Below are 57,671 nucleotides of genomic sequence, written 5' to 3' on the forward strand. Positions count from 1 at the left end.
AAGGAGACCGGCTCGCCTCTTTTATAGGAATTGTCAAACTCTTTTCCGTCTGCCAGGGTGCCGGCATAGTGGCAAACCACAGTGTCCGTAAGCGCTGGTTTCCTGCCTGTGCCTGCACGCAAAACCTCGTAGCGCAGTCCGCTGGCGTTTTTCACTACTTTAGCCTGTGGAAACTTAACAGCTATAATACTGTCGAGAGATTTGATCTGTTGTTTGTTTTTTTCTTCGGCAAACATGCCTTCTGCTTTACTGAAAATAGCGTTGATATCCTGCTCTGTAATTTGAGCCGGCTTATTTTGAAACACGGTATTGACAGCATCGCCCAGAAAAACCGCGTTGATATTCTTTGCGCCCATATTTTTATAAAAAGTACCTACACTGATGCCGATAGCGTAACTTAAAGAGTCGTCAAATGTTTTAGGCGCTGCCAGAGCAGGCTTGGTAAAGGGTTTAGCAGGTACAACTTTTTTCTTTTGGGCAAAAGTTCCGGAAGATAACAGCAGCAATACTATCAGTAAATTTAATTTATGCATGTTTGTTTTTTTAAACAGCGAATTTAAGCAAATAAGCTGTGTTTATTTATATGCAAATATGTTTTTTGCTTTTTTGTTTGAATAAAAATAGGTAGTATATTTGAGTCCGGCTGAAAAAGTTATACAATGATCAAAACAATTCTGAAAGAAGAACAGTTGCAATTGAGCATACAACGTCTTGCACATCAAATATTAGAAAACCATTTGTCTCTTGAAAATACGGTGATCATTGGCTTGCAGCCGCGCGGCAGGTTTCTCAGCGACAAGATAGTGGAAGCGTTATCACCGCTTGTAGATGGCAGCAAAATCGATTACGGCAGGCTTGATATAACTTTTTACCGCGATGATATCCGTAAAGAACTCCACATGGCCAACGAAACCGACATCAGGTTCAGCATTGAAGGCAAAGCTGTAGTACTGGTAGATGATGTATTGTGGACAGGCAGGACTATACGCGCTGCATTAGACGCATTGCTTACCTTCGGACGGCCAAAATGTGTAGAGCTTTGTGTGCTGATCAACCGCAGGTTTGGGAGAGAGTTGCCTATACAGGCCAATTATATCGGCCGCTCCATCGACACTTTCGATTCCCAAAAGGTAAAGGTTTTGTGGAAAGAAAAAGATGGTATAAGCGAAGTGCAACTGATAGAGCAGGATTAAAATACAGCAGAGAGGAGCATTAGTAAAATTAATGCAGCAATTATGGCAATGGCCAGTTTGTATTTATTGAGTAAATAAGTTGCTTTCTGTTGCTTGGCAAGCTTGTCCACGTTGCTGGGTGTGTTGATTTTTTTCAGCTGTTCCATTACCGGCACCTGCTGGCTGTAGTCAAGAAAAGAAACAATTCCGATTACTTCTTCAAATAAATTTTTTCTCAGCAAAGCTTCGTCATTGTTGTTGATGATCTCCATATTCCTGTCTGAAAGCTGGTGCATTAATTCCCTGTAAACCACATTGGTATCCATGCGGTACCTGTCCATTCTTACCACATCCCTGCGCAGTTCAGTTATTTTTTTATAAATATCGCGTATGTTTTTCTCATAGGCTTTTACTTCAGTAAACTCTTCCAGTTCATAGAGGTCATATTGTTTTCTTCTTTCGGGGTTTGATAGCACATTGTAAGCCTCATTGATTTCAGCCAGTATAGTTTGCGCGGTTTTGCTGCTGTTCACATCGGGATGATATTTCATAGCAAGTTTGCGGTATGCATTCCTGATCTCGGCGCCTGACGCTTTATAATGTATGCCCAATGTGCGGTAATGATTTTTAGCCTTCATCACGGCAAATGTATGCAGAAGATGCTGACAATTGAAAGCTTGTGCCAATTTTATCTGTTTGAAAACAAAACACCTCTTTTAAAAAAATCAAATCGGTACATTTGTGCTATGGAATACAAATACAATTTTGATGAAGTAATTGACCGAAGGGGCACCAATGCCTACAAAACAGACGCCATGAAAATGAAGATCGGCCGGGAAGGGCTGATACCTTTGTGGGTTGCCGATATGGATTTTAAAGCGCCGCCACAGATCATAGAAGCTTTCAGAAAAAGAATTGATCATGGTATTTTTGGTTATACTATTCCTTCTAAAAATTACTATGATGCTATCATAAACTGGCTGTCATCTCAGCACGGCTGGAGCGTTTCGCGCGAAGAGCTGAGCTACATTCCCGGCATTGTGAAGGGTATAGGATTGGCTATTGATCATTTCACAAATGAAGGCGATAAAATTATTATACAACCACCCGTTTATCATCCTTTCAGGCTGGTGCCGCAGGCGCAGAACAGAACTGTTGTAGAAAATCCGTTGCTGTTTGATGGCGAAAACTACACCATGGACCTCGGGGGGCTGAAGAAAATTGTTTCAGAGCAGCAATGTAAAATACTTATTTTATGCAACCCCCACAACCCGGTTGGCATTGCCTGGAGCAGGGAAGTGTTGCAGGAAGTAGCAGAAATTTGTGCTGCGCATAATGTGCTGGTAATATCAGACGAGATCCATGCAGAAATATTGCACAACGGGTATAAGCATACGCCTTTTGCCACAGTTTCTGAAAAGGCAGCGCAGCATTCCATTACCTTTATGGCGCCTTCAAAAACTTTTAACCTGGCCGGTATTGTTTGCTCCTACGCAGTTATAAAAAATCATGACCTGCGGAAATCTTACTATAATTATCTCAAAAGAGCCGAGCTTGACCAGGGCACTTTGTTTTCTTACCTGGCTACAGAAGTGGCTTATACACTATGTGACGACTGGCGTAAGGAAATGACAGCCTATGTGTGGGACAATGTTCAATTCGTAGCGGGATATTTGCAAAAAAATATTCCCCAAATAAAAGCATTGATACCACAGGCTTCTTTCCTTGTATGGCTTGACTGCAGCGGGTTACAGCTCGATCATAAAGCACTGGTCTGTTTATTCAGAGATCAGGCGGGGCTTGCGCTTAACGACGGCGCAACCTTTGGTTCGCAGGGAGCAGGCTTTATGCGCTTGAATGTGGGCTGCCCGAGAAGTACACTGGAAAAAGCTTTGCGGCAATTGAAAGAAGCTGTTGGTTAAACAGCTTGCTATAGATTTACAATGCCTGCACAGCATCAAAAAGATGATCTATTTTTGTATTAAGGCAGTGTCTTTATAAATCGCATTTACTATCCTCTTTTGCCCGGATGAGTCCTTACTATGTGCTGTAACATTTCCACTGCAATTAGTAAAGTAAACGTATTCGCCAATATCATAAAACCTGTAAACTTTACAACCATCATGTTCAAATAAATAATCTACCTGGTATGTAGTATTATTTTGCGGTATCTGCCTTGCTATGGGTTTTGCAAAGCAAGAGGTTAATAAAAAAAAGGCCAAGATCAACAAGACAAAAAGAGAAATTTTTTCATGCATGGCATTGGATTTAATAAGTAATAAGCGTGTATAAAGTTAAACATTTACTTATCCTGCCCAAAAGATTTATATCTTACAACTTCCACTTCACAAACCGGGCTGAACAGGTACATTTTTTTTGAATCTACTTCTATACATTCAAATCGCTTGGTACGTTTCTTACCTTTTTTATAAGTTTTATCACTGTATAAAAAATGTGTTCCGGGTGGTAGCGTTTCCAGTAATACTTTATTAGGCGCATGCGCATCATATTTTCGCAGAGCACGCATTAACCCGTCTTCTGCACAGGCGCTGGCGCCCGGGTTATGTATTGATTCACTGATGGCTTTTACAACGTCGTCCGGAAAAATATGTTTCTTTAAAAAGTCTGCCAGCAACCATGAATAAATTGCTTTCCATTCCCTGCCATGCGATTGTACACGCGACCCGTATTTTTCAAAGGTAAGCAGATGTGCCAGCTCATGCAAGAGGGTGACCAGGAAGGAATATTTATTTAAATTTCCGTTGACGGAGATCTTGTGGTTATCGCCTTTATAGGCGCTTTTGTAATTTCCCATTACAGATTTTCGTGCACGGGTGATGGTAAGGTGAACTTTGTATTTCACCAGGTAATTCACTACCTCTTCAAAACAGTTTTCCGGAAGATAGGCGGCCAGCGCCTGCATCGGTTGCTCAACCTTAGCCATTCTTTTTGTTCCTGCTGAGTTTAAATGCTGCGCGCACATCCATTACACTGTAAAGTATGTATAGTCCAAGCCCGGCAATAATAGCCGGTACGTTTTTAGATTCCTTGAAGAAGTACAGATATAAAATTACAGCGCCTGCCAGCACCAGTAATTTCACGATCATCATAGACATGATGCCTCTTACAAAAGCATAGGGATTGTTATTGTTCACAGATTTTATGTGTACCAGGTAGGAAACAAAAGTAAGTACGAAAAGCAACAGGTTGGCAATAAGCACTACGGTATAATTGATCTGTGGCACACCAACGCCTGTATTGTTCAATACCAGAACAACTGTATTGATCACAATAAAAATTATCACCAGTACCAGGGTGTCTTTCTTGATATTCAGTTTATTCATTTTCAGTTTTCTTTTTAGCAGTGTCGCGGAATAGTTTGATGAACATCCCTGCGATCACGATCAGCGGAAACAGCCATACCAGCAACGGAAAAGACAGGTGAAGTTTTTCATCCAGTTTTTTGCCGCCCCATACCGCCACAAACAGCATTAGCCCCAACTGCGTGCCGAAATTAAGGTATTCTACAAATATCTGCGTGTTGGACTTGTATTTTGGTTTATCTTTTGCCATCTACGCGGCAAAGATAACCGGTTTAAAATAATATTGATTGCTAGTCAGATTAAAAAGCTTTACAAAAAATGAAATGTATTCGTCTGCGCTGAAATTTATGTAAATTGCACCATGGAAAATTTTGTTGTTTCAGCCAGGAAATACAGGCCCCAAACCTTTGATACCGTTGTAGGACAGGAACACATCACTACTACTTTAAAAAACGCTATTAAAAACAACCAGCTCGCACATGCATTTCTTTTCTGCGGCCCGAGGGGTGTGGGAAAAACCACTTGTGCAAGGATCCTGGCAAAAACCATCAATTGCGAAAACCCGCAGGCTGATGGGGAAGCATGCAATGAATGTAACTCCTGCAAAAGCTTTAATGAAGGTACTTCTTTAAACATTCATGAACTGGATGCTGCCTCTAACAACTCTGTAGACGATATCAGGACACTGGTAGAGCAGGTGCGTTTTGCGCCTCAGGCCGGTAAGTATAAAGTGTATATCGTAGATGAGGTGCACATGCTCAGCTCAAGCGCGTTCAATGCGTTTTTAAAAACTTTAGAAGAGCCGCCGCATTACGCCATTTTTATCCTGGCTACTACAGAAAAGCACAAGATTCTGCCTACCATCCTTAGCCGTTGCCAAATCTTTGATTTTAAGAGAATAACCAACGACGACACCATTCATCACCTGCAGGAAATAGCAACCAAAGAAAATATTGATGCAGATAAATCTGCACTGCATGTCATTGCCGAGAAAAGCGAAGGCTGTATGCGCGATGCCCTCAGCATACTGGACAAAATAGTAAGTTTCACAAACGGTAAAGTCACCTACCAGAACACGCTCGAGCACCTGAACATACTGGATCACGATTATTATTTTAAACTGCTGGAAGCCTTGTCTGCACAGGATCTTGCTGCTGCCATGCTGCTGTATGATGAGATAAACCGCAAAGGCTTCGAAGGCGACATTTTCCTGAACGGCTTTGCAGAATTTATACGCAACCTCATGGTTTGTAAAAACCCGAAAGCCATATCGTTGCTGGATGTAGTGGAAACAATGCGCGATAAATACCAGCATGTGGCACAGGAAACAGATCTTTCTTTTATGCTCAGTGCATTGAACCTGCTCAATGAAGCAGAGATCAATTACAAAACGGCAAGGAACAGGAGGCTGCATGTAGAACTGGCACTGATGAAGCTTAACTACCTGCAGCAGGCTATTGAGCTGTCGGCAGAGCACAATCAATTAGTAAAAAAAAAACGGATCAATGATGCGGTAGCTATAAGGTCTGCTGACATCTTACCTTTCAAAGCCAAAACTATACCTGTACAAGATAGCGCAGCTAAACCGGCGCTACGCGAGTATGGTGATGCCAGATTATATATAGAAAAAGAAGCGGAGAAACCTGCTGTAAGCTACGGCGGAAGTAGCAACCAGCCGGACTCTGCTGCAGAACCTCTAAAGCAGGAAGTAAAGAAAACACAACCTGCATTGGAATCGAACGGTATTTCCAAAAAGAATTTACTGGAAAGCCTGCGGCAGAAATACAACCATGAATACAATGTGGAGGAGATTGCAGAAGCCATCCCGCTGGAAATAAATAAACTCACCCAGATCTGGAATGATTTTGCCGTAAAGCTGCATAAGCAGTCCAAACAATCCTCTGCCAATGCTTTCAGGCTGGCGCAGTTAGCCGTTTCCGGCGAAAATGAATTTGTTGTAAAAGTAGACAGTTCCATTTCAGGCGGCTTTATTGACAAGGAACGCCCATTCATATCTGACGAAGTACAAAAAGCTTTTGCCAACCGCAGCATCCATTTCCGTGTAGAGGTAGACCATACAGACATTGTGATCGAACGCCCGATGACCAGCGAAGAGAAACTGCAAAAGATCATTAACGCAAATCCGCTGGTACAGGATTTTATTGAAAGGCTGAAGCTGGGCTATAGGTAGCGCGCTTTGCGTAAGCAACTTTTTCTTTATAGTAAAGAGGGGGTAGCAGTTTTGAAATTTTCAAACAGCAAGAGGCTGCCCTTTTGAGACAGCCTCCCGTTTAGTTCAGTAAATTACTACATTAAAATTTCCATCTTACGAAAGCTTCCATAGCAGCGTATTTGGTAAGCCCCAATTCTGAATACAGGTTAGCAGTATTAGCATTCCTTTCTTCTGCTCTCTGCCAGAATTCCCTGCTGTCGCTTCCCTGGAAGGGTACGCTGTCTTTTTGGGACTGGTGAATGAATATACCGTAGCGTTTGTGCCTTACCTGTCCAGGACTCATGGGTACTGCCATTTCAATTTCAGTAATATCCCATTCCTGCCATGCACCTTTATACATCCACACCCAACAATCTTTCAGCCATTCATCTCCTTGCTCCTTTATTCTTTTTATGGATTCAAATATAATGTCCAGGCATACCTTATGGGTGCCATGAGGGTCAGCAAGGTCACCGGCACAGAATATCTGTTGTGGTTTTATTTCTCTCAACAATTTCATGGTGATGGCTATATCTTCTTCACCCATAGGCTTTTTCTCAATCAGGCCGGTTTCGTAGAAGGGCAGGTTCATAAAGTGTATCTGGTCTTCCTTTAAACCCACATATTTGGCAGTAGCACGCGCTTCAGTTCTCCTGATCAGGCCTTTTATTTCGCGGATCACGGGTGTATCGGATTCATCTTTTTGCTTGCCTGAAAGATATTTCTGAGCATCCTGCATAATCTCGCGGCTGTGGGAGCTATCTGTTCCGGAAAGCTCATCGAAGCCTACAGCAAAGTCGAGGTATCTTGTTACAAATTCATCTGTAACGGCAATGTTTCCACTGGTTTGATAGGCTACATGTACGTTGTGTCCCTGCTCTACCAGGCGTGTAAAGGTGCCGCCCATGGAGATGATGTCATCATCAGGGTGTGGAGAAAAGATGATAGATGTTTTAGGAAAAGGCTCCGGGCGCTCAGGATGGCGTGGATATTCAGCTCCTGGTTTTCCGCCGGGCCAGCCTGTGATGGTGTCGCGCATCATGTAGTACACCAGCAGGTTAATGTCGTATGCTTCTCCTTTTTCGGTTAATAAGTCACCTAAACCATTTTCAATATAATCATTATCGGTAAGGTTCAGCAAAGGTTTTTTAAGTTTCAATGAAAGGTTTACAACCGCTTTCCTGATCAGCTGGTCGTTCCAGTCTACTTCGCCCGTAAGCCAGGGCGATTTAAACCTGGTCAACTCCGCAGCCGCAGATTCATCAATTACAAAAGTGCAATCAGGATGTTGTTGCAGAATGCTGGCAGGCACCTGTTCTGTCACGGTACCTTCTACAGCCCTGGCAACGATAGGCGCCTTGTGCCCCCATGCTAAAAGCACCACTCTCTTAGAGCGCATGATGGTGCTGATGCCCATGGATATAGCCATTCTCGGTACTTTAGACAGGTTGGGGAAGTCTTTCAGGTTAGCAACTCGTGTAGAGTTCTCAAGCACTACCAGCCTTGTCCTGGCATGGATGCTGGAGCCAGGCTCATTAAAGCCGATATGCCCGTTGTTACCTATGCCCAATATCTGTAGGTCTATACCACCGGCATCGTCAATAGCTTTTTCATATTCTTCGCAATGCTGCCTGATCTTGTCTTTGGGCCATTCGCCTTTTGGCAGGTGTATATTATCCGGGTCAATATCTATATGATTGAACAGTCTCACGTGCATAAAATTCCAATAGCTTTGTTCTGCTTCCTTTTCAAGCGGGTAGTATTCATCCAGGTTGAATGTAACTACATTTTTAAAGCTGAGATCTTCTTCCTTATGCATTTGTATAAGGTATTCGTACAATTTCAACGGGGTAGAACCAGTTGCAAGGCCCAACACACATTTTTCGTTATTTGCCTGTTTGGCTCTGATAAGGTCAGCGATTTCCTGAGCAACTGCCCTGGCGCCTTCATCGGGGGTTTTGTATACCTCCACATCAATTTTTTCGAAAGAATCAATCATAATAGGTGTATTATTTAGATGTAATTTGGAGGTGTAAATTTACAATATTATATCCACATCGCTTAAAAATAATCTAACAGGTACTGCGCATACGTTTGAGTGGAATTGATAATGGACAATGGATTGTCCGTCCGTGTTGCGTTCTGATATATCTTGACAATTTAATTTATTTTCGTTAGCCGAATAATCAAAATAAGATTTGTTTTGATTATCAATTATTACTTGCCCATTTACGCAAATTTCAACTCTCCATTCTCAATTAAACTTTACCTTTGCGGCGTGAGCAGAAAAAAAGATAAAAGAATTGTCCTGGAAAATATTTTAGTGGAAGATTATGCAGCTGAAGGTAAATCCATCGGGCGTGTAGAGGGGAAAGTAATTTTTATTGAAAACGTGGTTCCGGGAGATGTGGTAGATATACAGCTTTCTAAAAATAAAAAAGACTGGGCAAATGCTTTTCCTGTAAAATTTATTTCTTACGCCAAAGAGCGCATTGAACCGTTCTGTAAGCATTTTGGCGCCTGCGGGGGTTGCACCTGGCAAAACCTTCCTTATGAAAAGCAGCTACACTATAAGCAGCGCCAGGTAACAGACAGCCTGGAGCGTATTGGCAAAATTGCCCTGCCTGAAATTCAGCCCATCATCGGATGCACGGACACAACACGCTACCGCAATAAAATGGAATATACATTCTGCACTAAAAAATATATCCCCCGCGAAGATTTTCAGGCCATGAAACTTACAGGCGACATACCACAGCAGGATGCTGCGGGGCTGCACGCTAAAGGCTTCTTCGATAAAGTTGTGGACATAGATGTTTGTTACCTGCAGGCAGAGCCTACCAATGAAATACGAAAGTTCGTCGCCAATTTTGCCCGGCTCAGAAAAATTCCTTTTTATGATATCAGGAACCATGCCGGCTGGCTCAGGACCATGCACGTGCGCAACACCACAACCGGCGAGTTGATGGTGAACGTAGTATTCGGCTATGAAGATAAAGAAAACCGCGGGGCATTACTGGAACTTTTGGTGAAAAAGTTTCCCCAGATTACCACTTTGCTGTACACCATTAATGAAAAAAAGAACGACAGCCTTTACGACCAGCAACCGCTAACTTATTATGGTAATGGCTATATTACGGAAATGCTGGAACATTTTAAGTTCAAAATAAGCCCGAAATCTTTCTTCCAGACAAACAGCCGCCAGGCAGAGACGCTCTACCAGGTAGCCAGGGATTTTGCTGAACTTGACGGATCACAGGTATTGTATGACCTTTATTGCGGCACCGGCAGTATCGGTATTTTTTGCAGCGATAAAGCTAAAAAAATAATTGGCGTGGAAGTGGTGGAAGACGCCATTGAAGATGCCAAAGAAAATGCCGCCCTGAACAACATTGCTCATGCTGAATTCTTTGCAGGCGATGTCATTAAAATCTGTGATGATGATTTCTTTGCTGTGCATGGCCAGCCGGATGTAGTAATCACTGATCCGCCGCGCGCAGGCATGCACGAGAAACTTGTAGATAAACTGCTGGATATGGAAGCGCCAACGATTGTATATGTGAGCTGCAACCCTGCCACACAAGCGCGCGACCTTCAACTGCTGGATGCTAAATACACTGTGACTAAAGTGCAGCCTGTAGATATGTTTCCGCATACACTGCATATAGAAAATGTGGTGCAGCTAAAATTAAAAACTAAATCTTTATAATTTACAATAAAATATTTTGGATGAACAGATACTCCTTAAATCAAAACTTTCCCCCGGTTGTAAAAAACCTGATTATTATAAATGTGCTGGTATGGGTTGCACAGCTTGCCCTGGATCCTGCATACAATTTTACATCTGATATTGGCTTATGGCCGATAGGAACTGCTGAGTTTCACCCTTGGCAGGTAATTACCCACATGTTTGCCCATGCTGCATACAACAGCGCCGGCGGCATAGTATTGTACCACATTCTGTTCAATATGTTTGGCTTGTGGATGTTTGGAAGGGTACTTGAAAACCTCTGGGGCTCTAAAAAATTTCTGATATTCTACCTCATTTGCGGCCTGGGCGCAGCAGCGCTACACCTGGCCGTACAATATTATACCGGCTCTTACAGTGTGGCGGTAGGTGCATCCGGTGCCGTTTACGGCATCCTGGTAGGATTTGCTTTTTTGTTTCCCAACACGCCTTTATTTCTTATGTTTATCCCTATTCCCATTAAAGCCAAGTGGGCCATTATAGGCATACTGGTGCTGGATCTGATCGGAGGTTTTTCCAGTGCATCAGGCGGAAGTACGGGCATAGCGCATGCTGCGCATATCGGCGGGGCTATCACCGGCTTTTTATTGGTGTGGTACTGGCATAAGAAGGGCAAAAATTTTTACAGGTAAATTTCATGGAAAATAAAATTAAATCTTTTGCAGACGGCAATGCCGTGTTAAAGCTGATCATTTTAAACGCAGTGATCTATGTTTTTATTCTTTCTTTTGAAATGATCAACGGGCTGCCGTTGTCGAAAAATAAATTCGAACAAATGCTACCGGAAGATTTGCAGTACCATCCGCAGCAATGGCTTTCCGTGCCGGGAAACTTCGGCGCGTTTATCCGCAAACCGTGGTCGCTGGTTACCTATATGTTTTCCAATGAAAGCTTTATGCCTTTTCTCACCAGCATGATCTGGCTCTTGTTCTTCGGTTCACTGTTGCAAATATTACTTACTTCCAAAAGAGTCTTCCCGGTATATTTTTACGGCGGGCTTGCAGGGGGCATGGTATTCCTGGTAGTTGCCGGGGTAATGCATGTAAATACTTACCTGCTTACCTCTTCTTTGCCTGTGTTTGCATTGGCTGCAGCGGTTACTACCTTATCACCGAATTACAAGATATTCAGCGCTATCCGCGGCGGTTTTTCCTTGTGGATATTAACTGCTATCTATGCAGCCTTAACTTTTCTTACGGCGCGGAGCGTACCGTTGGTCGCCGCTTACTTTGCGGCTGCTTTCGCAGGCTTTCTTTTTACCAGGCAACTGCAAAGAGGAAAAGACCACGGCGCTTGGATGAATAATTTTTTACATACAATAAATACCGCATTTTCTCCGCAAGCCCGTTCTGCCAATAGAACGCAGGCCGAAATTAACCATGACAATGAAATGAAACTTAACCGCATATTGGATAAGATCAGCCGGCATGGTTTAGCATCACTCACCAAAGAGGAGAAAGATTTCTTACATAAACAATCAAAATAAATAATTCATGGAAAAGAAGATAGGCAATATCCGCATCGATTATATGTTGAAAAAACTGAGTGAGAAAGATGTGCTTGAAATGCCGATGCGGCAGTTTGAGGTATGGTGGAATGAAGCCGTGGAAAGCAAGATCACAGAAGTAAATGCCATGACGCTTTCAACAGTTGCTACTGACGGGCAACCTTCCGCACGTATTGTTTTATTAAAAGAATTTTCAGACCAGGGATTTACTTTTTTTACCAATTACGAAAGTAAGAAAGGCCGGCAGATAGCTGAGAACAGCAAAGTTTCACTGGTGTTTTTCTGGAAAGAACTGCAACGCCAGGTATGCATTGAAGGCATTGCAGAGAAAATTGACGAAGCTGCCAGCGATGCTTATTTCCAGTCGCGCCCATATGGCAGCCGCATAGGGGCATGGAGTTCGCCGCAAAGCCGCATTATAGCTTCCAGGGACGTACTTGAAGAAAACGAAGCAAACTATAAAAAAATCTATCCGGAAGCTGTACCCAAACCTCCGCACTGGGGCGGATATCTTATAAAACCAGAAACTATTGAGTTCTGGCAGGGCAGGAGCAGCCGCCTCCACGACAGGATCGTGTATACCCTGGTAGACAACCAGTGGAAAATATTCAGAGTGGCTCCGTAAGAAAATTCTTTTGTAATTTTAGCCAATGCAATTTAAAAAAAGATGCTTTCTTTTATTAATGCCTGGCCTGCTGTGCTTAAGCATATCCGTATTGGGCCAGTATGGATTTAACAGCACACCCCAGGTAGTAAATTTTACCAAACAAAGCTACAATGCCCACAGCCAGAACTGGTCATTATCGCAGGATAATAATGGTTTAATATACGTAGCCAACAACAATGGCCTGCTGAGCTTTGACGGCAGCCAGTGGACAACCTATAAATTACCCGGCAACCCCATTGTTAGGGCAGTAGCCGCAGATGCAAACAACAGGATTTACACCGGTGCTTATGGTGAATTTGGTTATTGGCAACAAAAAGACAGGGGACCACTGGTATACCATTCTCTGAGCAAGCTGGTTCCCCAGCAAAATTTTGCCAAAGAAGAGATATGGAAAATAAATACCCAGAGTGATGGGATTCTGTTCCAGTCTTTCTCTAAACTATACCGGTATAAAGATGACAGGATAACCCAAATAGAGCTGCCGGGAAATATAATGTATCTCTTTTCCATCCGCGGAAAAGATTACATACAGGTGCTGGATCATGGTATTTATATCATTAACAGGGATAATTCCATTTCCAAAATATCAGGAAGTGAGCTGTTCAACGGGCTTAAAGTGATCAGCATTGTACCGTTCATCAATAATACGCTGTTGATCGGCACTGTAAAAAGCGGTTTTTATGTATATGATGGTGTAAAATTTACTCCCTGGAATACACCGGCCGGCCATTTTATACAATCCAATGATCTGAATGCAGGCCTCCGCATAGATGATAACAGATATGCATTCGGCACTATACGCAACGGTATTATCATCTGCGATGCACAAGGCAATATACAGCACCACATCAACCGCAGCAACGGTTTGCAAAACAACACAGTCCTGAATTTGTTTAAGGACCGAATGGGCAACCTGTGGGCAGGCCTGGACAAAGGTATTGACGAAATTGTGATCAATTCAGGCCTGCAGTTCTTTAAAGATGTGCATGGCAACATTGGCGCTATTTATACAGCCAGCCTGATCAACGATAATTTGTACATTGGCTCCAACCAGGGCCTGTTTCATACTAAAGTAAACAGCTATAACCCGTTTACATTATCAGCCATCACAAAAGTTAACGGCATCAATGAACAGGTGTGGGACCTTTCTTTTATAGACAACGAGCTTATCTGCGGCAACAATAATGCTACCTACCGCATTGAAGGAAGCAACATTTATAAAATTTCAGATGTCCCCGGCGGCTGGAACCTGCAAAAGCTGGCTGCATATCCCAATTACTTAGTACAGGGCTCTTACATCGGGCCGGCGCTATACAATTATGGAGGCAAAGGGTGGGCGTTTTACAGGCTGTTGGATTCAACCGGTTTTATACCGTCCAGAAAAATTATACAACAAAACAAAAATCTCTGGATAGAGCATGCCAATGCCGGTATTTATGTATTACAACTATCAGACTCCCTTACCACAGCGTCTTTACGCCAGGTAGAGATTGAGAACAGTGATAAACATGATGCAAGGTATTCACTTTTTTCCCTGGAAGGGAATGTATACCTTGCTTCTTCCCAAGGCATCTTTGAGTATGACAGCCGGCAAAATAAATTTATATTGAGTGAAAGGATTAAAAGTCAGCTGGGAAGTAATTTTTATGCCAATAAAGTAATTGGTAATACCCATAATCTATGGTATGTACTTGGTAACAACACTCTTGCTTTGGTAAATAAAGCGCAGGGCAACCAGCTTGAGAAAATCTCCTGGGTACAGGCAAATTTTTCACTGGTAAATAACTATGAAAACATTTTACAGCTGAAAGATAATCTGTATTTCATTTGCGGCGAGGAGGGATTTGTGATTTACGACAGGAATTATTATAAAGGCGATGTAAATGAAACCACGCTTTTCATCAGGCAGATACGTTTTACCGGTAAAGGCCATACCCCTGCTGTTGAGGATCCGCCGGGATCAAAGGTCTCTTACAAAAACAATACCCTCCAGATTGTGGCTGCCCACCCGGTCTTTGACAGGGATGTGCTTTTTCGCTATTCACTTACCCGCAATGCAGATGATACTCTATGGAGCAGCTGGACAAAATCATCAGAAAGAGAAGTGAACAACCTGCTGCCCGGACAGTATTCTTTGAAAGTACAGTCAAACCAGTCAGACAAAATTGTGGATTACAGGTTTACTATTCTTAATCCCTGGTATACTTCGGTGGTAGCTGTTATTATTTACATCCTGTTGCTGTTATTGATTGCTTACGGCATATATTATTATGTAAACTGGAGAGTAAAGCGGCAAAATGAGTACATGCGCTTGCAGCATGAACGCAAGTTGCAGGAAGAAAAAAGAAAAGTAGAACACCTTACCCTGCTTCAGCACCAGAAAGAACTGGAGCGTGAAGTGATCATTAAGAGTGAAGATGTAGCCAAATCAGCTATGAAGCTGATAAAAAACAAGAAAGCGTTGCAGAAGTTAAAAACAGAACTTAACAAGCTAAAGGCAGAAGGTACAGATGAAAAATCGCATTACCAGATACAAAAACTTTCCCGGCAATTAGACCGCTACATTTCAGACGACCAGGAAGAACGCAGCCTCTTTGAAAACGGATTCAGTAAAGTACATGAAGATTTTTTTAACCGGCTGCTGATAGCTTACCCGCAATTAACACCGCAGGATCTGAAACTTGCTGCTTATTTACGTATGAATCTCTCATCCAAAGAAATTGCACCGCTTATAAATATCTCCACACGCGGCGTTGAAATCAAGCGTTACCGTCTTAGGAAAAAGCTAAATCTGGACAGTGAAGCGAATTTAAATGATTTTATGATGAAATTCTGATCATTAATTTTCCAAACGTTAATTAGCCTGCTTCTATATTTTTAAATTGCATTGATTCTCAAGAAATTACTTTTTTAATAGAATAACCATGAGATGGTTATGATGTATTAATATATGTCGAAATTAATGGTTTGATGTATTGTAGACGTATTTATTTTTAACTGTTTTTCTAATATATATTAACATTTACTTTTAAATTTGGGTAGAGATTTATAGAATATTTCTATTTAAAAGCAAAAATTCATTTAATATGAAAAGGAAGCACAGCATTTTATTTTTACTTTTTTTATTGCCGGCGCTGTTATTTGCACAGCAAACATACCGTGGCCGGGTTACTGATGTTGAAACGGGTAATGGCATACCCGGCGCAGTAGTGCGTGCCAGCCAGGCCAATGGCACTACAACCGATACAGCAGGCTATTTTACTATTCGTGCTGCATCAGGTACGATGTTGGAGATCACCAGCCTGGGTTATGATCGCTCAACATTTACATTGGGCAACGATACAGACATCAGCATTCAACTTATGCAGTCGGCAGCTCAGGCAGCCGGCAGCGAGGTAGTGGTGATTGGTTATGGTGTGGCAAACAGAAGAGATTTGACGGGCTCCATTGTAAAAATAAGCGGTGAGGAAATAGCCGATAAGCCAAACACCAATCCTGTGGCAAGCTTGCAGGGGAAGGTTGCTGGCTTAAGCGTGACGCCATACGGCACACCAGGCAAAGCGCCGGACATAAGAATTAGAGGTACGGTGAGCGTCGGTTCAATACGACCACTTTATGTTGTTGATGGTGTATTCAATGACAATATTGACTTCATTAATCCTAATGATATTGAATCCATAGAAATTTTAAAAGATCCTTCTTCATTAGCGATTTTTGGAGTTCGTGGTGCATCTGGTGTAATTGCAGTGACCACCAAAAGAGGAAAGATGGGAAGAGTTACCGTAAATTTTAATACAAATTATGGTGTTAAAAAATTAGTAGATAAAATTTCTGTACTCACTAACGCTGATGATTTTAAAATGCTGTACGAAGAAGAAAAAGTTAATATTGGAGCTACAACACCCTTTGATTATACTCCTTGGACTGGTAATACAGACTGGATAAATGCTGTAACGCAAACCGGTCACTTTACACAAAATAATATTAGTGTTTCTGCTGGTAGTGAAAAAAATAAATTTTATATGGGCGTGGGATATCAAATCGATGAAGGTATCATTATCAGAGAGAAAATGCAGAAAATACTGTTGAATCTAAGCGATGAATACAAGCTTTCTAACTTTTTAAAAGTGGGTTTTTCTGTAAACGGTACACGTACCTACTCTCCGAATGATGGTACATACGTGCTGGAAAATGCAAGAAGATTAGCGCCAATCATCGAGGCAGGAACATTTCCTTACAGAATGAAAATTTATGGAGCTGACAGCGCTACCTATAATTTATATTATGCTGTACCATCCATTCAGAATACTTTGGCGAACCCGCTGGTAGCAAGAGAATCTAATTGGGACGCTTATATTGGGAGAGAAAATAGATTAGTAGGTAATGTATTTGCTGAATTATCTTTCCTTAAAGATTTTACTTTAAGAACAGCTTTTTACGGAGATCTGAGTTTTGTAGAATCAAGGAATTATACACCTTTAACAGCTGAATACGATCCTGTGACACAAAGCGGATACCTGGTTAACAGAGTGACTGCTGTAAGTTCTGAAGAAGCTAGGTGGTCAAAATACCAGCAGGACTATATTCTTAGCTATAGTAAACGTTTTAGCGACCACAATTTGATGGCTACAGCTGGGTTTACTACTTATTGGTTAGAAGAAACGCATCAATATGGTTCTGTGAAACAAAGCCAGACCGGAGATCCAATACCTAATGATCCTAGATTTTGGTATTTAACCAATGGCTTTGAAGATAATGCAACTTCGCAATCAAGTTCTTATCAGAGACAAACATTTACTACCTCAGGACTATTAAGAGGTATTTATAATTATAGAAATAAATATTACCTCAATGCTTCTTTAAGAAGAGATGTGTCTTCTGTAATATATAATCCTAAAACACGTGGACAAAATTTCTGGGCTGTAGGTATGGCGTGGGAAATATCAAAAGAAGACTTTATGAAGAACTATACTTTTATCAATTTCTTGAAACTTAAAGGTTCAATCGGTGTATTGGGCAACCAAAACTCTTACGGTATAGATTATCCATGGTTCCCTACCCTGGCATCAGGTAACACTGCGGTGTTTGGGAATAATGTTTTTCCATCATATGTAAAGACTTACGAGGTAGATCCTAATCTTAAATGGGAAACAGTTTTAGGTAGAGAGTTCGGGTTGGAATTTAGATTCTTAGATAACAAATTGAGCGGAGAAATTAACTATTATGATAAAGAAACAAGAGATGTATTATTGTTTTTATGGAATGGGCCAAAAAGAACTTTAGGTAACTTTGGTAGCCTTACCAATCGTGGCTGGGAATTATCATTAAGTTGGAATCAACGCATTAAAAATGACTGGACATTCAGCGCAAGTGCTAACATGACAACTTTCAATAATAAAGTTACCAAATTTGGTACGTTCTTACCTGCATCTGAATCTTCACCTAACCAAACGGAAGTTGGATTCCCTATAGGATATTTTTACGGATATGTAGTTGAAGGCATCTATCAAAGCTATGCTGATAAATTAGCATCACCTAAGGTAGTTGGATATGAATATGGGCCAGGCGACTTAAAATACAAAGATCTGAACGGCGATGGAATTATTAATACTGAGGACAGAACCATGATTGGTAACCCTACACCAGATTTTATTTACGGTATTTCATTAAGTACACAATATAAAGGATTCGATTTAGGAATTGACTTTAATGGCTCATATGGTGCAGAGGTTTATCGCGTGTGGGGGCGTTCAGAATTGCCTTATTCGAGATATAATTATTCTACTGATAAATTGAGCAGATGGCACGGTGAAGGGACTTCTAACTGGACACCAAGATTGGGAGATAAATTCGCTATTAACCGCCTGCCTTCTACCTATGGAATTGAAGATGGCAGTTATTTGCGTATCAGAAATGTTCAATTAGGATACAACTTCAATCCTAATACTATTCAGAAAGTATATATAAAAAGTTTAAGAATATTTGCTAATGTACAGAATCTTAAAACATTTAAGCAAAATACAGGATATACGCCGGAATTTGGTGGAGATCCTACTTACTTTGGAGTAGATTGGGGCAATGGACCGGTTCCATTAGTGTTTACTGCAGGTTTAAATGTAACGTTTTAACAACTTTAAATTAATAATCATGAATAATAACAAAATATTTATATGGAGCATACTTCTGATGTTGATACCATTTGTTATGGGAAATATCAGTTGTAAAAAATTACTTGACCGTCAGCCGCTTAGAGCAACTATGGAAGATCTTAATCAGGGTGGATTGGAAGGTCAAATATATGGTTTATATGGTGGTATTCGCAATCCCGATTTAGGTGGTGCTGCATGGGGGCACATACCTTGGTTAGCTATCCATAGTTTCAGAGATGATGATGCCATGAAGGGAAGTAGTGATGCTGATGGAGCTGACTGGGCAGTGATTTATGACCAATATCAATATTCCAAAGATCATTGGAGTACTAATATTTATTATGAGCGTAAATATCAAATGATAGATGTTGCTAATGTAATATTACAAACAGCCGATTCTTTAAAATTGACTGATCCTGCTTCTTTGATAAATATCGGCGAAGCAAGGTTTTTTAGAGCATTAGCCTACTTTGATCTTGTACGTACATATGGAGAAGTAAGAAAAGTAGATTTTCCCGTAAGAAATGCTGCTCAAGTCAACAGTTTAGCAAAATCTACAGTTCCGGAAATCTATGCGCTAATTGATGGAGACCTGCAATATTCCATCCAGCATTTGCCATTAAATTGGAATAACGCAGCAGGAATTAGTCGTTTTCCAGGAAGGCTAACGAGTGGCGCAGCGAAAACATTATATGCCAAAGCATTGCTTTATCGTCAACGATGGTCAGAAGCTCTCAGTTTATGTCAACAAATAATTGCATCGGGACAGTATGCTTTGGAATCAAATTATTCTAGAATTTTCCAGGATGCCGGTGAAAACGGACCGGAATCAATATTTGAGATACAAGCGTATAAGGGCCCTGGTGGTGTACCTGACCAATACAGTTTGTTCGCTACTGCCCAAGGCGTGCGGGGTAGTGATGCATCCGGCTGGAATATGGGTTGGGGCTGGAATACGCCAACCCAAAACTTAGTTGATTCATATGAGCAAAGCGATCCAAGAAAGCGAAGAACTATACTATTCTCTGGTCAAAGTGATGACCCTCAATATGGAGGTTATGGTCGAACACTCCCTCCTTACCCTTCTGTACTTCCCCGTCCATATTGGAATAAAAAAGTATACGCTGACCCTGCTGTGCAGGCTGCCACCAACGATTTACACGGAAACGGAGGCTACAATCAACGTATTTTACGTTATGCCGATGTTATTCTCATGGCGGCTGAGGCTGCTAATGAAACTGGCAACGGCGCAATGGCAGAAGAATATCTTGAAATGGTTCGTGCACGTGCCAGAGAAAGTCAGCCAGGTGTATTGCCTAAAATTACTTTTCAAAATCAGCTGCAAATGAGAACAGCCATTAAATATGAAAGAAGAATTGAATTTGCTATGGAAGGTGAAAGATTTTTTGACCTGGTGCGTTGGGGTGATGCTGTAACGGTGCTGGGGCCATTAGGGTATACTCATCGCAATAGATATTTACCTTTGCCACAACCTATAATCGATCAGTCTGATAAAGTAAATGGAGTGCATGTTCTTAAACAAAATCCTGAGTATCCATAATAAAAAGCTCGGATAATTTATTTATTACAATTAAAATGGAAAAAAATGAAAAATCTTTATAAAATAGTTATTATAATAATGGCAGCAAGCTTATGGTCAGGCTGTCAAAAAATGGAACGGCCGGCTTTAGGAGACTACCCGAAAGATGTAAGTGCTCCGGGAGGGCCTCTAAAATTTTATGTTGCATTTGACGGTATTACAAAAGATTCCTTGTTGAATGCAGTAGATAGTATCATGGCAAATTTTCCTAGTACAAATCCTTTAAAAAGTATTGATGGTGTAAGTAGAAAAGCTGTTGAGGGAGAAAAAGGAAAATATATTAATTACGCTTCTACCAATGGCTTTGTCCATAGTTCAAGTTTTTCTATATCTCTATGGATTAAAACTAATATCATACCTGAAAAGGAATCTCTGTTTTTATTTAGTGTTCCCACAACAGTTGGCCACTGGTCTAACGCAACAATGTTCGCACTTATTGATCACAAGGGCGCAGGTACTACTGTAGATGGGGCTGTATTGAAGTTTTTTATTCTTGATAAAAAAGGTGAAAACTGGTTTGAATTTACTGGAAACGACAAAATACCAGGGCTGTTGAATAACGCCTGGCATCATCTTGTATTTACTTATAATGAAACTAACTCCACATTTTCATTATACAAAGACGGAGTTTTATATAAAACAAGATTATGGAATAATCATGGTAAGCTTGAAATAAATTCAGATAAAGTTACGGGCCTAAGACTTTTAGGAAAAACTACCGACTGGGGTGAAGAATGGCAAGGTGGTATGGACCAGTTTAGGCTTTATGGTAAGGCATTGAGTGAGGAAGAAATAGCAGAACTATACAAAGGTAAGAAATAATAAAAGTGTACTTTGTTATAATTTTTTGTTTGCTAACCAATATTCTAACGTAATTTAACTTGACAGATAGAATTGATAAAAGGGTATATTAAATAATACAAATGAAAAAGTCCTATTTATTCTTTAATATAGTAAGTATATTTATTTTGGGATTATCTGCGAAATGCAATAAGGAAGGCGGAGGAAATATAAATCCAACACCGTCACCTGCTACAGATCAAGCAACTATTTGGATTACAAAAGCGGATAAATCAGTGCTTTTTCAAAAACTTGATAAGCCTATTTTATTTACTACGTTAGTTAATAAGTTACCAACTATAGATGTTGACGATACTAAAACATATCAGTCTGTAGATGGTTTTGGCTACACCTTAACTGGAGGTAGTGCCATGCTTATTAATAAAATGAGCCCAACTGCAAAAAACCATCTACTTAAGGAACTATTTGACAATACAGGAACCAATATCGGTATAACCTACCTTCGCCTCAGTATGGGTGCGTCAGATCTCGATGAGAGAGTTTTTAGCTATAATGATTTGCCCGAAGGTGAAACAGATATAAATCAAAAAAAATTCAGTATAGCTCCCGATAAAGTGAATCTCATACCGGTTTTAAAAAGCATTTTGGCAATTAACCCAAATATAAAAATCATTGCAACTCCGTGGAGTCCTCCTGCATGGATGAAAGATAATAATAGTAGTGTAGGCGGAAGCCTTAAACCTGAATATTACCATTCGTATGCTACTTATTTTGTCAAGTATATACAGGCAATGAAGTCAGAAGGAATCAATATTGATGCTGTAGCCCCGCAAAATGAACCTTTACATCCGGGTAACAATCCAAGCATGCTCATGACTGCAGAGCAACAGAGAGATTTTATTAAACATGCTTTAGGTCCAGTATTTAAATCAAACGGTATTGTTGCAAAAATTATTATTTACGATCATAATCTTGACAATATTAATTATCCAACACTTATCTACGGCGATCCGGAGGCAACGAAATATGTTGATGGTGCTGCTTTCCACTTGTATGCAGGCAACGTTGAGGCCATGGGAACATTGTATCAAGCTTTTCCTAATAAGAATTTATATTTTACGGAGCAATGGACAGGTTCCACCGGTACTTTTGAAGGAGACCTCGTATGGCATATAAGAAATGTGATTATAGGAACTATGCGTAATCACAGCAAGATTGCCTTAGAGTGGAATCTGGCGAATGATCCTACTTACGGCCCGCATACCCCTGGTGGGTGTACTCAATGTAAAGGTGCATTAACCATAAATAACTCTGAAATCACCAGAAATGTATCTTATTATATTATTGCGCACGCTTCAAAATTTGTGACACCCGGTTCATTGCGTATACACAGTAATAATGCGGGAGCAATAATGAACGTTACTTTTCTTACTCCCGGAGATAAAAAAGTAATGATAGCTTTAAACGAAGGTAATACGCCGTACTCCTTCAATATAAAAGATAAAGGCAAATGGGCTCCGGTCACTATAGATGGTAAAACAGTGATGACAATCATTTGGTGATAAATTATGTCATAAATTATCACCGCTGGGCAGCATCAAATATTAAAAAAATCAAATGAAAAAATTTCTATACTTTACAATTTTAATTTTTATTCTACAAGCTTGTTCTGTTGCTAGTGTTAATAAAAAAATACATTACACCACAAAACCAAATTTTGACTTTAAATTAAATAAAAAAACGGCTAGTATATTTAGTACAGCTGAAACAACAACATATCGTCTTACTAACACGCATAGTAATTTAATGTTCGGTGAAATGCAACAGCCAAAGGAGACAGATGTCTGTGTATTTATTGATCCCACAAAAACATTTCAAACCTTCATAGGTATAGGAGGAGCTTTTACAGACGCATCGGCTGAAACCTACTATAAACTCCCTGAATCACAAAGACAAAGCTTGTTGAAAGCTTATTTCGACACTACCGAGGGGATTGGCTATACATTAGGAAGAACCAATATGAATAGCTGTGATTTTTCAAGCTATAGCTATACATATGTCATGGATAATGATAAAGCACTTAATACCTTTAATATTGACCAGGATAGAAAATACAAGATACCGTTAATAAAGGAAGCTATCCATGCTGCGGGCGGAAAACTCTTAATGTACATAAGCCCTTGGAGTCCTCCTGCATGGATGAAAGATAATAACAGTATGCTAAAAGGCGGAAGACTAAAAGAAGAGTTTTATCTTTCATGGGCTCAATATTATGTAAAATACATAAAAGAATTGGAAAATGAAAGTATACCTATATGGGGATTAAGCGTTCAAAATGAACCTATGGCCACACAAACCTGGGAAAGCTGTATCTATACAGCAGAAGAGGAAGCCAAATTTATTAAAGAAGCTTTAGGGCCGGCACTGTATAAAGCAGGTATGCGCGAGAAAAAACTCATCATCTGGGACCACAATCGCGATCTTATTTATCAGCGTGCAAGTACTACATTAAAAGACCCGGAGGTGGCAAAATACGTATGGGGAATAGGCTTTCATTGGTATGAAACGTGGACGGGCAGTGAAATGATGTTTGACAACTTGCGCAGAACAGCAGAGGCATTTCCTGATAAGCATCTGATTTTTACTGAAGGTTGTAAAGAGAAGTTTTCTTTGGATAGTGTTAATAATTGGTCACTCGGCGAAAGATATGGCATGTCTATGATTAATGATTTTAATGCCGGAACTACAGCTTGGACTGATTGGAATATTTTATTAGATGAAAAGGGGGGACCTAATCACGTAGGTAATTTTTGTTTTGCACCTGTGCATGCGAATACTCATTCAGGAAAGCTCATTTTTACAAATGCATATTATTATATCGGCCATTTTTCAAAATTTATCAGGCCGGGCGCGAAAAGAGTCAGTGCTTCCACAAATCGTACCGATCTTTTAACTACAGCTTTTCTTAATACAGACGGCAAACTTGCTGTTGTAGTTATGAATCAAGGACTAAACTCCTACGCTTACAATTTATGGATAGAAGGCCAAGCTGCCAAAGTCCAGATTTTACCAAGGAGTATTCAGACAGTACTTCTACAATAAATAGTAACGGTATTATTTATTGTTGTTTATTTACATATATCAACAGTCTCCTTATGAGATATTATAAGTTTTCTTATGTAATTCTTGCTTTTGTATTATTTTGTAGCGCCTGTAATAAATCGGGGACTGAGCCAGTAGTAAACCCTCCGCAACCAAAGATCACCAATCTGCTGAGCTATAAAGTGAACAGTACAACCTTTGATAATGATCTGAAAGGCGTATATGTGAAGCCTTCTATTGTATTGAAATTTTCACAGCCTGTAGCAGCATCATCTGTCAATGAAAATATAAGTTTGAAAGATGCTGCGGGTAATCATGTAAATTTTACTGCCACATTATCCGGAAATGACGATGAATTGGTGCTGCATACGTCTGCATTAAATTATCTTACAAAATATACATTTAGTATTTCAAGAAATTTAAAAAATAAATCGGGCGGGCCACTTTCCACAGACTTCTGCAGAACATTTACCACCTCGATTGACTCTGCACGAAAATTTTCTAAAATTTCAGATGACGAATTGCTGACCAAAGTGCAGCAGCAAACTTTTAAGTACTTCTGGGATTTTGGCCATCCGGTTTCCGGTCTGGCAAGAGAAAGAAATACTTCGGGGGACCTTGTTACCAGCGGTGGCTCCGGCTTCGGGCTGATGGCAATGATTGTGGGTATAGAGAGAAATTTCATTACACGCAACGATGGATTGGAACGGCTGCAAAAAATTATTGCATTCTTAAAAAATAAAGCACAAACATTTCATGGCGCTTATCCGCACTGGTTCAACGGAAATACCGGAGAAACAATAGCTTTTAGCGCCAACGACAACGGAGCAGATTTGGTGGAAACGTCTTTTCTGATTCAGGGATTGATTGCCGTAAGAGAATATTTTAAAGAAAATGCACCGGCAGAAACAACGCTGCGCGCCGACATCAACGCCATATGCGACAGGGTGGAGTGGAACTGGTTCAGGCAAAATAACCAGCAGGTGCTTTACTGGCATTGGAGCGCGGATAAAGGGTGGGCGATGAACCACAAAATCCAGGGTTGGAACGAATCACTGATCACCTATTTGCTGGCGGCATCTTCTAAAAACTTCAGCATTCCGAAAACTGTGTATGATGAAGGATGGGCAAGGAATGGTGGTATGCAAAACGGAAGAAGCTTTTATAATTATGTACTTCCCTTGGGGGAAAACTTTGGCGGCCCATTATTCTTTTCGCATTATTCTTTCCTCGGGCTTAATCCAAAAAATCTCGTAGATAAATATGCAAACTATGCTACGCAGACAACCAATCATGCATTGATCAATTACAGCTATTGTGTTGAAAATCCTAAAAAGTTTTACGGCTACAGCGATTCGGTCTGGGGGCTTTCTGCCAGCGATATCAATGGCGGTTATACTGCCAGTTCGCCTGCCAATGACCGCGGATATATAGCGCCAACTGCTGCGCTGTCTTCATTTCCTTACACTCCCCAACAGTCTATGGCTGCATTGCATTTTTATTATTACGTGCTGGGCGATAAGTTGTTTAAAGAATACGGTTTTGTGGATGCATTCTCCCTGCACGATCCCTGGTTTGCAGATTCATTTCTGGCCATAGACCAGGGGCCGATTATTGTGATGATAGAAAATTACCGCACAGGTTTATTATGGAATCTGTTTGGCAAAGCGCCCGAAGTGAATGCAGCGCTTGGCAAACTGGGGTTTGCAAATAAATAATTATAAAAACAAAGACACACATTTAGAAGGATGTTTTATAAATTTTTGACAGCTGTAGAATAACCAAAATTAGCCGTTCAATATATTTAGAAAGATATCCTCAACAACCCCAGTATCCCCATCGTGTTGATGCTCCGTATTGGAGACGGAGTGATCTATTAACAGTATCAATGTCAAATATTATTTTCTGTAGATATGATTGTTGATAGTAAAGGAAATTGTTCAACACGAGAAAAGATTATTCAAATGCCTGGCTATGTACCGGAACAGGCATTCCTAATACATATATGAATAAACAATAGTCAGCCAATTTCTGGTAATGCTATGTAAGGATATTTTTTTACGGAAGTATGATTGTACCGTATGGCATATATATTTACAGCTGGGGAAACTAAACCTATCCTTTTCAATTAGCTGTGGATATTATTCGCTGAAAGAAATATCAGAGGGGTGCTGATATCGATTATATAAATAACAGAAGTCGTTTTTTTACGCGATTTGTTATATAAACAAGCAGGTAGAACCTCCTTAAAAGCTAAATTTTAGTGTATACAAGTTCATACGCATATAAAAACGCATATGTTATCTTACTATGAAATTCATACATGCTTAATTCACACAAATATATTATTATCACTTACTTATAAATAAATAATTATTTGCTTGATGAGGCTGTGATGTAATAAAGAATAGAAAAAAATTATTCTGATGCATGTTTGATGTGGTAAAATGGCCCATACATAGGGGAAGTATTTTTTAGATTTGGAATTATTTTAAATTATATTTTTATGAAGAAAAAGCATTACTTCTTGTTACTATTTTTCATGTCGCCTATATTTTTATTTGCACAGCAAACATATACAGGTATGGTAAGTGACATTGAAAGCGGTGCAGCTATAGGTGGGGCTGCGATTCAGGTTTTAGGAAAGAATATCGGAACAATAACAGCAACGGACGGCACATTCAAGATTAATGCTGCAACCGGCGACGTGCTGGAAATTACAAGCTTAGGTTATGAAACCAATACGTACACTTTAGGTGATTCTGCAGTTATCAATATCCAACTTTTACCGCAAATGGCTCAGGCAGCGGGCAGCGAGGTAGTAGTGATTGGTTATGGTACACAACGTAAAATTGATGTTACAGGATCAATAACCCAGATTAAAGGTGAGGAAATAGCAAGTAGGCCTAATACTAATCCTATCAGTTCATTACAAGGCAGAGTTGCAGGTTTAACAGTGGTAAATTCAGGGCTGCCCGGAGCTGCCCCGACGGTGCGAATCAGAGGTGTAAACAGTACAAATAGCGCTTCTCCATTGTATGTTGTTGATGGTGTTTTGCATGACAATATAGATTTCATCAATCAGTCGGATATTGAAACAATGGATGTGCTTAGGGATCCTTCCTCCATTGCCATTTATGGATTAAGAGGAGCAAATGGCGTGATAGCTATTACTACTAAAAGAGCTGCCCGCGGACAAACAAGAGTGAACCTGCAAAGTTCAGCAGGCATTAATAAAATAGTAAATCTTATAGATGTAACAGATGCCGCAGGTTTTAAAAAATTATATGATATGCAGTTGGCCAATATTGGAGCTGTGCCATTTGATTATACTAATTATACAGCCAATACAGATTGGCAGAAACTTATCATCAGAAATGCGTTTCTAACAAATCACAGCTTAAGTATTTCTAATAGCGGTGAAAAAACAACGTCTTTGATAAGTCTTGGCTATAATAAAAACCAGGGAGTAATAAAATATGGAGAATATGAACGTATTACGGCGCGCTTAAATCAGGAAATAAAAATTACTGATAATATTAAAGTAGGAGGCGACTTAGCAGGTTCATACTGGAAACTAAATCCCACGAATGTAACGTTGACCAATGCTTTATGGGCCGTGCCTATAGTACCTGTTCAGGCCGGAGAAGGTTTATATTACAGTATGCCTTCTTTTCAGAGGGCAGAAGTAGGAAATCTTGCCGCCACAATGGAAAGAAATAAAAATACAAAGATTAACAGGGGTTACAGGTTTGTGGGGAATATATTTGCTGAAATTAAGTTCTTGCAAGAGTTCACCTGGAGATCGACTTTTTATACTGATTTAGGGTTTAACAATGAGAGAGGATATACTCCGCTTCCATACAGGTTTATAAATTTAGGAGAGCAGGGAGGAAGTAGTGATACTACCTTTGACAGCCGTCAATTTACCGCTGTTGCCCAAGCTCAGAATGAATTCAGAAAGTTCCAGCAGGATCATACCTTAACATGGGATAAAAACTTTAACAACGCACATAGATTAACAGCTATTGCCGGTCTTACCACTGTATATGAAGACAATACCAATTTAAATGGTAACAGAAGAGATACTACTGTAAATGTGCCTAACCATCCTGACTTCTGGTATTTAAATGTAATAAACCCAAATAATCCAGGCTCTTACAACGGTACCGGTACTAAAAATTCTTTAATGGGATTTTTCGCCCGCGCTAATTATGCTTACAAAAACAAATATCTTCTCAATGCTACTATACGCAGAGATGGAAGTTCTAAATTTTCTCCTGCTAACCGATGGGGTACATTTGGTAGTATTGGTACAGGATGGGTAATCTCTCAGGAAGATTTTTTTGCCAACATTGAAAAAATAAATTTTTTGAAGCTAAGAGCATCCTGGGGAAAAATAGGCAATTCCAATGGTGTACAAAACAATTTGTATCAACCCGGTATATCTAATGCTTCAACAGCCATTTTTGGTGATAACGTCTATACGGCTATTCAGGCGGCATATATACCGGATCCTAATCTACATTGGGAAATAGTAAGAGGTATAGATCTAGGTTTGGAAATGCGCGTATTTAACAATAGGCTAAATACAGAAGTAACCTGGTATGACAGAACTACGACCGATATACTCACAAGGCTTCCTATACCAAATGATACAAGATCTTATTTTACGAATTTAGGTAAAATTACCAACAGGGGAATTGAAGTATCAGCAAATTGGAACGATAGACTTGATAACGGTTTCAGTTATGGGGTAGGAGGCAACTTTAGTTATAACAAAAACACGGTAAACTCTATAGGTGATAAAATTAATTTTGAAATATTAGGTAATGATGGAGCTAACAGAACCATTACAGGTTACTCTATCGGACACTTTTACGGGTATGAGCAACAGGGTATTTACCAGACAGTAACTCAGATAGAAAATTCTCCGTACTATGCCAATGCACGTCCGGGTGACATTATGTACAGAGATATTGACGGCAACGATACTATCACTTCTGCAGACAGAACTTACCTGGGCACTCCGTTTCCTCCATACAGTTTTGCATTAAATCTAAATTTCGGGTTTAAAGGTTTTGATCTATTAATAGAAGGGCAAGGCGTAGCCGGCAACAAAATTTTTGCGCAGCGCCGCACCAGATATTTTACTACATTAAATTACGAAAGCAATCGCTTAAATGCCTGGACTGGCCCCGGTACATCTAACATAGAACCTATTTTAGATAATACAAGAGGAAACAACTTCCTGTTTAGCAGTTATTACCTGGAGCCCGGTGATTATGTGCGCCTGCGTACAGTACAAATAGGTTATACTTTTAACCCACAAACATTAAGTAAAAGTATATTTAAACAAGCAAGACTGTATGTAAGTGGCCAAAATCTTTATACATGGACGCGAACCACAGGCTATTCTCCCGAAGCTGCCATTGGAAATATTACCGGCGGTGGCGCCGATAATGCAGTATATCCCATACCTGCTTCTTATACATTTGGCATAAATCTTACCTTTTAATACGTTAAAGAGAAAAAAATTATTATGAAATAACCATCTCGCCTAAGGTGGAATCAACCGGGAATGAGTATTGAATCTAAAAGATGGTTATTCCATGTGGCAACTGAAAAACAAATAAATTAAATACACATGAAAAGAATATACAACAATAAGTATTTATTACTATTCTTAGCAATAGCGGCAGTATTTGCAGTTACAGGCTGTAAGAAAGATTTTTTAGATACCCAGCGCCAAGGGGAATATACTGCTGATAATTATCCTTATCCGGGAGGTTCAGGGCCATACGATCAGTTTATTTTTGGTGCATACAACGATCTGCGCAGTTATTCTGTGCACGTAGATGGTTTTGTAGTAGCTACAAGTATAAGAAGTGACGATGCAGATAAGGGCAGCACACCTACAGATGGTGGTGCAGATGTAATAGGCATGGACAACTTTCCAGCCCTGTCTACCGGAGGCAGAGCAAATGCCTTATGGACAGGTTATTACGGCCTGATTAATAAATGCAATAGCGCTATTGCTAACATAGATACTTTATCTACTATAGTTGCCTCCGAAGGCATTAAGCAGCAATCAAGGGCAGAAGTTAAATTCTTAAGAGGTTATGCATACTTTATGCTGGTGCGTTTATTTGGAAATGTACCTATTATAGATACGGTTTACTCTGATCCGGCTGCACAACAGGTAGTGCCGCAGAGCAAGCCCTCTGAGGTGTATGCTTTTATTGAAGAAGATCTGAACTTTGCCGCACAATATTTACCTATGAGCTGGAATCAGAACCAGTTTGCAGGAAGACTTACCAAAGGGGCAGCTAACGGTATGCTGTCAAAAGTATATCTTACTCAAAAGAAATGGGCTCAGGCAGCAGCTGCCGCTCAACTGGTAATGAACTCAGGCCAATATGATCTTTCTGTAAATTATGGAATAATATTTACAGAGCAAGGAGAGAATAGTAAAGAATCTGTTTTTGAAGTACAGGCTACAGCATCTGCTTCTATTACACAGGCTAATGGAATCCAATACAATAATCTGCAAGGTGTAAGAGGTTCGGGAGAATGGAACTTAGGTTGGGGATGGAATACGCCCAGTACTTATTTAGAAGCAGCTTATGAGGCAGGAGACCCGCGCAAAGAAAGAACGATTCTATATGCCTCTACAGCTTCTACACCACGTTATTCCTATTACGGAGAATTGATGCCCCGCTATCCGGATCAGGTGCCTAACCCAAGGTATAATCACAAAGTGCTGGGCAGCCCAGTGCTCAGAAATTCCATCAGCCGCGGTACATGGTGGCTGAATGTAAGAATATTGCGATATGCCGATGTGGTTTTAATGTATGCTGAAGCCGCCAATGAATTAGGTAATGTAGCTGATGCAAGAAATGCGTTAAATTCTGTAAGAGCACGTGCTAGAAGAGGAGCAGCAGCAGGTACCTTACCTGACATTACTACTGATAGCCAGACCGAATTGCGTGATGCTATAAGACATGAAAGAAGAATAGAACTGGCTATGGAACACGATCGTTTCTTTGATCTTGTAAGATGGGGTATCGCAGCGCAAACTTTACATTCTGCCGGTAAGCCCAATTTTACTGCCGGGAGGGATGAATTGTTACCTATACCACAGCAGCAAATAGATTTAAGTAAAAAGGTATTAATTCAGAACCCTGGATATCCTCAATCTTAACAATGGGGAATATAACCAACAAAGTATAATTATGATCAAACGATCCGTAACTTATTTCGAGTGCTGTTTGCAAAGCAAATGGGTTATGGTTTACAAAGAACTTAGAATTCAATTATACTGTGTTAAATAACTTATCTGTTGGTGCAGGCGTAGAGGTTCTTATTGGAAAACCTTGCTGGAGCTGATTTATTATATCAAACAGGAGGTATTTTTACAAGTGAAATGAATAAATCAATATTAAAGGAATATCATTAGAAATAAAGGTACATTACTATTAAATAACAAACATATATGAAAAAAATTAAAATCTATGCAAGAGCAACATCACAGATAATAATCTTTTCCATCTTTCTTTTTATGTCATGCACCAAAGTGGGTAATCCCAATGGTTTGCCTGAAACAATTCCTCCTTCTGAATATCAAGGTAAGAATGATGGAATTATAAAAGTATTGGCAATAGGCAACAGCTTTTCAGAAGATGCAATTGAAAGCCATTTATATGAGTTGGCAAAAGCTACAGGAGATTCTATCGTTATAGGAAATTTGTATATAGGAGGGGCTTCGCTTGACCTGCATGTAGATAATGCCGCTAAGAATGCGTCCATTTACAGCTATAGGAAAATAAAGAATGGAGCTAAGAAAATCTATCCCAATATATCTATTGCCACGGCAATAGGTGACGAATATTGGGACTACATAAGTTTCCAGCAGGTAAGCCAGGAATCTGGTATTTTCAGCACTTTTGAGAAAACATTGCCTGTTTTGTATAATTATGTGAAAGGAAAAGCGTTGAATCCGAATGTAAAATATTTGTTGCATCAAACATGGGCATATGCACAGAACAGTACCCACGCAGGTTTTGTAAATTATGATAAAGATCAAATGAAAATGTACAAAGCCATTGTAGGTGCGTATAACCAGGCTAAAACGCTTATCAATGCAGAAAAAATTGTACCGTCTGGTACTGCTATTCAAAATGCGAGAACAAGTGTGGTAGGAGATAATTTTACCCGTGATGGTTATCATTTAAGCATTCCCTTTGGCAGGTATGTTGCGGCTGCTACATGGTACGAATCTATTTTTGGAAAATCGCCTGTTGGTAATACCTACAAGCCATCCGAGCTTTCACAGTTTGAAACAAATATTGCACAAAATGCCGCGCATTATGCTATGCAGAATCCTAACGTCGTGACTGAAATGGTGAATTTCCAGGGTACTGGCGATTTTACCGGGTCTATATTGATTAACTTTGGTACGGCAGCAGCTCCTGCAGGATGGAATGGAGTAACAGCATTTAGAGAAGAAACATCAGTATCGCTAAAAAATAATACAAACAATTACACAGGTATTCGCTTAACAATCACTGAAAAATTTAACGGTGCTAATACTTCAGGGGAAAGCTCTACTACTACGGATTTCAATATGCCTTCTGCAGTATCTGCATCTGCATTTTTCGGTAATTCGAAAGCAGAATTTGGCGGAGTATTGGTTAAACAAAGTAAACTGAAAATATCCGGCTTAGACAAAAATATGAAATATAATTTCTGCTACTTTGGTTCAAGAAATCAATCAACAGACAATAGAGAAACAAAATTTATTACTACAGGTAAAAATGAAGTAGCAGTGTTGCAAAACTCCTCAAATAATAAATCTGTCATATCCTGTGCAAACGCTGTACAACCAAATGATAATGGAGAGGTAACTATTACGATTACGGCAGGAGAAAATAACAATAACAGCACAGGTTTTTATTACATAAATGCTATGCGGATTACCAAATAGGCCAGCTTATGATTAAATAGAAGGCTATTGGAAACCACCAATAGCTTCTTTTCAAAATGAAAAAAGTAAAATGAGTTTTATTAGAACACAGTTACTCTTACAGCTGATATTTATTTCCCCTTTTGTGGTTATTGCACAAGTAAAAACTACAAAAAGTGAATCCACATCCTATACGCTCAGGATTGATAAAAATATCTCTGATTCGGCATTGGTAGACTTAGTACAGAAACAGACCTTCCGCTATTTCTGGGATTTTGCCCATCCCGTTTCCGGCATGGCGCGGGAGAGAAGCAACGCTACTGCTGAGTACGGCAATGAAGTTGTAACAACAGGTGGATCAGGTTTCGGCATCATGGCCATTATCGTTGCGGCGGAAAGAGGGTGGATCACGCGTGAGCAGGCAGCTGCCCGGGTGAATAAGATCGTGAAATTTTTATGGAAGGCAGACAGCTATCATGGCATGTTCCCGCATTGGCTCAATGGAGAAACAGGCAAAACAATTCGGTTTAGCCGGAAGGATGACGGGGCAGATATTGTTGAGAGTTCTTTTCTTTTTCAGGGCTTACTTACGGCCAGGCAGTATTTCAACAAAAATAATACTGTGGAAGCTGCAATACGCGACCGCATCAATTGGATGTGGAATGAAGCAGAATGGGATTTCTTTACCCGTGAAAACCGGGAAGTAATGTACTGGCACTGGAGCCCGAACAACGGCTGGGCAATGGATTTTGAATTGCGGGGCTACAATGAAGCACTGATAACGTATGTCCTGGCTGCATCATCAAAAAAATATCCGGTCAAAGCCAGTGTATATCATAAAGGCTGGGCAATGAGCAACTTTTTCAAAAACGGTAAACAGTTTTATAATACAACATTGCCTTTAGGCTTTGATTACGGCGGCCCGTTATTTTTTGCACATTACAGTTTCATGGGATTAGACCCAAGAGGTTTAAAAGATGCTTATGCCGATTACTGGCAACAAAATACCGCACATGCAAAAATTCATTACCAGTATTGCGTAGATAATCCTAAAGCGTTTAAAGGCTACGGCAAAAACAGCTGGGGGCTCTCTGCCTGCGATACTTATAACGGTTACAATGCACACTCGCCCACAAACGATCATGGCACCATTGCACCTACGGCTGCACTGTCGTCCTTTCCTTACACCCCCGGAGAGTCGATGGCTGCAATGCGCTACTTTTATATAAATTTGGGCCATAAACTCTGGGGTGAATATGGATTTAAAGATGCGTTTAATGAATCTAAAAACTGGTATGCTGATTCATACCTGGCCATAGACCAGGGGCCAATAGTTGTGATGATAGAAAATTACCGTACCGGGCTGCTGTGGAATTTATTTATGAGTTGCCCGGAAGTGCAGGAAGGTTTGACAAAATTAGGATTTAAATAATTGATAGATGATCGCCTCAGGCGATAGAATAAAGAATGGAGGCGAGAACATCTCGAATAACTTTTATAATTACATAACCCGATAACCTACCAACGTTAAATAACCGGAGCTAAATAAATTAAGCTTTGTAGAAGAGCAGAAAATTATGAGCGATATTTATAAATTAAAAAGTATAATAAAATTTTTTTGTTGGAAGATGCAGGCTATTGGCCTGATAATGCTTTCAATGGTCAGTTTCTCCATACACGCTCAGCAGACTTATTGTAACCCGCTGAATATTGATTACACTTATATGGTTTACAATGCTTACAACGATCTTTCTTATCGTTCAGGTGCAGATCCGGCGGTTGTAAGCTTCAGGGGTGAGTATTATATGTTTGTTACACGTTCTATGGGTTACTGGCATTCAAAAGATTTATTGCACTGGCAATTTATAGCGCCAGAGAAATGGTACTTCCAGGGATCGAACGCACCGGCAGCATTCAATTACAAAGACTCTGTATTGTATGTCATGGGCGACCCCAGCGGTTCTATGAGCGTATTGTATACTGATGATCCTAAAAAGGGCGACTGGAAAGCGGTTCCCGGCATTTTAAACGACCTGCAGGATCCTGCATTATTTATTGATGATGATGGTAAGACATATTTGTACTGGGGGTCGTCTAATGTGTTCCCGATACGCGGCAGAGAATTAAATAAAAATGACCGTTTTAAACCGCTATCTGCCCGTGTGGATTCTTTGTTTTACCTGGATATGTCCAAGCACGGCTGGGAACGGTTTGGAGAGAATCATGCTGATACGGTTTTGGGCGGATACATGGAAGGCCCCTGGATGACCAAACACAATGGAAAATATTATTTGCAATATGGCGCACCGGGCACAGAATTTAATGTTTACGGTGATGGCGCTTATGTGAGCAATAAACCGCTGGGTCCTTTTCAATATATGCCAAACAATCCTTTCTCTTACAAGCCGGGAGGGTTTATGAATGGTGCAGGTCATGGCAGTACCGTGGTTGGCCCTGGCGGTAAATACTGGCACTTTGCTTCCATGGCTATGCCTGTGAATGTAAACTGGGAGCGCAGGCTTTGTATGTATGCTACTTATTTCGATAAGGACGGCCTGATGTACAGCGACACTTATTTTGGTGATTACCCGCATTTTGCACCGGCTACAGGTGAGCGTTCGGGCAAATTCACCGGGTGGATGTTATTGTCTTACAACAAACCTGTGAAAGCATCTGGCTACCGCGAATCTTATACAGCTAAAAATGTTACCGACGAAAATGCAAAGACTTTCTGGCTGGCGCCTGAAAATAATGATCAGCAATGGGTAGAAATTGATTTGCAGCATTTATCAGAGGTCAGGGCTATACAAATAAATTATAATGATTATAAATCCGGGATGTATGGCCGCATAAAGAATTTATACCACAGGTATATTGTGGAAGGTTCGGTTGAAGGAAAGAGCTGGTTTACAATTGTTGATAAAAGCAGGAATTTCCAGGACGTACCAAACGATTATGTAGCACTCGCAGATGCCGTAAAAACAAGATATGTACGCTTTAAAAACATTCATTGCCCAACACCGCATTTATCTATTTCCGATATCAGGGTCTTTGGTAAAGGCAATGGAAAGCCTCCGGTGAAGGTTCAGCAATTTACAATTAACAGGAAGACTGACAGGCGCGATGCCATCATTAGATGGAAAGCTCAGTCAAATGCGCAGGGATACAATGTTATTTGGGGAATTGCACCTGATAAGCTTTACAGTTCATGGATGGTGTATGGCAATAATGAACTTGATCTGAAAGCATTAAACCGTGACCAGGAATATTATTTTACAATAGAAGCTTTTAATGAGCATGGTGTTGGTGAAAGAACCGGTATTATAAAAATAGAATGATTTTAAAATTGATAAATGTTTTTTGATAACAGAAAATATAGAACGGTTCAAACAGCAACATTGGTGGAGAACACGGATTCTGTTTTTTGTGATGATGCCTTGCTGGAACAAGTACAGCAACAGACATTTGCTTATTTCTGGGACTTCGCTCATCCGCATTGTGGAGCTATTCGTGAGCGGAACAGTGAAAGCTTTAAAGATGTTATCACCAGCGGTGGCACAGGATTCGGCATCATGACAATTCTGGTGGGTGTGGAGAGAAAGTGGATATCGAAGTATGATGCCAGGCAAAGAATTGTTCAGGTACTTGATTTCCTGTTGTCGTGTGAAACTTTTCATGGCGCGTATGCACATTGGTACAATGCCTATACGGCCGAAACAATCCCCTTCTCAAAGAAAGATACAGGAGCCGACCTCGTAGAAACATCTTTTCTGATAATGGGATTGCTTACCGTAAGACAATACTTTATTGCAGATAAAATTATTGTGGAAAAAATAAACAGCATCTGGCACAAGGTAGAGTGGGCAAAGTTTACAAGAGGTAAAGATGTGTTGTACTGGCACGAATCAAAAACGGGAAAGCAGAACATTAACCTGAAAATAGAAGGCTACAACGAAGCATTGATCACCTATGTGCTGGCTGCATCTTCACCACAATATGCCATTTCCAGAAACGTTTATGATAATGGTTGGGCCAGAAACGGCGACATTAGAAATGGCAAAAGTTTCTTTGGCACTACATTGCCGCTGGGCCCCGATTTGGGCGGCCCGATGTTTTTTACACATTACAGCTTTTTAGGCTTAGATCCACGCGGGCTACAGGACGCTTACGCGGATTACGGGACACAAAATATTGCACAAACAAAAATCAACCATGCTTATTGTGCAGCTAATCCCAAAAATTACAAAGGTTATAGCGAGCGTTGTTGGGGGTTGTCTGCCTGTGACAGCGGTAAACGGTACCGGCCACATTCGCCCGAAAAAGACAATGGCACAATATGCCCGTCGGCTGCAATTGCATCAATGCCTTATTTTCCAGAAGCCTCTGTAAAAGCATTAAAATACTTTTATTACGAACTGGGAGACCGCTTATGGGGAGAATATGGATTTTATGATGGATTTAATTTATCGAGGAAATGGTTTGCCGATTCATATTTAGCGATCAACCAGGCGCCCATAATTTTAATGATAGAGAATTATAGGAGCGGGTTATTATGGGATTTGTTTATGAGTTGTGAAGAGGTAAAAGCGGGGTTGAAGAAGCTGGGATTTAAATAAGTATTTAATCGCCTGCGGCGATAGAATACAGATTCGAAGTGAGGAGCCTCGAATAACAAGAGAAAATGTAAAAATAACTGGTTCTATGAAACGTCTTCGCTTCATAGGTTTATTGTATCGCCTCTGGCGATTATAAAAAACAATCGTAAATAAATGTTTGAACTTTAAACTTAATAAATATAAAAATGATGAAGAAGCAAATAATAAAATTAAGTACGCTGTTGTTCATTTTTGTGTTAGCGGCAACTGCTTTGCCGGCACAGAAAAGCGTAAAGCCTCAGGATGCAAAGATGCATGCCTTCATTACATCGCTGATGAATAAAATGACGCTGGATGAAAAGATCGGACAACTGAATCTGCCAAGCGCCGGCGAGTTTACTACCGGTACTGCTACCAATTCAGACATCGGCAATAATGTAAAGAAAGGCAACGTTGGAGGGCTTTTTAATATCAAAGGCGTGGAAAAAATAAAAGCTATACAAAAAGTAGCCGTTGAAGAAAGCAGGATGAAAATTCCTATGTTATTTGGCATGGATGTTATCCACGGCTATGAAACTACCTTCCCCATTCCGTTGGGTGTTGCCGCTACATGGGACATGCAGGCTGTGGAGCAGTCTGCACGCATTGCTGCTACGGAAGCCAGCGCAGATGGTATCAGCTGGACATTCAGCCCTATGACAGATATTTCGCGTGATCCGCGCTGGGGAAGGGTTTCGGAAGGTAGCGGCGAGGATCCGTATCTGGGAAGTGCAATTGCAAAAGCAATGGTCTACGGCTACCAGGGAAGAACAGGTAATTTTGCCAACAATAATATCCTGGCTTGTGTAAAGCATTTCGCCTTATACGGAGCCCCGGAGGCAGGCAGGGATTACAATACGGTTGACATGAGCCGTATAAGAATGTACAATGAATATTTTCCTCCTTACAAAGCGGCTGTAGATGCAGGCGTAGGCAGCGTAATGGCTTCTTTCAATGAAGTTGACGGCATCCCTGCTACGGGCAATAAATGGCTGATGACAGATGTGCTGCGCAGGCAATGGGGCTTCAAAGGATTTGTTGTTACTGATTATACAGGCATTAATGAAATGATAGATCATGGCATGGGCGACCTGCAGGCCGTATCGGCATTAGCCTTGAAAGCAGGCATTGACATGGATATGGTAGGCGAAGGATTTTTGAAAACATTGAAAAAATCTTTGCAGGAAAAGAAAATAACACAAGCAGAGATAGATACTGCCTGCCGGAGGATACTGGAAGCAAAGTATAAGCTGGGCCTTTTCGACGATCCGTATAAATACATCAACAAAAATCGTGCTAAGACAGAAGTATACACTACAGCAAACAGAAATATTGCCAGGGAAATTGCAGCTAAAAGTTTCGTGCTTTTGAAAAATGAAGGCCAAACACTGCCGCTTAAAAAAACCGGTAAGATCGCATTAATAGGCCCGCTCGCAGATGCTGCCAATAACATGGCTGGCACATGGAGTGTGGCAACAGTGCAAGATAAGTCAGTATCCGTGTTGCAGGGTTTGAAGCATGTTGCGGGCAACAGTGCAGAAATATTGTATGCCAAGGGCGCTAATCTTACACAGGACTCAGTATTAGAAATGAACGCTACAATGTTTGGCAAAACCCTGCACCGCGACTCTCGTACACCCGAAGCTTTGCGGGCTGAGGCGCTCGCCGTTGCTTCCAGGGCAGATGTAATCGTTGCTGCCTTAGGAGAAAGTGCTGAAATGAGTGGAGAAGCCAGCAGCAGAACAGACATTGGTATCCCTGCAGTACAACAGGAATTATTAAATGAACTGTTGAAAACAGGCAAGCCGGTTGTGCTTGTTCTGTTCGCCGGCCGTCCGCTGGCACTCACATGGGAACAGGAGCATGTACCTGCAATTTTAAAAGTATGGTTTCCGGGTAGTGAAGCAGGCCTTGCAATTGCTGATGTAATTTTCGGAAATAAAAATCCGTCAGGTAAATTACCTATGACCTTTCCGCGAAACGTTGGCCAGGTACCAATTTTCTACAACCATAAAAATACCGGCCGTCCGTTAAATGAGTCTGTAAAAGGCTTTCAGAAGTTTCGTTCAGGATACCTGGATGTGTCTAATGATCCGCTATATCCATTTGGCTTTGGGCTGAGCTATACAGATTTCGTGTATGGAGATCTACAGCTAAGCGCAAAAAAATTAAAAAACAATCAACAGTTGAAAGCATCTGTAACGGTTACCAACAAAGGTAAATTTGATGGTGAAGAAGTGGTACAGTTGTATATTCGTGATATGGTGGGAAGCATTACAAGACCGGTGAAAGAGTTGAAAGGCTTCCAAAAAGTATTTATAAAAGCAGGTGAGAGCAAGCGCGTAGAATTTTCCATTACTACAGAAGACCTGAAGTTTTACAACAGTGAATTAAAGCATGTATGGGAACCCGGTGAATTTGAAATAATGATAGGCACAAACTCCAGCGATCTGCAAAAACAAAAAGTTATGTGGGAAAAGTAATAAATTGCAGTTTTTAAACTATAAAGAATGAAATGTATAATTATACTATCAGCAGTCCTGCTTTTTAGTTGTACTTCAATGAAACAAGGCAAAATCCCGGCCGATAACCCGGTGATAGCACACCGGGGAGCCTTTAAGCAATTAAACCTTCCTGAAAATTCTATAGCATCGCTGAAACACGCGGTAGCATTGGGTTGTGCAGGTACTGAGTTCGATGTGCATATGACTGCTGACAATGTATTGGTATTAAATCATGATCATGACTATTTTAAACTGCCCATAGAGAAAACCGACTATGCCGCACTCAACCGGCATAAACTGGGCAACGGCGAATCTCTGCCGCTACTGAAAGATGCCATTCAGGAAGGAATGAAAAATAATAAGACTACAAAACTTATTTGCGAAATAAAACCTTCTTCCATCAGTAAGTTGCGCGGACAGCAAATGGCAGAGAAAGTTTTAGCCCTGGTGAAAGAATTGAAAGCAGAAAAGTATATGGTTTACATCAGCTTTGATTTTGATATTCTGAAGAAAATCCTGGCATTGAATCCACATGCCAACACCCAGTACCTGAATGGTGATAAATCTCCTCTTGAACTGAAACAGGCAGGCATCAGGGGAGCTGATTATCATTATGATATTTTCAGAAAAAATCCCGGATGGATAAAGATGGCTAAAGACCACAACATTGCGCTGAATGCCTGGACAGTGAATGACGCAGAAGGTATGAAATGGTTGCTGGATAATAACTTTGAGTATATCACTACCAATGAGCCTGAAGAATTATTTCGAATTATTGATGAAAGAAGAGGTAAGTAATGAAATAGCCATTCGCCTAAGGTGCGACCAAATAAGAATCAAAGGTTGTTCCATGTGGCAAACAGCAAAAATTAAATTTATACACATGAAACATTTTCTGGTATTAGTATTGTTGACAATTTCATCCTGTGCTTTGCATGCGCAGGACTTTTCCTTATTCGCTAAATATAAATTTATTCAGAATGGCGATACACTCCCTTACCGGATCTTATTGCCTGAAAACTTTGATGCGGCCAAAAAGTACCCGTTAGTGCTATTTCTGCATGGGAGAGGCGAGAGCGGCAACGATAATGAGAAGCAACTGGTACATGGTGCTAAGCTGTTCCTGGATCCGGTAAACAGGAAAAAATACCCGGCAATTGTTGTATTTCCGCAAAACGCCAGTCAATATTATTGGAGCAACGTACAAACCGTGGCCAAAGAAAACGGTAAGAGGTCTTTTTATTTCGTGCATACAGGCGAACCGTCAACATCTATGAAACTAACCATGTCGCTATTGCACAACCTGCACAGGCAATACAAGATCAGCAAAGAACAGGTATATGTAATGGGTTTGAGCATGGGCGGGATGGGTACCTTTGAAATTGTAAACCGTATGCCTTATACGTTTGCTGCTGCTGTGCCTATCTGCGGCGGCGCACATCCTGCTACGGCAGCCAATTTAAAGGGTACCAGGTGGTGGGTGTTTCATGGCGCTAAAGATGATGTGGTTGATCCGGAATTTTCAGTAGACATGGTAAAAGCGATGAAGAAGCATGCTGTGGATGTAAAGTTTACTTTGTATCCCGAAGCAAATCACAACAGTTGGGACAATGTTTTTGCAGAGCCTGACTTACTGAAATGGATGTTTAGCCGGAAAAGATTTGTTGCAAGAGAATCACCATCCGGCGATCGTTAATTAAAAATTTTTTTTGTTGTATTAAATATTATACTACTTTTGCAAAGAATTAATAGAGTATATGCAAAGCAATAACAATTTCTTTTATTTTTTTGGTTATTTCTATTTTAGTAAAAATGGACTGAGTTGTTATGCTTAAAATCTAATAAAAATAAAAATATTAAAAAGTATAATCTCAGTCCGGAAGGGTTGAGATTTTTTTATTTTATGGCAAAAAGCATCAGGCAAAAATTAATTGAGCAAAAAAACATTGTTTCTATCCAGGGCTTCCCCGGTTGCTTTCACCAGGAGGCGGCAGAAAGTTTTTTTAAAGGAAATGTAGAAGTTATTTGCTGCAACACCTTCAAAGAAGTAATAAAAACAGCTTCCAACAAAAAAGAAAGCAGCGGCGGCGTTATGGCAATTGAAAACTCAATTGCAGGCAGTATTTTACCCAATTACAATTTATTATTAAAAAGCAACCTCAAGATCGTTGGTGAGGTATATCTGCAGATCAACCAACAGCTCATGGCCAATAGAGGCATAACATTAGAGGAAATTAAGGAAGTACATTCACACCCCATGGCATTGCAGCAATGCGAACAATTTTTAGATAAGTTTCAATGGAAACTGGTAGAATCAGACGATACAGCTTTAAGCGCCAAACGTATTGCCAGGAACAAAAGTAAAACCAATGCTGCTATTGCCAGCGCTCTCGCAGCAAAAATTTATAACCTGGATATTATTGCCCCGAACATCCATACCCTGAAAAATAATTATACCAGGTTTTTGGTATTACAGCGTGCAGAAGTATCCGAAGAAATTGAAGATGCCAATAAAGCTTCTGTCTATTTTCATACCGATAACTCGAAAGGAAGCCTGGCAAAGGTTTTAAATAAAGTAAATGAGGCCGGCATCAACCTCACCAAGCTGCAAAGCTTCCCAATCCCCGGTAGCGACTGGAAATATAGTTTTCATGTAGACATGGAATTTGAGAGTAAGTCGCAGTTTTTTAAGCTCATGAAAAAGATTGACCCGTTAACAGAAGAAATGAAAATTTACGGCATCTATAAAAGCGGTAAATAATACCGCTGCATACACTAAATAAAGAATAAGCTTCAACAATATCAATTATAGTTAAATGCAGGTAGCAAAAAGATTACAGGCGGTAGAAGAATATTATTTCTCTAAAAAATTAAGAGAAATAGATGAGATGAACAAACAAGGCAAAAACGTTATCAACCTTGGGATTGGCAGCCCTGATCTGCCTCCGCATCCGGAGGTAATTAAAGTTTTGAATGAGGTTAGCGCTCAACCTGAAGTGCATGGTTACCAGAGCTATAAAGGTTTGCCATTGTTCAGAGAAGCCGTTGCTGGCTGGTATAAAAAGTGGTACGATGTGGAGTTGGATCCTGCCACGGAGATCTTGCCTTTGATGGGCTCAAAAGAAGGCATCATGCACATTTGCATGACGTACCTGGATGAAGGTGATGTAGCCCTGGTGCCCAATCCGGGCTATCCGACCTATGCAAGCAACATTAAGCTTACAGGCGCCGAAGCCAGGCCATATAATTTAAACGAAGCCAACAACTGGTCTCCTGATTTTGAAGAAATTGAACAACAGGATCTTTCCAAAGTGAAGCTGCTATTTGTAAATTACACACAAATGCCTACGGGCAAAGCAGCCTCAACAGCATTGTTTGAAAAAATAATTGCTTTTGCTCAAAAGCATGCCATACTTGTGGTGCACGATAATCCGTATAGTTTTATTCTGAATGAAAAACCGCTGAGCCTGCTGTCAATACCAGGAGCAAAAGAGGTAGCGGTAGAGCTGAATTCCTTAAGCAAATCACACAACATGGCAGGCTGGCGCATGGGCATGATGCTGGCCGGCCGGCAACGCATAGATGAAATTCTTCGTTTTAAAAGTAACATGGACAGCGGTATGTTTGCTCCGCTGCAACACGCTGCCGCCAGGGCTTTAACGCTGGGTAAAGAATGGCATGAGGAGTTGAACAAAATATATGAATCCAGGAGAGAAAAGGTATACGAACTTTTAAATCTGCTGGGATGCAGCTATGATAAAACGCAGACAGGCCTGTTCATATGGGCAAAAGTTCCCGGTGAATATGCAGATGGCTACCAGCTGGCAGACGATGTTTTATACAAATCAAATGTGTTCATCACACCAGGGGGTATTTTCGGCAGTGAAGGCAATAATTACATACGCATTTCTTTATGCGGCAATCAGCAAAGGTTCGAGGATTCTATAGCAAGACTTAAAAATGTAAATAAAGAATAATGGCTGAAGTTGAGAACAAAAACACTAAGGTTGGAACCGTTGCTATTCTTGGGCTCGGGCTCATCGGCGGTACTTTCGCTTATGCATTAAGGGATCATAAAATTGCTGAAAAGATCATTGGCATTCGTGTGGGGAGGCCTTCAGAAGCTAAAGCATTGGCGCTTGGTATTGTGGATGAATTATTACCGATGGAAGAAGCTATCGGAAAAGCAGACCTGGTTATTCTGTCGGTGCCTGTAAATACTTGCGTGGAAGTGTTGCCGAAGGTGCTGGACCTGGTAGAAAACCAGATGGTAATAGATATGGGATCTACTAAAGAAGCGCTGATCAAAGCGGTAGCAGGTCACCCGAAAAGAAAAAGATTTCTTCCTGCGCACCCTATGTGGGGTACAGAATTCAGCGGCCCGGAAGCTGCCATGCACCATGTATTACAGGGTAAAAACTTTATCATTTGCAGCAAGGAAGACAGTGATCCTGATGTTTCGGAAACGGTTGAAAAGATCATAAAAAAGATCGGGATGAATATTGTGTATATGAATGGTATGGCCCACGATGTACACCTGGCTTACGTTTCACACATATCGCATATCACCAGCTTTGCGCTGGCAAATACGGTTCTGGAAAAAGAAAAAGAAGAAGACAATATCTTCGACCTGGCCAGTTCCGGCTTTGAAAGTACCGTACGTTTGGCTAAATCCAATCCGCAAACCTGGGTGCCTATATTTATGCAAAACAAAGAAAATGTGCTGGATGTCTTGAACGAGCACATTTCACAATTAAGAAAATTTAAATCCTCGCTGGAAAAAGAGAACTGGGAATTTCTGGCTGATTTAATTGATAATAGTAATAAAATAAAAAAGATTTTAGACAGATAGGTTAATTTTGTCGCACATTAAAAAATAATAATGATAACATTCAAAGAACTGGCTTTAGAAGAAAACATCTTACAAGCTGTTGAAGACTTAGGTTTTGTAAACCCTACGGAAATACAGGAAAAAGCTATACCTGTATTGCTTTCCGGAGAAAAAGATTTTATCGGGCTCGCACAAACCGGTACAGGTAAAACAGCTGCATTCGGGCTTCCCCTTCTACAGCTGATCGACCATAATGAAAAGCACCCTCAGGCCCTGATCATTTGTCCTACACGCGAACTGTGTATGCAGATCGTGAAAGAAATGGTCAACTTCAAAAAATATATAAAGGCTGTAAATGTTGTGGCAGTCTACGGCGGCGCCAACATCATGATGCAGATTAAGGACATTCGCAGGGGCGCACAAATTATTGTAGCAACTCCCGGCCGCCTGATTGACCTGATAGAAAGAAAAGCAATCAACCTCGAAAAAATAAAATACGTAGTACTGGACGAAGCAGATGAAATGCTGAACATGGGCTTCCAGGAAGATATAGAATTTATTTTGCAGAATACGCCGGAGCGTGAAGCCACCTGGCTTTTCAGCGCCACCATGCCCAACGAGATCCGCAAAGTAAGCAAGCGATACATGCAGACCCCGGTGGAAGTCACAGTAGGAAAGATCAACACGACCAATAAAAATATTGATCATCAATATTATGTTACCTCTGCCTCTAACAGGTACGAAACACTGAAGCGGTTGATTGATTTTAATCCAGGCATTTACGGGCTGATCTTTACAAGAACCAAAGTAGATGCACAGAACATCACTGAAAAACTGATACGCGAAGGTTATGATGTAGATGCATTGCACGGCGATCTTACGCAGCCCCAGCGCGATAAGGTAATGGGGCAGTTCAGGGACAAAGCCTTACAGCTGCTGATCGCTACAGACGTGGCTGCACGCGGTATTGACGTGAAAGAGATCACCCACGTTATTAATTATGAATTGCCCGATGATATTGAAGTATACACACACAGAAGCGGGCGCACAGGCCGTGCAGGCAGTACCGGTGTATGTATCAGCATTGTGCATTCAAGAGAATTGTATAAACTCAAGCAGATTGAAAAAATCTCCCAGGCAGAACTCAACAAGATGGAAATACCTTCCGGAAAAGACGTATGCCGCAAGCAGTTTTATTTCTACATGGATCGTTTGCTCAATGCAGATATTACCAACGAAGAATATGAAACATACGTACCCATGTTGAAGGAGAAGTTTGCAGAGATGAGTAAGGAAGATATCCTGAAACGTGTGGCAGCATTGGAGTTCGACAGGTTCCTGAATTATTATGAGCACGCAGAAGACCTGAACATTCACAAAGATGACAGGTCCAAAAATAAAAAAGATTTTGAGAGGGGAGGTAAGGAGAGAAAGTCCGACAGGAGAGATTTTGAAGGTGATACCACGAGATTGTTCATCAACCTGGGCACCAAAGACGGCTTCCATAAAGCAAACTTTATACAATTCATACTGGATATATCCGACCTGCAAAAAAGCTCATTGGGCAGGATTGATATGAAGGAAATGAATAGCTGGATTGAAATAGACAAGAAAGCTGCAAACCAGATGGTGCGCGCACTTGACGGCAAAAAATTCAAAGGAAGAAAAATCAGGATGAATGATGCGGACAGTGTAGGTCCGAGAAGAAAATAAAGCTAAAATTTATAAATTCACACATTATGAATACAGAAGAAATTCAACAGCAAAAAGAACAGGTGCAGCAAATATGGAAGAAGCGTCCGTTGATTATATCAGGCCCTTGCAGCGCAGAGTCTGAAGAGCAGATCATGGAGACTGCCATAGGGCTTGCAAAAACAGGAAAGGTAGATGTAATGCGTTCGGGTATCTGGAAACCGCGGACACGCCCGGGAAGCTTTGAAGGCATTGGTGTAAAAGGCCTGCCCTGGTTGCAGGCAGCAAAGAAAGCTACCGGAATGCTGATGGCTGTTGAGGTTGCCACGCCCAAGCAGGTTGAAAATGCTTTGGAGTTCGGTATTGATATTTTGTGGATCGGCGGCCGTACAACCGTAAACCCGTTTAGCGTGCAGGATATTGCCGATGCTTTGCGGGGCGTGGAAGTGCCGGTGCTTATCAAAAACCCGTTGAATCCTGACCTGGAGTTATGGACAGGCGCTGTAGAACGGATTGACCGCGCAGGCATAAAAGATATAGGCCTGATACATCGCGGCTTTGCGGTGTATGGCAATACGGAATACCGCAACCCGCCTATGTGGCACCTGGCTATTGAAATGAAAATGCGTTATCCCGAACTGCCTTTTATTGCTGACCCTTCACACATTTGTGGCAACAGGGAAGGCCTGTTAGGCGTAGCACAACGCGCTATAGACCTGGATTACGACGGGTTGATCATTGAGTCGCACTGTACGCCTGATGTCGCGTGGAGCGATGCAAAACAACAGGTAACACCTGCACAGCTCGAAGATATTTTAAACCATATCGTATGGCGTAAGGAAGACAAAGAAAATATTGACCACGCTGCCCTGGAAAAATTCCGCCAGCAGATCAACAACCTCGATGATGAACTTGTTGAATTGCTTTCCCAAAGAATGCAGGTGGCAGACAATATCGGCCGGTATAAGAAAGACAATGAGATCACCATATTACAGACCAACCGCTGGAACGAAATTTTGGAAAAGGCTATTGCCAAAGGCGAGAAAAAAGGCCTGAGCCGTGAGTTTGTAACCAAATATTTTGATGCCATTCACATGGAAAGTATTGCTCACCAGAACAGGATCATGAATGAATAAAAAAGTTGTCAGGTACGCTTCGGCATCTACTGTTTTTTATTTTGACAGTGCCATCAACGAACTGGCCGGCATTGTTGATAAGTCTGCTGCATTCATTATCACAGATGACAATGTTTATCATCATCATCAAAAAAAACTAAAGGGCTGGAATGTAATACTGGTGCGTGCCGGAGAGGAATTTAAAAATCAGCAGGCAGTTGATGAGGTCATTGTAAAGCTTATAGAATCCGGCGCAGACAGGAAATCAACCATCATTGGTTTAGGCGGCGGCGTAGTTACAGATATTGCCGGCTATGTAGCGTCTGTTTATCTGAGGGGTGTTAGCTTCGGCTTTATTCCTACCTCCATTCTTGCCATGGTAGATGCGTCTGTTGGCGGCAAAAACGGCGTAGATGTGGGTATCTATAAAAATATGGTCGGCGTGATCCGCCAGCCAAAATTCTTATTGTACGATTATACTTTGCTGAAAACGCTGCCACAGCAAGAGTGGATAAATGGTTTTGCAGAGATCATAAAACATGCAGCTATTAAAGATGCCGCCATGTTTAAAATGCTTGAAAGCCACACGGTGAAAGACTTCCGGAAGGATAAGCAACTACTCGCAAAACTAATTCAGAGAAATGCATTGCTGAAAGCCAGAGTAGTGCAGCAAGATGAACTGGAACAGGGCGACAGGAAATTGCTGAACTTCGGGCATACTTTAGGCCACGCCATTGAGAACACTTACAAGCTTCCGCACGGCCATGCTATTTCGGTGGGAATGGTTTTTGCAGCCTACCTCTCTAAGCAATTGCTCGATTTCAAAGCGGCGGAACGCCTGGTGAGGATCATTGAACAATACGGGCTCACCGCTTTTTTCAACTATGATGCAGCAGATGCTTTAAACAAAATTCTTTCCGATAAAAAACGTGTGAATGAGGTTATCAATTTTGTGTTGCTGGAAAAAATCGGTAAAGCGTTGTATCAGCCATTGAAATTAGAACAGATAGCTTCTGTAATGGAGGCAGTCAGTAAATAATGTATTCACCTGATCAGTACATAGAAGAGAAAAGAACAATCAACCTCAGGAAAATGCAATTGCTTTCCTGGGTTGTTGCCGTTGTTGCACTGATAGTATATGGCTCAGCATTTTACAGCCTGGCAGATGACCCGTCGGCAAATGTGTTCGCAGGGAAAAGTGTAGCAGGCATTTTCTGGATATTGCTGGGGTTTGTTGGCATGATTGCCGCAGGTATTTGCCTGCATGAACTAGTGCATGGTTTTTTCTTTGCCATTTTTGCAAAGAATGGTTTCAAATCTATAAAGTTTGGCGTACTTACCAAACCAGTATTTGCATTTTACTGCCATTGCAAAGAGCCGCTAAAGCGCCATCAGTACATGGTTTCGGCCATTATGCCATTGATCTTATTAGGTATATTACCTTCCGTAATTGCCGTATTTACAAGCAACTTTTTGTTATTACTCGCGGGTTATATATTAACTGTCGGCGCAATCGGAGATGTGATGATGATAAAGATGCTGGTGCAGGAAGACAAAAACAGTTATGTACTGGATCACCCGTCAGAAATTGGTTTTTATGTTTTAAAAGAAAAAAATGTTGAACGATAATATACAGGTTCCAGCCACCGTTTCCATCTCTCCCGGCAGGGTTTCGGGAAATGTTTATGCACCTGCGTCTAAAAGTTCTATGCAGCGTGCCTGTGCTGCGGCACTGATCAGTAAAAGTATTTCCAGGATATACAACCCGGGAATTTCCAATGATGATATGGCTTCTTTACACGTGATCCGTTTGCTGGGCGCCAAAGTAAGCAGGCAGGATAATGGATCCTTGCTGGTTGATTCTTCTGAAGCTCAGGCTGCAAAAGACTTACAAATTAATTTTGGTGAAAGCGGTTTAGGTATCCGCATGTTTACGCCAATTGCTGCGCTGAACAAATTTCCGGTAAAAATTACCGGTGAGGGCAGCCTGCTTTGCAGGCCTATGTATTTTTTTGATGAAGTATTGCCTCAATTAAATGTACAGGTAAAGTCCAGTCAGGGCCGGCTCCCGATAGAAATTTCCGGCGGTTTGGTTCCTAAAGATATTACTATTGACGGCTCGCTGAGTTCCCAGTTTTTAACGGGGCTGTTGTTTGCTTATGCAGCCGCAGATGCGCAGGATGTAACCATCACTGTAAACAACCTCAACAGCAGGCCATACATAGACCTTACGCTGAAAGTGTTGCAGGACTTTGGTTTGCGCGTGCCCGTAAACAACGATTATAAGTCATTTCATTTTACTTCTTCTCAATGCGCGCCCCCAGGCGAAGTGCATTACACCGTTGAAGGCGACTGGAGCGGGGCAGCTTTTTTATTGGTTGCAGGCGCAGTCGCAGGCAACATCACTGTAAAAGGACTGGATACTTTTTCTGCGCAGGCTGATAAAAAAATCCTGGAAGCGTTGATGGATGCAGGCTGCAGTATGTCTGTACGCGAAAATGAAATTGAAATAAGCGCCGCAGCAGGTTTAAAAGCTTTCCAGATCAATGCTACGGATTGCCCGGATCTTTTTCCTCCGCTGGTGGCCCTGGCAAGTTTTTGCACAGGCAAATCTGTCATTGAAGGCGTACACCGCCTGGCACACAAAGAAAGCGACCGCGCAAAAACGCTGATGGAAGAATTTTCTAAACTCGGTGTAAACATCAGCCTCCAGGACAACCTGATGATCGTGGAAGGTCTGCAGCAGGTGCGATCTGCGCAAGTGCATTCACACAATGACCACCGCATTGCAATGGCATGTGCAGTTGCCGCATTGCGTGCCGGCGGCGATGTGATCATAGAACAGGCCGATGCTGTAAAAAAATCTTATCCTGCATTTTACCGCGATCTGGAAATGCTGCGTGTAAAATAATCTTCATTAAAAAATATTCAGCATGTTGACAAAACCTGTTGGATATTTGCTAAAACCATGGCGCTAAGCAGTTTGCGGCAATTGGCTGTTTTATTTTATCCAATTCCTGAAAAAGCATTAAATTTGCTATTAAATTCTACGCTTTGAGCCTTACCATACACACTAAAGATCTCGTAAAAACGTATAAGAGCAGGACTGTTGTTGACCATGTTTCGGTAAATGTGCAGCAGGGAGAAATTGTAGGCCTGCTTGGACCAAACGGTGCAGGTAAAACTACTTCTTTCTACATGGTGGTAGGATTGATAAAACCTGATGCAGGAACTGTTTACCTTAATGAAGAGGATATTACCAAACTGCCGATGTACAAGCGCGCGCAGATGGGTATTGGTTACCTGCCGCAGGAAGCCTCTGTTTTCAGGAAACTGAGCGTGGAAGATAATTTGCTGGCAGTGTTACAGATGACCAAACTTTCCAAGAAGGAACAAAGGCAAAAGATGGAAAGCCTGCTGGATGAATTTAACCTGCACCATGTAAGAAAAAATAATGGAGACAGCCTCAGCGGCGGCGAGCGCCGAAGAACGGAAATTGCCAGAGCATTGGCCGTAGACCCTAAGTTTATTTTACTGGATGAACCTTTTGCCGGCGTAGATCCTATTGCTGTTGAAGATATTCAGGGAGTTGTAGCTAAATTAAAATATAAGAACATCGGCATCCTCATTACCGACCACAACGTAAACGAAACACTTTCTATTTGCGACAGGGCTTATTTGCTGATTGAAGGTAAGATATTCAAACACGGCACAGCCGAAGAGCTTGCACGCGATGAACAGGTGAAAAGATTGTACCTGGGTACCAACTTTGAGCTTAAGCGTAAAGACTGGATACTCGAGATGGGCAGAAGCAGCCGTCCGCTGGAAGGTATTAAGTCACTCGATGATATGAGTAAAGAAGAAGACGAACAGGAGCAACTGAATTAATGAAAAGAATACTGGCCATATTATTGATTTGTGTTTACACCTTCGGCGCTACCGAAGCATGCCAGATACTGAAGTTCCCTATTCTCATAGAACATTTTAAACAGCACAAGGCGGAGCATCCTTCCATGTCATTCATTGATTTTCTGGTGATCCATTATAACGGAAAAGACGTGATAGATCTTGATTACGAGGATGATCAGCGTTTGCCTTTCAAATCTTTTGAAAATTGTATTTCATTCACTGCTTTTGCAGTGCCTCCCGTTTACCATCTTCATTCCAAATTAAAGATTTACGTAAAAGTTTCCTATCCGGCATTTAAAAAACAATTTCACAGTTCTCTTTTTACAAAAGGTATTTTCCAGCCTCCCAAATTAGCATAAACAGTAGCTTCCGGCTATTGTAACCATTTAGATATTCATTTTTTTAAATCAGTCTTATGCCTTTACAGCCTTTGTCTGATTACAAATCATAATTGGGAAATATGCTAAACAGAATTATTGAATTTTCCATCAATAATAAGTTCAAGGTTAGTTTACTGGTACTGGCATTAATAGTTTTCGGAGTTTATTCGCTTACCAAATTACCTATTGATGCGCAACCGGATATTACCAACAACCAGGTACAGATCATTACAGTGTCACCTGCGTTGGGAGCCAACGACATTGAACGTTTCGTGAGTGTGCCTATTGAACTGGCAACCAGGAATATCCCGGGAATTATTGAGCAAAGAAGTTTTTCCCGTTTCGGATTAAATATCGTCACCATTGTTTTTGATGACAATACCGATGTTTACTGGGCCAGGCAACAGGTCTCTGAAAAGTTGACGGAAGTAAAAGAACAAATACCTGCAGGCATGGGTATGCCTTCGCTGGCGCCCGTTACTACCGGGTTGGGAGAGATATATCAATACATCATCAAACCCAAAAAAGGATATGTAGATAAGTACAGCCTTACAGATTTACGCACCATACAGGATTGGGTTATCCGTAAGCAGCTCATAGGCACAGAGGGGGTTGCAGAGGTCAGCAGTTTCGGCGGCAACCTGAAACAATACGAAGTACAGGTAGATCCTGCCCGCCTCAAAAGTATGAATGTGACTGTGGCTGAAGTGTATGATGCAGTTGCTAAAAATAACCAGAATGCAGGCGGCGCCTATATTGAAAAGGGGCCGACGGCTTTGTTCATCAGGACGGAAGGACTGGTAAACAACACTGCGGATATTGAAAATACGGTAGTGAAACAGTTGCCGGACGCTATGCCTGTTCTGGTACGTGATGTAGCCATTGTAAGGATCGGCAAGGCTGTACGCTACGGGGCTATGACCTATAATGAAGAAGGGGAAGTAGCCGGCGCTGTGGTAATGATGCTGAAAGGCGCCAACAGCAATGCAGTCATTAGAAATATTAAGGAACGGATAAAGAAGATTGAGAATACTTTACCCGAAGGCGTGGAGATCGTGGCTTTCCTGGATCGTACAAAAATGGTAAACAATGCCATTGACACAGTAAAGACAAACCTGCTGGAAGGCGCACTGATAGTGATTTTTGTGCTGGTGCTCTTCCTCGGCAACCTGCGTGCGGGGTTTGTTGTGGCATCCGTAATACCGCTGTCTATGTTGTTTGCCTTTATCATGATGAATCTATTTGGCGTGAGCGGCAACCTGATGAGCCTGGGTGCACTTGACTTCGGGTTGCTGGTAGACGGCGCTGTGATCATTGTAGAGGCGGTGATGCATCGCCTGAAGCATAGCGCTATACCGGGGCAGAGAACCATTATTTCGCAGCATGAGATGAATCTTAAAGTGGAGGCATCATCTAAAAAAATGATGAACAGCGCGGTTTTCGGACAGATCATTATCCTGATAGTGTACCTGCCGATTCTTGCGCTGCAGGGCATTGAAGGAAAAATGTTTAAGCCAATGGCGCAGACAGTTTCTTTCGCACTCATAGGCGCTTTCATTTTATCGGTTACCTATGTGCCTATGATGACATCACTGCTACTCAGCAGGAAGATCAGCGGCAAGGATAATTTTGCAGATAAGATGATAGCTCTATTATACAAGTGGTACAAGCCTGTGCTGACATGGACATTGAAAATACCTAAGCTCATTGTTGCGGTTTCCATAGTTGTGTTCGCCGCTTCCATTTACCTACTTACTATTCTGGGAGGAGAGTTTATACCACAACTGGAAGAAGGCGACTTTGCGGTGTCGGCTGTAGCCCTTACCGGCTCTTCACTCGACAATACGACGGCTATGGTGCAGAAAGCATCAGGTGTTTTAAAAAGAAAGTTCCCGGAGGTAAACATGGTAGTGGGGAAAATAGGCTCCTCTGAAGTGCCTACGGATCCTATGCCTATGGAAGCCGCTGACCTGATGGTGATTTTAAAAGATAAAAAGGAATGGACATCCGCAAAAACTTTTCCTGAGCTGGCGGAGAAAATGAGTGAAGAGTTAAAGAATGTACCCGGCCTGAGCGTAGGCTTCCAGTTTCCGGTGCAAATGCGTTTCAATGAGCTGATGACCGGATCAAGACAGGATGTAGTGTGTAAGATTTTCGGCGAAAACCTGGATACACTTTCCGCTTATGCAGACAGGATCGGCAAACTTATCAGAACCATTCACGGTGCAAAAGACCTCTATGTGGAAACTGTCAGCGGCGTGCAGCAGGTTGTGATCCGCTACAACAGGCAGGCGCTGGCAAACTATGGTGTAACTATAGAAGATGTAAACAAAAGTGTGAGCACAGCATATGCCGGAAGTGTGGCAGGTGTTGTGTTTGAGGAAGATAAAAGATTCGACCTTGTATTAAGGATGGATAACAGCCTGCGCAAAGACGCATCCAATATCAGCAACCTGCAGATCAATACTGCAGGCGGTATGCAGATACCACTAAACCTGGTTGCAGACATCTCTGTTGAAGACGGTCCCTACCAGATCCAGCGCGAGGATGCACAACGCAGGATCACCGTGGGTTTCAACGTGAGAGGGAGGGATGTGGAAAGCGTTGTGAAGGAGTTGCAGGACAAATCTTCAGACAAAATAAAATTGCCTGTTGGCTATTCAATCACCTTCGGGGGGCAGTATGAAAATTTGAACCATGCTTCGCAACGCCTGGCCATCGCATTGCCGGTAGCGCTGGCGCTGATATTCCTGATGCTGTTTTTCGCATTTAAGAAAATAAAATATTGCCTGCTGATCTTTACGGCTATCCCATTATCCACTGTGGGGGGTATACTGGCATTGTGGATACGCGGCATGCCATTCAGCATCTCTGCCGGTGTAGGCTTCATTGCTCTGTTTGGTGTGGCTGTATTGAATGGAATAGTACTTGTATCAGAAGTAAACCGGTTGAAAAATTCCTACAATGATTTCACTGAGTCCAATATTTTAAAAGCAATTTATGAAGGCACGGAAAAGAGGATGCGCCCTGTATTGATGACGGCATTTGTAGCCTCGCTTGGTTTCCTGCCTATGGCACTGAGTACGGGCGCTGGTGGTGAAGTACAAAGACCCCTGGCTACGGTGGTTATTGGCGGACTCATAACCTCTACCATGCTTACACTATTTGAATTACCTGCATTATACCTGCTTATGGAACGTTTAAGAAAAAATAAAATCAATACCAGGCCTGTTGTGGGAGTGTCTGTGATACTGCTGTGTTCAGTTTTTGGATTCAGTCATGCAAATGCACAGGCATTGCAGCGCATATCATTGCATCAGGCGCTGTCAGCGGCCAGCAACCAAAGTTTGCAATTGGGCCCTACACAAAAAAACATCCTGTACAGGGAAGCCATGCTCAATACCGCCCGCATCATTGATCCCATGACAGTTTCAGCAGAAGCCGGCAATGTGAACAGCCCTGCTTTTGACACGAAATTTTCTGTAAGCCAGAGCCTGTCGCTGCCGGTGATATACAAGCGTGAAAACACATTGCTGGAAAAGCAACTACAGGCAGCACGGCTCCAGCTGACGCTGGACAAAGCTCTGCTGGCTAAAGAAGTAAAGTCCACCTATGTACAGGTGCAATACCTTAACGCCAAAAAGCAACTGATGCAAAGGATCAATAACATTGTTGCCGATTACAGGAAGGTTGCACAGTTGCGTTATGAAAAAGGTGAGACAAACCTGTTGGAGAAAACTTCGCTGGAAAGCCAGATGGCCAGCCTGCAAATGCAATTAGCACAACTGGATATTGACTTACATACTTATCGTAAGAATCTTGGGATACTCATGCATACAGACGGTCTGTTTGAACCGGCAGATTCGCTGAACGTAAACAATCATTATTTTTCAGAAGAAACCATACTGCAGCACCCGTACCTGCAAGTGGTAGCGTATGAAAAAGAAATAGCCAAAGGGCAGGCAGATGTAGAAAGGTCTAAATTATTGCCGGGTATTTTCTTCGGCTACAACAATCAATCCATTACCGGCTGGTACGAGACAAAAGATAAAACATCAACCTACAATGACGCTTCAAAGCGTTTTCATTCCGTAGAAGCAGGCATACATATCCCGATTTTCACAAAGGCACAGCGCGCAAAGATCAGGGCTATGGAGCTGATGCAGGATGTTGCAGATGCTAATTTGGAACTGGCGAAAATGCAATTGCTTAAAGAATGGACCTTAAGGTACAACGATCTTGAACGCAGTAAGTCCGAACTGGAATATTACCGCAGCACTGGTTTGCCGCACGCTGAAACCATCATCAGAACAGCTAACGCGAACTACCGTAATGGCGAGATCAATTATATAGAATGGAGTACATTGTTTCACAGTGCTATCAGTATTTTAAATGATTATGTTGATGCCATGAAAAGGTACAATGATGCGCTGACCGGCCTGGAATATTTATCAACCAAATAAGTTTTAGTAATGAATAAATTTATATATACAGCTTTGTTGCTCTGCACCATCTTTGCCTGCAAGAGCAAGGCAAAAGAAGGAGAGATAGCAGCAGAGGAGAAAATAAGGATACACGGCGATACCATCATACTGAATAAAGAACAGATCAGGAATGCAGATATCCAGTTATCATTTCCCGGCGAACAGAACCTGCGCCAGACTTTACAGGCAAGCGGCCTGGTAGATGTGCCGCCGCAAAGCCTGGTATCCGTAAGTGCACCAATGGGCGGCTATTTAAAAAGTACCCGCTTGATGCAGGGCATGCGTGTAGCAAGAGGACAGGTTATTGCCGTGCTGGAAGACCCGTCCTATGTACAATTGCAGGAAGACTACCTTTCTGCCAGGGCAAAAATGCAATATGCCAAGGCAGATATGGAAAGACAAAAAGACCTGCGCGAAAGTAACGCAACCAGCACAAAAAGCTACCAGCTTGCATTGAGCGAATACAACCAGCTGCAGGTACAGATACAATCACTGGCGGAGAAATTGCGCATCATCAACATCAGGCCGGAAAGTGTATCGCTGAACAACATTACCCGCAGGGTGAACATATACGCACCTATATCAGGCTTTGTATCGAAAGTAAATGTGAACATTGGTAAATATGTGAACGCTTCTGAAGTAATGTTTGAACTTACCGATCCAAATGATCTGCATGCAGCTATCAACATTTTTGAAAAAGACATCATGCGTTTTAAGCCGGGCATGAAAGGCACGGTATGGGTGAGCAACGACCCCGATAAAAAGTACCCGGTGAGCGTATTGCTGGTATCTAAAAACCTCAACGATAACCGCAGCGCTGTTGTCTATTGCCAGTTCCTGAATGCATCTCAAAACCTTATTCCCGGAATGTTTTTA

42 protein-coding genes (2 of these 42 cut by a window edge) are annotated in these 57,671 nt (G+C 41.4%); 35 read left to right on the forward strand and 7 right to left on the reverse strand.

Annotated elements, in window-relative coordinates; translation table 11 throughout:
• On the reverse strand, positions 1 to 533 hold the 5' portion of the coding sequence (locus OD355_RS13880; protein WP_317619104.1) for an FKBP-type peptidyl-prolyl cis-trans isomerase. Its footprint begins 178 nt before the window's first position; the window shows 533 of its 711 coding nt (coding positions 1-533); it begins with the start codon at positions 531 to 533; its stop codon lies beyond the left edge, outside the window.
• A 126-nt stretch (positions 534 to 659) separates the two neighbouring features.
• Between OD355_RS13880 and pyrR the strand changes: the two genes are divergently transcribed.
• Positions 660 to 1,193 carry a bifunctional pyr operon transcriptional regulator/uracil phosphoribosyltransferase PyrR gene (gene pyrR / locus OD355_RS04335; RefSeq protein WP_263037228.1) on the forward strand — a complete coding sequence of 178 codons (534 nt, stop codon included), beginning with the start codon at positions 660 to 662 and terminating at the stop codon, positions 1,191 to 1,193.
• Here the strand turns inward: pyrR and OD355_RS04340 are convergent.
• Positions 1,190 to 1,810, reverse strand: coding sequence for a DnaJ domain-containing protein (locus OD355_RS04340; RefSeq protein WP_263037229.1), 621 nt, complete (start codon positions 1,808 to 1,810; stop codon positions 1,190 to 1,192). The two genes, pyrR and OD355_RS04340, sit on opposite strands and share 4 nt — an antisense overlap.
• A gap of 108 nt (positions 1,811 to 1,918) precedes the next feature.
• Between OD355_RS04340 and OD355_RS04345 the strand changes: the two genes are divergently transcribed.
• Positions 1,919 to 3,094: a MalY/PatB family protein gene (locus OD355_RS04345; RefSeq protein ID WP_263037230.1), complete on the forward strand. Its 1,176-nt coding sequence runs from the start codon at positions 1,919 to 1,921 to the stop codon at positions 3,092 to 3,094.
• 48 nt (positions 3,095 to 3,142) lie between these two features.
• Here the strand turns inward: OD355_RS04345 and OD355_RS13925 are convergent, their stop codons facing one another.
• From OD355_RS13925 to OD355_RS04360, 4 genes are read right to left on the reverse strand one after another with little or no spacing between them, the layout of a single operon-like run.
• A complete protein-coding gene (locus tag OD355_RS13925) occupies positions 3,143 to 3,430 on the reverse strand; it encodes a DUF4884 domain-containing protein (RefSeq protein WP_382303460.1) in 288 nt (95 codons plus the stop codon).
• 44 nt (positions 3,431 to 3,474) lie between these two features.
• A complete protein-coding gene (locus OD355_RS04350) occupies positions 3,475 to 4,116 on the reverse strand; it encodes a SprT-like domain-containing protein (protein ID WP_263037231.1) in 642 nt (213 codons plus the stop codon).
• Positions 4,109 to 4,516, reverse strand: coding sequence for a hypothetical protein (locus OD355_RS04355; RefSeq protein WP_263037232.1), 408 nt, complete (start codon positions 4,514 to 4,516; stop codon positions 4,109 to 4,111). The genes OD355_RS04350 and OD355_RS04355 overlap by 8 nt, the downstream gene beginning before the upstream one ends.
• Positions 4,509 to 4,745: an AtpZ/AtpI family protein gene (locus OD355_RS04360; protein ID WP_263037233.1), complete on the reverse strand. Its 237-nt coding sequence runs from the start codon at positions 4,743 to 4,745 to the stop codon at positions 4,509 to 4,511. Before OD355_RS04360 ends, OD355_RS04355 begins: the two co-directional genes overlap by 8 nt.
• 111 nt (positions 4,746 to 4,856) lie before the next feature.
• Between OD355_RS04360 and OD355_RS04365 the strand changes: the two genes are divergently transcribed.
• On the forward strand, positions 4,857 to 6,686 hold the full coding sequence (locus OD355_RS04365) for a DNA polymerase III subunit gamma/tau (RefSeq protein ID WP_263037234.1): 1,830 nt from the start codon (positions 4,857 to 4,859) through the stop codon (positions 6,684 to 6,686).
• Between the two features lie 121 nt (positions 6,687 to 6,807).
• On the opposite strand, the gene nagB is transcribed toward OD355_RS04365, so the two are convergent.
• Positions 6,808 to 8,706, reverse strand: coding sequence for a glucosamine-6-phosphate deaminase (gene nagB / locus OD355_RS04370; RefSeq protein WP_263037235.1), 1,899 nt, complete (start codon positions 8,704 to 8,706; stop codon positions 6,808 to 6,810).
• A gap of 279 nt (positions 8,707 to 8,985) precedes the next feature.
• Between nagB and rlmD the strand changes: the two genes are divergently transcribed.
• From rlmD to OD355_RS04530, 32 genes are all read left to right on the forward strand, one after another.
• Entirely contained in the window at positions 8,986 to 10,416 is a 1,431-nt protein-coding gene (gene rlmD, locus OD355_RS04375; protein WP_263037236.1) for a 23S rRNA (uracil(1939)-C(5))-methyltransferase RlmD, read from the forward strand.
• A gap of 20 nt (positions 10,417 to 10,436) precedes the next feature.
• Entirely contained in the window at positions 10,437 to 11,087 is a 651-nt protein-coding gene (locus OD355_RS04380) for a rhomboid family intramembrane serine protease (RefSeq protein WP_263037237.1), read from the forward strand.
• 5 nt (positions 11,088 to 11,092) lie between these two features.
• On the forward strand, positions 11,093 to 11,941 hold the full coding sequence (locus OD355_RS04385) for a rhomboid family intramembrane serine protease (RefSeq protein ID WP_263037238.1): 849 nt from the start codon (positions 11,093 to 11,095) through the stop codon (positions 11,939 to 11,941).
• 7 nt (positions 11,942 to 11,948) lie between these two features.
• Positions 11,949 to 12,587 carry a pyridoxamine 5'-phosphate oxidase gene (pdxH, locus tag OD355_RS04390; protein ID WP_263037239.1) on the forward strand — a complete coding sequence of 213 codons (639 nt, stop codon included), beginning with the start codon at positions 11,949 to 11,951 and terminating at the stop codon, positions 12,585 to 12,587.
• A gap of 25 nt (positions 12,588 to 12,612) precedes the next feature.
• Positions 12,613 to 15,465, forward strand: coding sequence for a helix-turn-helix and ligand-binding sensor domain-containing protein (locus OD355_RS04395; protein WP_263037240.1), 2,853 nt, complete (start codon positions 12,613 to 12,615; stop codon positions 15,463 to 15,465).
• Between the two features lie 250 nt (positions 15,466 to 15,715).
• Positions 15,716 to 18,757: a SusC/RagA family TonB-linked outer membrane protein gene (locus OD355_RS04400; protein WP_263037241.1), complete on the forward strand. Its 3,042-nt coding sequence runs from the start codon at positions 15,716 to 15,718 to the stop codon at positions 18,755 to 18,757.
• Between the two features lie 19 nt (positions 18,758 to 18,776).
• Positions 18,777 to 20,339 carry a RagB/SusD family nutrient uptake outer membrane protein gene (locus OD355_RS04405; protein ID WP_263037242.1) on the forward strand — a complete coding sequence of 521 codons (1,563 nt, stop codon included), beginning with the start codon at positions 18,777 to 18,779 and terminating at the stop codon, positions 20,337 to 20,339.
• A 45-nt stretch (positions 20,340 to 20,384) separates the two neighbouring features.
• Positions 20,385 to 21,200 carry a LamG domain-containing protein gene (locus OD355_RS04410; protein WP_263037243.1) on the forward strand — a complete coding sequence of 272 codons (816 nt, stop codon included), beginning with the start codon at positions 20,385 to 20,387 and terminating at the stop codon, positions 21,198 to 21,200.
• A 101-nt stretch (positions 21,201 to 21,301) separates the two neighbouring features.
• Positions 21,302 to 22,741, forward strand: a complete 1,440-nt coding sequence (locus OD355_RS04415; protein ID WP_263037244.1) for a glycoside hydrolase family 30 protein — start codon at positions 21,302 to 21,304, stop codon at positions 22,739 to 22,741.
• A gap of 55 nt (positions 22,742 to 22,796) precedes the next feature.
• Positions 22,797 to 24,281, forward strand: a complete 1,485-nt coding sequence (locus tag OD355_RS04420) for a glycoside hydrolase family 30 protein (RefSeq protein ID WP_263037245.1) — start codon at positions 22,797 to 22,799, stop codon at positions 24,279 to 24,281.
• A 53-nt stretch (positions 24,282 to 24,334) separates the two neighbouring features.
• A complete protein-coding gene (locus OD355_RS04425; protein WP_263037246.1) occupies positions 24,335 to 25,999 on the forward strand; it encodes a glucoamylase family protein in 1,665 nt (554 codons plus the stop codon).
• Between the two features lie 788 nt (positions 26,000 to 26,787).
• Complete coding sequence (locus OD355_RS04430; protein WP_263037247.1) at positions 26,788 to 29,799, forward strand: SusC/RagA family TonB-linked outer membrane protein; 3,012 nt, start codon at positions 26,788 to 26,790, stop codon at positions 29,797 to 29,799.
• Between the two features lie 129 nt (positions 29,800 to 29,928).
• Entirely contained in the window at positions 29,929 to 31,485 is a 1,557-nt protein-coding gene (locus OD355_RS04435) for a RagB/SusD family nutrient uptake outer membrane protein (RefSeq protein WP_263037248.1), read from the forward strand.
• A 291-nt stretch (positions 31,486 to 31,776) separates the two neighbouring features.
• Positions 31,777 to 33,267, forward strand: coding sequence for a DUF4886 domain-containing protein (locus OD355_RS04440; RefSeq protein WP_263037249.1), 1,491 nt, complete (start codon positions 31,777 to 31,779; stop codon positions 33,265 to 33,267).
• Between the two features lie 70 nt (positions 33,268 to 33,337).
• On the forward strand, positions 33,338 to 34,678 hold the full coding sequence (locus OD355_RS04445) for a glucoamylase family protein (RefSeq protein WP_263037250.1): 1,341 nt from the start codon (positions 33,338 to 33,340) through the stop codon (positions 34,676 to 34,678).
• A 196-nt stretch (positions 34,679 to 34,874) separates the two neighbouring features.
• Positions 34,875 to 36,584 carry a family 43 glycosylhydrolase gene (locus OD355_RS04450; protein ID WP_263037251.1) on the forward strand — a complete coding sequence of 570 codons (1,710 nt, stop codon included), beginning with the start codon at positions 34,875 to 34,877 and terminating at the stop codon, positions 36,582 to 36,584.
• A 15-nt stretch (positions 36,585 to 36,599) separates the two neighbouring features.
• A complete protein-coding gene (locus OD355_RS04455) occupies positions 36,600 to 37,862 on the forward strand; it encodes a glucoamylase family protein (protein ID WP_263037252.1) in 1,263 nt (420 codons plus the stop codon).
• Positions 37,863 to 38,050: 188 nt separating this feature from the next.
• A complete protein-coding gene (gene bglX, locus OD355_RS04460; RefSeq protein ID WP_263037253.1) occupies positions 38,051 to 40,363 on the forward strand; it encodes a beta-glucosidase BglX in 2,313 nt (770 codons plus the stop codon).
• A 27-nt stretch (positions 40,364 to 40,390) separates the two neighbouring features.
• Entirely contained in the window at positions 40,391 to 41,182 is a 792-nt protein-coding gene (locus OD355_RS04465; protein WP_263037254.1) for a glycerophosphodiester phosphodiesterase, read from the forward strand.
• Between the two features lie 85 nt (positions 41,183 to 41,267).
• Positions 41,268 to 42,080: a carboxylesterase family protein gene (locus tag OD355_RS04470; RefSeq protein WP_263037255.1), complete on the forward strand. Its 813-nt coding sequence runs from the start codon at positions 41,268 to 41,270 to the stop codon at positions 42,078 to 42,080.
• Between the two features lie 207 nt (positions 42,081 to 42,287).
• Positions 42,288 to 43,145, forward strand: coding sequence for a prephenate dehydratase (locus OD355_RS04475; RefSeq protein ID WP_263037256.1), 858 nt, complete (start codon positions 42,288 to 42,290; stop codon positions 43,143 to 43,145).
• Between the two features lie 55 nt (positions 43,146 to 43,200).
• Complete coding sequence (locus OD355_RS04480) at positions 43,201 to 44,361, forward strand: pyridoxal phosphate-dependent aminotransferase (RefSeq protein WP_263037257.1); 1,161 nt, start codon at positions 43,201 to 43,203, stop codon at positions 44,359 to 44,361.
• Positions 44,361 to 45,236 (forward strand): prephenate dehydrogenase, encoded by an 876-nt coding sequence (locus OD355_RS04485; protein WP_263037258.1) that lies wholly within the window; start codon positions 44,361 to 44,363, stop codon positions 45,234 to 45,236. Before OD355_RS04480 ends, OD355_RS04485 begins: the two co-directional genes overlap by 1 nt.
• A gap of 30 nt (positions 45,237 to 45,266) precedes the next feature.
• Positions 45,267 to 46,928, forward strand: coding sequence for a DEAD/DEAH box helicase (locus OD355_RS04490; RefSeq protein ID WP_263037259.1), 1,662 nt, complete (start codon positions 45,267 to 45,269; stop codon positions 46,926 to 46,928).
• Positions 46,929 to 46,954: 26 nt separating this feature from the next.
• Positions 46,955 to 48,043 (forward strand): bifunctional 3-deoxy-7-phosphoheptulonate synthase/chorismate mutase type II, encoded by a 1,089-nt coding sequence (locus tag OD355_RS04495; RefSeq protein ID WP_263037260.1) that lies wholly within the window; start codon positions 46,955 to 46,957, stop codon positions 48,041 to 48,043.
• Complete coding sequence (aroB, locus tag OD355_RS04500) at positions 48,036 to 49,061, forward strand: 3-dehydroquinate synthase (RefSeq protein ID WP_263037261.1); 1,026 nt, start codon at positions 48,036 to 48,038, stop codon at positions 49,059 to 49,061. The genes OD355_RS04495 and aroB overlap by 8 nt, the downstream gene beginning before the upstream one ends.
• Positions 49,061 to 49,651 carry a DUF3267 domain-containing protein gene (locus tag OD355_RS04505; protein ID WP_263037262.1) on the forward strand — a complete coding sequence of 197 codons (591 nt, stop codon included), beginning with the start codon at positions 49,061 to 49,063 and terminating at the stop codon, positions 49,649 to 49,651. The genes aroB and OD355_RS04505 overlap by 1 nt, the downstream gene beginning before the upstream one ends.
• Positions 49,638 to 50,933 carry a 3-phosphoshikimate 1-carboxyvinyltransferase gene (gene aroA / locus OD355_RS04510; protein WP_263037263.1) on the forward strand — a complete coding sequence of 432 codons (1,296 nt, stop codon included), beginning with the start codon at positions 49,638 to 49,640 and terminating at the stop codon, positions 50,931 to 50,933. Before OD355_RS04505 ends, aroA begins: the two co-directional genes overlap by 14 nt.
• Before the next feature lie 143 nt (positions 50,934 to 51,076).
• The gene (lptB, locus tag OD355_RS04515) at positions 51,077 to 51,910 is read left to right on the forward strand and encodes an LPS export ABC transporter ATP-binding protein (RefSeq protein WP_263037264.1); all 834 of its coding nucleotides are present in this window, start codon (positions 51,077 to 51,079) and stop codon (positions 51,908 to 51,910) included.
• Positions 51,910 to 52,290: a dsRNA-binding motif domain-containing protein gene (locus OD355_RS04520; protein WP_263037265.1), complete on the forward strand. Its 381-nt coding sequence runs from the start codon at positions 51,910 to 51,912 to the stop codon at positions 52,288 to 52,290. Before lptB ends, OD355_RS04520 begins: the two co-directional genes overlap by 1 nt.
• 101 nt (positions 52,291 to 52,391) lie before the next feature.
• Positions 52,392 to 56,774: a CusA/CzcA family heavy metal efflux RND transporter gene (locus OD355_RS04525; RefSeq protein WP_263037266.1), complete on the forward strand. Its 4,383-nt coding sequence runs from the start codon at positions 52,392 to 52,394 to the stop codon at positions 56,772 to 56,774.
• A gap of 9 nt (positions 56,775 to 56,783) precedes the next feature.
• Positions 56,784 to 57,671, forward strand: partial view of an efflux RND transporter periplasmic adaptor subunit gene (locus OD355_RS04530; RefSeq protein WP_263037267.1) — the 5' portion only. It continues 249 nt past the right edge of the window; only the first 888 of its 1,137 coding nucleotides appear in the window; its start codon is at positions 56,784 to 56,786; its stop codon lies beyond the right edge, outside the window.

Source organism: Haoranjiania flava (assembly GCF_025631005.1).
Lineage (GTDB): Bacteria > Bacteroidota > Bacteroidia > Chitinophagales > Chitinophagaceae > Haoranjiania > Haoranjiania flava.

Coding starts and splice junctions, on each gene's coding strand:
- pyrR (WP_263037228.1), top strand. CDS start 660: ATGATCAAAACAATTCTGAAAGAAGAACAGTTGCAATTGAGCATACAA.
- OD355_RS04340 (WP_263037229.1), bottom strand. CDS start 1,810: ATGAAGGCTAAAAATCATTACCGCACATTGGGCATACATTATAAAGCG.
- OD355_RS04345 (WP_263037230.1), top strand. CDS start 1,919: ATGGAATACAAATACAATTTTGATGAAGTAATTGACCGAAGGGGCACC.
- OD355_RS13925 (WP_382303460.1), bottom strand. CDS start 3,430: ATGCATGAAAAAATTTCTCTTTTTGTCTTGTTGATCTTGGCCTTTTTT.
- OD355_RS04350 (WP_263037231.1), bottom strand. CDS start 4,116: ATGGCTAAGGTTGAGCAACCGATGCAGGCGCTGGCCGCCTATCTTCCG.
- OD355_RS04355 (WP_263037232.1), bottom strand. CDS start 4,516: ATGAATAAACTGAATATCAAGAAAGACACCCTGGTACTGGTGATAATT.
- OD355_RS04360 (WP_263037233.1), bottom strand. CDS start 4,745: ATGGCAAAAGATAAACCAAAATACAAGTCCAACACGCAGATATTTGTA.
- OD355_RS04365 (WP_263037234.1), top strand. CDS start 4,857: ATGGAAAATTTTGTTGTTTCAGCCAGGAAATACAGGCCCCAAACCTTT.
- nagB (WP_263037235.1), bottom strand. CDS start 8,706: ATGATTGATTCTTTCGAAAAAATTGATGTGGAGGTATACAAAACCCCC.
- OD355_RS04380 (WP_263037237.1), top strand. CDS start 10,437: ATGAACAGATACTCCTTAAATCAAAACTTTCCCCCGGTTGTAAAAAAC.
- OD355_RS04385 (WP_263037238.1), top strand. CDS start 11,093: ATGGAAAATAAAATTAAATCTTTTGCAGACGGCAATGCCGTGTTAAAG.
- pdxH (WP_263037239.1), top strand. CDS start 11,949: ATGGAAAAGAAGATAGGCAATATCCGCATCGATTATATGTTGAAAAAA.
- OD355_RS04395 (WP_263037240.1), top strand. CDS start 12,613: ATGCAATTTAAAAAAAGATGCTTTCTTTTATTAATGCCTGGCCTGCTG.
- OD355_RS04400 (WP_263037241.1), top strand. CDS start 15,716: ATGAAAAGGAAGCACAGCATTTTATTTTTACTTTTTTTATTGCCGGCG.
- OD355_RS04405 (WP_263037242.1), top strand. CDS start 18,777: ATGAATAATAACAAAATATTTATATGGAGCATACTTCTGATGTTGATA.
- OD355_RS04410 (WP_263037243.1), top strand. CDS start 20,385: ATGAAAAATCTTTATAAAATAGTTATTATAATAATGGCAGCAAGCTTA.
- OD355_RS04415 (WP_263037244.1), top strand. CDS start 21,302: ATGAAAAAGTCCTATTTATTCTTTAATATAGTAAGTATATTTATTTTG.
- OD355_RS04420 (WP_263037245.1), top strand. CDS start 22,797: ATGAAAAAATTTCTATACTTTACAATTTTAATTTTTATTCTACAAGCT.
- OD355_RS04425 (WP_263037246.1), top strand. CDS start 24,335: ATGAGATATTATAAGTTTTCTTATGTAATTCTTGCTTTTGTATTATTT.
- OD355_RS04430 (WP_263037247.1), top strand. CDS start 26,788: ATGAAGAAAAAGCATTACTTCTTGTTACTATTTTTCATGTCGCCTATA.
- OD355_RS04435 (WP_263037248.1), top strand. CDS start 29,929: ATGAAAAGAATATACAACAATAAGTATTTATTACTATTCTTAGCAATA.
- OD355_RS04440 (WP_263037249.1), top strand. CDS start 31,777: ATGAAAAAAATTAAAATCTATGCAAGAGCAACATCACAGATAATAATC.
- OD355_RS04445 (WP_263037250.1), top strand. CDS start 33,338: ATGAGTTTTATTAGAACACAGTTACTCTTACAGCTGATATTTATTTCC.
- OD355_RS04450 (WP_263037251.1), top strand. CDS start 34,875: ATGCAGGCTATTGGCCTGATAATGCTTTCAATGGTCAGTTTCTCCATA.
- OD355_RS04455 (WP_263037252.1), top strand. CDS start 36,600: ATGTTTTTTGATAACAGAAAATATAGAACGGTTCAAACAGCAACATTG.
- bglX (WP_263037253.1), top strand. CDS start 38,051: ATGAAGAAGCAAATAATAAAATTAAGTACGCTGTTGTTCATTTTTGTG.
- OD355_RS04465 (WP_263037254.1), top strand. CDS start 40,391: ATGAAATGTATAATTATACTATCAGCAGTCCTGCTTTTTAGTTGTACT.
- OD355_RS04470 (WP_263037255.1), top strand. CDS start 41,268: ATGAAACATTTTCTGGTATTAGTATTGTTGACAATTTCATCCTGTGCT.
- OD355_RS04475 (WP_263037256.1), top strand. CDS start 42,288: ATGGCAAAAAGCATCAGGCAAAAATTAATTGAGCAAAAAAACATTGTT.
- OD355_RS04480 (WP_263037257.1), top strand. CDS start 43,201: ATGCAGGTAGCAAAAAGATTACAGGCGGTAGAAGAATATTATTTCTCT.
- OD355_RS04485 (WP_263037258.1), top strand. CDS start 44,361: ATGGCTGAAGTTGAGAACAAAAACACTAAGGTTGGAACCGTTGCTATT.
- OD355_RS04490 (WP_263037259.1), top strand. CDS start 45,267: ATGATAACATTCAAAGAACTGGCTTTAGAAGAAAACATCTTACAAGCT.
- OD355_RS04495 (WP_263037260.1), top strand. CDS start 46,955: ATGAATACAGAAGAAATTCAACAGCAAAAAGAACAGGTGCAGCAAATA.
- aroB (WP_263037261.1), top strand. CDS start 48,036: ATGAATAAAAAAGTTGTCAGGTACGCTTCGGCATCTACTGTTTTTTAT.
- OD355_RS04505 (WP_263037262.1), top strand. CDS start 49,061: ATGTATTCACCTGATCAGTACATAGAAGAGAAAAGAACAATCAACCTC.
- aroA (WP_263037263.1), top strand. CDS start 49,638: ATGTTGAACGATAATATACAGGTTCCAGCCACCGTTTCCATCTCTCCC.
- OD355_RS04520 (WP_263037265.1), top strand. CDS start 51,910: ATGAAAAGAATACTGGCCATATTATTGATTTGTGTTTACACCTTCGGC.
- OD355_RS04525 (WP_263037266.1), top strand. CDS start 52,392: ATGCTAAACAGAATTATTGAATTTTCCATCAATAATAAGTTCAAGGTT.